This window comes from Psychrobacillus psychrotolerans, from assembly GCF_900115805.1.
Taxonomy (GTDB): Bacteria; Bacillota; Bacilli; order Bacillales_A; family Planococcaceae; genus Psychrobacillus; species Psychrobacillus psychrotolerans.
In genome coordinates this window covers 57,672-115,342 of record NZ_FOXU01000005.1, presented here as the reverse complement: position 1 = coordinate 115,342, position 57,671 = coordinate 57,672, and the positions used below count along the sequence as shown (strand labels likewise).

Below are 57,671 nucleotides of genomic sequence, written 5' to 3'. Positions count from 1 at the left end.
TGATCGTCTTTATAGCTTCTAATATCGTCAGGCTCACCTTTAATAGCTATAATATCTTCCAGATGTATTTGTTGGATCTCGGTGGAACTAGACCGTATATCAAACACAATCTCGGATTGATGACCAACCGTTACATCGTTTAACAAAAATTCTTCATAAATAGCACTACCATTCTTACCTTTTCGCTCTGGGGCTCCCCAGAGTTCACGCACTTTTTGAATGTTGGTTTCTCCTATGATAAAAGGCGTATTAATCGTTTGCCCTTTCTCCGCTAGTTCGAACAATAGGGATACAATGGATACCGTATCCGAAGACACCTCCAATGACACGTCCTCTTGAATTTTGTTCTCCTCCTTAGATTCTTTAAGCATTACAAATACGGCAATTACCAAAAAGAACAGAAGAAGTATTAACACTTTCTTCGTCATCATAAAAACCTCCAAACAAATGATGATGTAATCTCTACTTCCATAAGCCTAACCAATATATCGTTAATTTAACTGCATTATGTTTGATATATTTGTATTTCTCCAATATAGTACTAGATAAATACTAAAACTAGAAAAGAGGAATAGTTATGTCCATTAAAGATGCTATGATATGTGATATAGAAACGGGTATTTGCGGACCAGCAGAAACAGAGGAAGGTAATTCTGTTATAGGGCTAGTCGACTTAACTAACCTTTCTGCTAATAAGAATCCTGACCCAATTGAACAATTAGAAAAAGACAAATAAATAACCTAAAACGCCCTTCAGTAGTAAGTACTTAAGGGCGTTTCCTATTATCGTACTTCCTTCACCTCTAAATGCTTCATACAATTGTATAAATGACAAACATTTTCGTCATCCTTGAGTTCTACAATTGTAATGGCAGTGTTACCGATATCCCGAGAAAATTCACCATCTGGAACTAAAGCGTATAATAATCTACTGATAAAGCCTCCATGACTAACTACAAGTACTCTTTGACCTAAATGTTTTTTCTTTATTTCTTCTATAAAGGACATTCCACGAGATATAATTACATCTTCCGCTTCAAACCCCAGTTCTAAATCCCTCCAGGCCGGTCCCCACTTTGCAATCCGTTCCTCTTCAGTCGTACCTTCTATAATACCTCCGCCAATTTCCCCTAAGCGTTTATCTTCGTAAAAGTCGACTCTTGGATATTTCTGCGCAATAATTTCAGCTGTTTTTTTCGCACGGATGAGCGGACTTGTATATATAACGTCCCACTCCTCGTTCTGTATTCTTGTTGCTGCGCGCTCAGCCATATGTATTCCTTCCTCATCTAACGGTATATCTGTGTTTCCCTGCGCTCTACCTTCTTTGTTCCAAGCCGTAACGCCATGTCTTACAAACCCTATCGTTGTCATGAAATTTCCCCCTTACTTATTGTTTCATTATACTCAAAGTAAAATAGTTGAACAAATATCGCTTGACCTTCACGCAACGTCAAGGTTTAAGCTAAATGTATGAGGAGGTAATGAAGTGGAATACACAGTACAAACGCTTGGGCAGCTTGCTGGTATTAGTACTAGGACACTTCGGTATTATGATGAAATTGGTCTGCTTAAACCCGCACGTATCAATTCATCCGGCTACCGTATATACGGGGCTACTGAAGTAAATCGTCTGCAGCAAATTCTGTTTTATCGCGAACTTGATGTAAGTTTAGATACTATTAAAGCAATCCTAAATTCCCCTACATTCGATGGAGCTACTGCACTTAAACAACATCGGGAGAAATTACTAGAAAAAAGAGCAAAATTAGACACACTTATCAACAATGTGGATAAATCGATTGAACATACGGAAAGTAAGGCAAACATGACAGATAAAGAAAAATTTGAAGGCTTTAAACAAAAGCTTATCGATGACAATGAGGAAAAATACGGTAAAGAAATACGAAAAAAATACGGAGAAAATGCTGTAAGCTCATCTAATGCAAAAGTAAAAAATATGACCGAAGAGCAGTATGCAGAAGTACAGAAGTTAGAGGAGCAACTGTTTACCAACTTAAAAGTTGCTATGAAAACCGGAGATCCTGCCGGGGAACTAGCTCAAAAGGCGGCAGATTATCATAAACAGTGGCTTTGCTTTTACTGGGATCAGTACTCTAAAGAAGCTCACGCTGGCCTAGCTGAAATGTATGTCGCAGATGAACGTTTTACAGCTTATTATGATAAAGTACATCCAGGTGCAACTAAATTTTTACGAGATGCAATTGTAATTTATATAAAGTAAAACTTCAAACAGTGGGGTTTATTCATCCCCACTGTTTGTTAGTTGAACCAATCGGCTTGTATGGGTAGTTGTCTCGCACCTACGTTTTATTACTTTTCGACCAATATGGATATCCTCTGAATAACTTATCTATACCATAAACACCAACCAGTAACAAAAAGAAAGCTATGATATAATTGAACAAACTTTTCTCTATATCGAGGATATTTAATCAATATAGAAAAACAACAGCCCAGATAATTATTAATCCAATTTTAATACTATCCAACCTCCATTTAGTTTGGAAGTTCATCCATCGCGTTTTTTATTACTTTCTCTATTATGTGGATATCCTCTGGATAAGCTAAATCCAAGGTTTGAATTTCCTCCAGTGACTTCCAAGCAATATCATGAATAAACTCATCTGGATCCTGAATCGTAATTTCTCCACTTATAATCTCTACTAAAAAGTATTCTACAGAATAGGAAATCCCATGTTCACTTATAACACCATTTTTGTTATGTATTTTATCCAATGTTTTTACTACAAATCCCGTTTCCTCTACAAATTCCCTTATACAGCATTCTTCTATCGTTTCATCCTCTTCAAGCGTCCCAGACGGAACTGTCCATTTCTTCTCTTCTCCTGGAGCCGCTTGAAGTACCATCAACACTTCATTCTGTTCATTTACACAAATACCAGCCGCACCTTTCCAGCTAAACATTAGCATTCACTCCCTCTCTCTTATATCCAATCTTCCTCCGCTACATTAAGATCATAACGTGATTCCTTCAAATCCACACGTCCATTGGCAAGGAATTTGACCCCTTCTTCTTTTAACATGGCTTTTTGTGAGTAGGCCGATTCTTCATCAGCTATCACAATCTCTCCTTTTGCATTAATAACACGATGCCAAGGAAGATTATAATTGGCGCTCATGGAGTGTAAAACGCGAACTACCTGTCTTGCTCCTCTAGGACTTCCTGCAACTTTTGCAATCTGGCCATACGTCATTACCTTTCCTTGCGGGATAGACTTTATAATTTGAATTGCTTTTTCAGTAAAAGGATTCATCATGCAACTCCTTTCATTTCAACTTATTATAACTGACAATTTATAAAATTATAACTATATTTAGTCTAGTACCTTGCATAAGATAATACCGTATGTTATATTCTATCCAAGGTACTGCACATTAACTAGTAGTGTCAGGGGGAAAGAAAAGATGAATATTCAATTTAAAAAAGGAGTATTAAATTTATGTGTGCTTGTTTTATTGGATAAGCAAGATCGGTATGGATATGAGCTAGTTCAAAAAATATCCGATCAAATCTCAATATCGGAAGGATCTGTCTACCCATTATTAAGACGATTGACGAAGGAAGGCTATTTTACAACGTATTTACAAGAGTCCACAGAAGGACCCCCTCGTAAATATTACAAGCTAACTGACTTAGGTCGCTCCTACCTACATGAACAAATAATAGAATGGCAAAGTTTTACTAACGGTGTAAATAATCTAATTGAAGAGGGTGTAAAAAATGACTGAGCAACAATTTTTATATGAATTAGAACTTGCATTAACAAGCTTACCCGCTGAGGAAAGAAACGATATTCTTTCTGATATTAAAGAGTATTTCTCGAGTGGAAGAGAAGATGGAAAATCTGATAGGGAAATCGCAGCTTCTTTAGGATCTCCAAAAGAAATTGCAGAGGAGCTTTCCGAAAACCAAATTCAAATTCCAGATAAAATTACACCGAGCAATAAAATCATTAAAGTACCTCATGCAAATTTCTCGAATGTAATGATGGATATCGACTTCGGTTCATTACACGTGACCTCTTCAGATACCGAGGAAGCAACTATCGAGTTAGTGGGAGAAAACGACAAATTACAATTGACAGCTGAAGTAGTAAACGACACATTATCGATTCGGTTAAAAACTAAAAAGTATAAATTTTTTAGTTTCATATTCTTAATAAAAGAACTGAGAGTAAACGTTGCTCTACCTAAAAAACTGTATACGACTGTAATCATGAAAACCGATAATGGTCGTATTCGTGCAGAAAAAATACTCGGGAAGAATATTAAGATAACATCAGATAACGGCAGTATTGGACTGAAAGAATTTGCTGCAACTATTCTAGTAGCGGAAACGGACAATGGACGGATTGAAATGGAGAAAATTCAAGCTGATAAACTTACCGCTGAAACGGATAACGGCAGAATAGAACTTCAAAGTATTGATGCGGAGCAAGTTCACACGGAGACCGATAACGGTAGAATTATGATGCAATATGTTAACGGCAGTATTACAGGAAAAACAGATAATGGCAGAATCGAGCTATTAACTACTAGCTTGGATCGAATGATTGATTTGGAAACGGATAACGGAAGTATATTAGTAGAAACAGAAACAGATCCTACAAATGTATCGATTCATACAAAAGTGGATTATGGCAAAATAAGTGTGTTCGGCGAAAAAAATTCTCGCACTGTATTTGGTGCAGGTGCAAACAAAGTACGCCTTTCTTCAGATAACGGAAAAATAATAGTTGAGAAGAAGAAAGTACCTGTGTTTGAATGAACAAAAAGGAGGAGATTCGTGACTAACGTCATGGATTCCCCTCCTTTTATATATTGGAAGTATTAAACGATTCTAACTAACAAGATCATTTCCCCAACTAAACACTCCATTATTCAAACTAAACTGTTCAACATTCCAGCTAAAGACAATTTTTTAATGAAAAAAACCCTTCAAGACAACGAATGTCTTGAAGGACTTTGAAATAAAACTTTTCTATTTGTCCAGACTTCAACGCCTAGCCCCTCGAGTCGCTTCAGACTTGCGGGGCTTGCAAAGGCGCTTGTGCTTTTCTTGTTAGTTTTCTTCTACTTCTTTACGGTTTTTCTTGAATAGTTTCGATAAAATCTCATAAACGATTGGTACAACAATTAATGTTAATAACGTTGAACTTGTTAAACCACCGATTACCGTAATACCAAGACCTTTCGAGATTAATCCACCGCCACCTGAACCTATTGCTAACGGTATTAATGCACCAATCGTTGCGATTGCTGTCATTAAAATTGGACGAAGACGAGTTGCCCCAGCTTCCAGAATTGCATCACGCATACTCATACCATCACGTTCCATATGAATGATTCGGTCCACTAATACAATTGCATTTGTTACTACGATTCCTATTAACATGAGCATACCCATCATTACCGATACAGAAATAGTTTCTCCTGCGATCAATAACCCAACGAATGATCCGATAACTGCAAACGGTAAAGAGAATAGGATAGCAAACGGTGCTACACCCTCACGGAATGTTACAACTAAGATAAAGTAAACAATTGCGATAGCCGCAAGCATTGCAATTCCAAGTTGTGTAAACGTTTCTTCCATGTCAGCTGCTACACCAGCAACACCAACTTCAACACCCTTAGGTAAGTCTAATTTATCAATTGCTTTATCTACTTCAGATGTTGCGACTGAGATATCATCTCCAAGGATTGTTCCTGCTACAGTTGCATAATACTCCCCTTTACTACGTGCAAGCGTATTAAGCGTTGTTCCTTCTTCTACTGTTACAAGCTCAGAAAGAGGCATTGTTGTTCCCAATGCTGTAGGAATTTCTGTAGCTAAAATATCATCTACAGACTTTGGTTGTTCTGCTTTTTCTTGTTGAACTACTACATCTAATGTATTGCCTTCTTTTTCAATAGTCGTCAATACATCTTTTGTATTTGTTGGACTTAACATCATGACAATTTGGCCTGTCGTTAAGCCATATTGTAGTAATTCATCCTGCTCTACTTTGAATGTATATTCGACATAAGCATCTTCAGTACTAGAAGAAACGTCTTCTAAACCGTCATTTTTACTCATTACATCTTCTACCATTTTTACAGCTTCATCTAATTTGTTTAAATCTTCACTGTAGAATGTGTAGCTAACTTCATTTGAAGACATTGACATAGCGGAGAAGTTTTGGCTCTTCCACTCGCCTGATTGCTCAAGATTAAATACGTATTCTTCAATTTCTTCACGAGCTCCTGGGAAATTTTCCATTTCTGGATCGAAGATAAGGTACATTAATGCACCACCTGCTCCGCCACCCATCATCGCAGCCGCTGGATCTATACTATCGCTATCTGTTACAGACAGTTGAAGAATATCGATATCTTTACGCTTTAATAACTCTTCTTCTACTGCAGCAACGTTTGCTAATGTATCATCTTTTAATTCACCAGCTTCTGGTGTATACGTTAAATACATAACCTTTTCTTCTTCACTTCCTAAGAAGCTAAAACCGATTAATGGAGTTAATGCTATACTTCCAGCCAGTAAAACGATAGAAACAATTGAAGTAATTACTTTATGGTTTAGCGTCCATTCTAATATACGCTTATAACCATTTGCTAGCTTACCAGCCTCTTTATGATTACTTTCTTTCTTCTCACCATATAATTTCTTCTTAAATAAGAAGTGAGACAATGCTGGAACGATTGTAATTGCCACAAGTAAGGATGCCAAAAGTGCAAACGACATCGTTAATGCGAAAGGTAAGAACAATTCTCCGACCATGCCACCAACAAATAGTAACGGTGCGAATACTGCAATCGTAACTAAGGTAGAAGATAGTATTGGTTTGAACATTTCAATAGTCGCTTCACGTACAAGTGCACGACCTGATAACTTCTCATCTTTTAAGTGAATACGACGATAAATATTTTCCACTACTACAATGGAGTCATCTATTACCCGTCCTATCGCAACTGTAATGGCCCCGAGGGTCATAATATTTAACGTAATATCCATCCAGTTCAATAATAGTAATGCCATGAATATAGAAACTGGTATAGATATGATTGAAATTACCGTAGATTTAAAATCACGTAAAAACAGTAATATGATTAATACAGCAATCAATCCACCAAATAAAGCTTTTTCAATCATTGTAAAGACTGACTCTTCAATTGGCTCACCTTGGTCTAACGATATATCAATAACAAGACCATCAATATTTTTTTGTTCTTCTTTAATCAGTTCTTTCACGCTATTAACAACATCAACTGTATTTGCTTCCTGCCCTTTAACAATCTGAACAGAAATTGCATCTTCTCCGTTTGTACGGGATACAGATTGAACTCTTCCTACTTCTTCAATAGTAGCAATATCACTAAGTTTCACAAATGGAGATGGATTTGTTGCTGATGGTGTTACTGGGATCAGCATTTCTTTTAACTCATCTGAAGTCATGAATTTACCATCTACTGAAATAGCTTCTTCGCCTTCTTCAAATTCATAAAGGCCTAGTGAAACAGCTAAATCACTTGCTTGAATCATTTGCTTGACGTCGTCTGTTTTTAAACCCAACTCAGTCATTTTTGCTTCATTATACGTAAGCTCAACTTCCTCGATATGCTGACCTGCAATAGTTGCAGAGGCTACTCCATCGATTTTCTCGATTTTAGGAACTAAAAGCTCTGAAACTGTAGATGTTAACTCTACAATGTCCTCTGATTTACTACTAACGCTTAACGCCACAACAGGCATCATATTCAAGCTAATAGCAGTGACGATTGGCTCCTGTGCACCTTCTGGTAATTTAACAGCTTCCAATGCAGATTTTAAAGCTCGATTTGCTTCGTCCATATCTTCGCCATACTCGTACTCTACTTGAATACTAGCCATATTAGAATTCGAATTTGAATATACGGATTTTACTCCTGCTAGGTTTTCTACTGCTTTTTCTAAAGGCATGGATACGTCTTCCATAACCTGCTCAGGTGTTGCACCTGGATAGACATCCATAACCATTAAATATGGAATGGAAATATCCGGAATTGTTTCCATGTTCATACGTGTTCCAGAATAAATACCCGATACAGTAATAATAATTGTAAGTAACCATACCGCTAATTTATTTTGAAGTACAAAATTGACTAAACCTTTCACACTTACACCTACCCCTAATTGACTTTAATTTCTCAATTACTTATAATAATGACTAATTAGTCAGTTGTCAACAATATGAACTAGGAGCGATTGTTTTAAATGGGTAAAAAACAGTTAATTATGGAAAGAGCATTAGAGCTTTTTGCAGAACAAGGATTCGAACCAACCTCTGTTCAACAAATTACAGAACGTTGCGGTATTTCTAAAGGAGCATTTTATTTGTCTTTTAAATCGAAAGACGAATTGATAGTAGCATTAATCGATCAATTTATGAGTCAAATGATTTCAAATACTGACTACCAGGTCACTAACATGCAAAATAATGAATTATCATTATATAATTTTTACTTTACAATGTTTCAAGCCTCCCAAAAACATTCAAATTTCGCTAAAATTTTAATGAAGGAGCAGTCACACTCTTTTAATAGCGAGCTTGTATTAAAGTTTCATGATTATGATAAGTTATTAGAGAAAACTATCCTAACCATGACAGAAAAGTTATTTGGAGAAAGAATCGAAAATACCAAATATGATTTAGTCTATTGTATTAAAGGTTTTATAAGTATCTATTCAGAGTTGATATTATTCAACAATGTTCCGGTAGATTTGGAACAACTTGCACAATCTTTAGTTGAAAAAACAAATTTACTTGCATCCCAGGTCACCATTCCATTTGTCACTAAAGAAATTTTTCAACTCAGACGGTTGTCTAAAACAGAAATTACAAACGATCAATTGTTAGAAGTTCTAGAACAAAGTTTAAATGAAGCGGAAGAACCACTTGAACAAGAGTCTCTGAGTTTGTTAAAACAGCATTTATTGGAGCCCTCTCTTAGTCCCGCCCTAGTAGAAGGCCTGTTAAAAAATATTCAAGATTACCCTAATTGTAAATGGATTGCATTTTTGCTCCGTAACTATTTAAAGTTAAACTCTATTAAATAAGCATGCTTTATTGGAGATTATTACAAGGTTCGTACTGACATAAATCGGGTATTTTATACACAACACTTCAAATAATAAGAGAGTTGAGATAAAATGTTTGGTTTTTCAGATTTGCTTTCTTTAATAATTTCAGCTTTTATCATCTTGCCAATTGTTATATTTTTGCGAGAAACGGGTTATTTAATAGTAAGTGAGATTTTCGGTGTAAAGAACCCCAGATTGACTATTGGATCTGGACCTAGACTTTTCAAATTTTGGATAATTGATGTACGAAAACATTATCATCTATTTAGTTGGTTTTCATACGACGCTCTAAAAAGAGAAAGTAAACTAGCGTATATATGTATATACGCAGGTCCTATTCTGATGAATCTGTCGGTAGCTCTAGTCCTAAACGCGTTATTGGCAAACGGTCTGTTAGAAGAATATCGAACATTTTGGGATCGGTTTGTGTTTTATGCGTTTTATTATGTTTTGTTCGATATTATTCCTATGAGAACTATAAATGGGATGCCAAACAATGGAATGATCATTTACGAAATGCTTCGTTATGGAAAACGAACAGATTACAACCATGAACCTTTTATATACAAGACAACCGATATTGAAGAAGAATACCAAGAAACTCAAGAAGAAATAAGGCAGAAGTATAAAGACGAAAAATGATAAGGAAATACGAAGAGCTAGACAAAAGGGTACTTACTTTACCCCAAACTTTGTCTAGCTCTTTTTGTATGACAATAAAGATTAAATTATCCTTCTTCCCATTTGCGCTAACGCATAGTGTATACCGTGCTGTAATGTTTGGAAGCAATCGAAGTTAGATAATTGAACATTTGACTGAGTAATAATAATACTTAACTGCGGGGAGATACCCACTAGTATCGTCGTCACACCTATTAAAGTGGAAGCTGACCCGATTTTTTCGATAAAACTCGCTGTATGTTGACTGATATTTTCATTCAGTCCTGTTAAATCAAGTACTACATACTTTGCCTTGTGTGAAGGTAAATTAGTTAATGTTTTCTCTAGTAATGCCTCTGAACGGTCTTCATCATACTTACCGATCAACGGTACCACAACTATTCCATCCAACACGGGAATAATAGGTGATGAGAGTTCCTGTACTAATTCAGTTAAGTCTCTTACTTTATCCTCCACTACTGCTTCTAAATGAAGAATCTCATCCATTTCTGTTTTTCGAGCAAGCTGACCAATATTATGATTTACTGTAATAGTAGATGGGAAGTACTTTACTTCTGTAAATTCATGACCTTGTATTTGATCTTTTACTACCTCATACCACATATTTTCATTTAGAAGTCCAGAGAATATGCCAGCATAATGGGCAGGCATGTATTTTCCTCCCACCGACTTTTCTTGTGCTTTATTTATTTTGTATTCCCAGCTATTTTTAAATTTTGCAGTGAAGGTCTTTTCTTCGATATTTAGATTTTCTACTTTAGCTAATCCCCAGCCAGCGGAAGAATATGTGTTTGTAATAAGACCAACTGCTTCTGTAACACTTACGTTTTTCATATTTTGAAAGTACTCTCCCACCACTATCCCCTGGCGAAATCCTGTAGCTTCAAAAACTAAGTTTGATGCTTCAACTCCAGAAACCTCTTCAATTGTATCGAAGAAGGATTTCATCGCAGAGGAAACCCAGAAAAGAACAGCGTCCTGTTGTTCAAATAGAAACTCCCCTTTTTCCAGATCCCAGTTAAAACTAATTCCACCTATATCAATACCTGCCTGTTTGTCCATTTATAAGACCCCTTTATATTTTCGAAATTATGTATGTACCAGTAAACTTCCTACACTAAAAGAGATTCTACTATAAATTTAGTTTACTACTACAAGGCATAAAAGGACAAAATTATATAGTTTCCAGCTTCAAATGAACAGAATCTACTAGCTTCTTATACCCAATTTCCTGATAAATTTTATTGGAGGTTGGATTGAGCATATCTGTATACAACACACAAAACTCAAATTCCTTTAATAACTCTTTACTACCTGCCGCAACCACAGTTCTTCCATACCCTTTTCCTCGTTTTTCTGCTGGTGTAAAAACAAGTGAAACCGTAACCCCTTTTTTTGTTGGCCTAGCCTTTTTCATCATGGATACAACTTCCCCTTGGTTTTCCCAAAGAAAGACTTCATTACCCTCTAACATTTTATTCACACGTTTTTTTATTTCTACTGGAGCTGTCGTTGATAATCCAGTATCTCGTTCAAACTGGCTATACCATTTCTCTATTAGAAGTGCATCGTTAAGAGTTGCGTAACGCCATGAGCCTGGACTCATTTTAAGAGACACCTCTACTTGGTCCAGTCTATAAAGTCCTTGATCCATCATGAAAGAGTATGTTCCTCCTGTTTTTTCTTTCCACTTTTCCGCAAACATAATAGCCCATTCCTTTACACTGATGATGGATTCTACTCGTATGGAATGTTTAATCAATTCTGCGGTACATAAGTCAATACAAGCAGATATATGCTTTTTATCTACAAATACAATATTTAGGGGATGGGGAGGGGTCATTTGAAAAATTGCTAATAACTCACCTTCCTCTTCAATAGTTGCCATGTAAGGGTTATTGTATGCTCCAGCTCTTATCCCGTTTAAAACACCAAGAAATAAGCTGAACTTATCCTCGTTTGTTTCCAAAAAGGGTGTTACTTTGCCCGCAAATTTTTCTACACTTTCATAATGCTGAAAATTCATATAATTGACCTCCTCTATATCTTTGTATGTTAATATAACTTAAAACACTAAGGAAGGGGTATACTTTTATGAAAGTTGTATCAATTCGAGATATCCATATAGGAATGGGTATTCCAAAAGTTATTGTTCCCCTTATAGGAAGAACAATAGAAGAGCTTCTTTTAGAGATAAAAAGCCTTCAAACTAACTTCGAAATCATTGAATGGCGAGCGGACTTTTTAGAGGGAATTGAAGATATTACTAAAGTAAAAAAAACACTTTCCACATTGCGAGAAGTACTATATCCCACCCCTCTTCTATTTACTTTTAGAACACATCGTGAAGGTGGAAGTAAAATAATAGAAGACTCCTACTACGAAACCCTACTAGTAGAAGTGATGAAAACAAAAGAAGTTGATTTGATAGACGTGGAGTTGTTTTCCCCGAAAGTGACGGAAATAATGCAAGCAGCAAAAGGAACGGACGTTTTCATCATTATGTCTAATCACGACTTCGAAAAGACTCCCGCCAAGGAAGAAATCATATGGAGACTTAAAAGAATGCAAGAGTTAGATGCACATATATCTAAAATCGCTGTAATGCCAAACAATCCAACAGATGTTCTGACATTGCTAGATGCAACCTACACAATGTACTCCTTATATGCAGACCGTCCAATTATTACTATGGCTATGGCTTCTACTGGTGTAATTAGTCGACTCGCTGGAGAAGTTTTTGGCTCCGCCGCAACATTTGGTTCTGGCGTAGCTTCTTCTGCTCCAGGGCAAATTCCAGCCGTTGACCTTAAATATATTTTAGGGTTAATACATACAAAACAAGAGTAGCAGCTGTTCTCATTGTGCAGGAGTCACCGCCGGTAATTAGAAATTCATCATTAAATACTAATAAAACCCCACCCTTTTCTACTAGAAAAGGACGGGGTTTTGTTTATTTTAATATATCTAGGATTTCTTCTGATACATATGTTTTCTTATCTTTTAACACCGGTTTTTCTAAAAATAATTGTAGGCTCTTATTGTAACTAAAAGCTTTTGTATCGCGAAAAATCTGGAAAGAACTGTTGCCTTTTAAAAGTGTCACTAACTTTTGCGTAGAAGTAGAATAGCTTTTTACTTCATATCCAAGTTGCTCTGCTACTTTACGAAGCGGAATCATTTTTGTCCCATTTTGTATAAAGTGATCATTTTCAATAATATGTTTTAAATCAGGAGAAAGATAATTTAGAGCAACAACCTTCAATGGAGTTGTTTGGTCGGGTACGCCTTCCATCCCTCTTTTAGTAACAGCATAAAAGACAATAAGCTCTTTTTCCACTAAATCCTCCTGAGTTATTACTTCGTTTTTCTCATTACGCAATTCAGTTTCTTCGGAAATAGTTAACTGAAGTTTTCGATCTAAACTAATCATATCTTGGTCAAACTTCGCCACTTTCACAAAACTAAATTCTTCTTTGCCAGGAACAAAGAGAAGTTCCGGAGTTATTTGTGCTGGATAAATTAAAATCATTGGCTTGTTTTTATCATAATAAGCCTCTATTTTCTGCCCTATTTGGAAAGACTCTTTTTTAACTGTCTCTGCGTTTTTTCCTTTAAACAATCGTACATTTTTATCAAGTGTGAAGATAGTCGTAATTGGCTCATCCTCTTCTGTCACTACCGTAAGCGCTAACTTATTTTTATCGTTTGTTATTTCTGTTATAACACCTGAAAATTTTATGAAGTCGGACGTATCACTAACTTCACCAGGTGAGGACATAGCTACTATTTTAATAGGAGCTGTTTGAGCAGGAATGCTTTTAGTAGCCATCGTATAGAATACAATAAGCTCTTTTCCGCTTAAGTCTGCTCTTGCTATTTTTTCTCCGTCGGTATTTTCTAGAATTGTTTTGTCATCTACATTCAAATTCAATTCATTGTCTAAACTACGAAGCTCTTCATCAAATTTCCCTACTTTAACAGAACCGAATGTTTTAGCATCATGCACAATAACTAATTCGGGTGAAATTTGTGCTGGATATATCATAATCATCGGTTTATCTTTATCATAATAGGCGTCTATTTGTTGACCTTTTTGAAACGCCAATTTTTCCATTTCCTTCGTCGATCCACTATTGTATACCATTGTTTCATCCGTTAGATTGTAAAAAGTAATCTGTGGCTCTTTACCATTTGTTTCTACCGTTAAAGTAACAGTTCCCTTTTTTTCTTCCACTTTTGTTATAACCCCGGTTGCTTTTATAAAGTTAGTCGTTTCTACTTTTGCTTCATCACTTTGTGCAAAGGCAGAACCTTGGCTCCATACAAGCCCGAACATTAAAATCATTACAAAAGCTCCGTATATTTTCTTCATCCAATCACTCCTCTTTTTTCTTCTCTTTCCATTTGACGGTGTAATTTACAAAAACGTTACAAATTAAATGAAACATTCTTTATGTTGTTTCGTATAAAGTTTAAAGAGAAAAAAGATAGGAGTTTGAATATGACGTTATCAATAAGCCAAGTAACTAAGAAATATCAAGACTTCGTAGCTGTTAACAGTTTGTCCTTTACAATTGAAAAGGGAGAAATATTTGGACTGATCGGTCAGAATGGTGCTGGTAAAACTACAACATTTCGTATGATTTTAGACTTACAGGAAACAACTGAAGGTAGCATTATGTGGAATGGCCAACATATAAATTCCATTAATAGAGATATTCTAGGCTACTTACCTGAAGAACGAGGCATCTTCCCTGCCATGACTGTGGAAGACCAACTATACTTTTTTGGCGAGTTAAGAGGAAAGCTTAAAAAGGATCTAAAAAAAGAAGTAGATTACTGGATTGATCGTTTTGAATTAGACGATAAGCGAAAAGCAAAAGCAGAAACCTTATCCAAAGGAAACCAGCAAAAAGTCCAATTAATCGCAAGCTTTATACATCAACCAGAGTTCCTTATATTAGATGAGCCTTTTAGTGGCTTGGATCCAGTAAATATGGATTTGCTAAAGTCTGCAATTCTAGACCTAAAGCATAAAGGAACAACTATATTATTTTCTAGTCACCAAATGGATAATGTCGAAGAGCTTTGTGACCATTTATGCCTACTAAAACGTGGCGTATCCTTGTTTACTGGAAGTTTACTGGATTTGAAGAAACAATACGGAAAAACGAAGTTAACTATACGTACAGAAATTCCTAAAGAAGTACTAGCAGGACTACATGGTGTACGAGATGTTCAAACGGGCAGAGATCAATACACACTTACACTTGAGGATGAATCGTATGCACAGCCTATTTTTGACTATGTATCTAATGGCAAATACATAGAAAAATTTAGTTTGGATTATTTATCATTAGATGAAATATTCAAAGATAAGGTAGGTGCTAAGCATGTCTAAATTCTGGTTGTTAGTTAAGCAACTTTACGTTCAAAAAGTCAAAGCAAAATCATTTATATTTTCTATCATTTTATATGTGGCGGTGATCAGTGGTGTTATGTTCTGGTCAGACATTAAGGAGGCATTTTTCCAAGAAGACGCTCTACAAATAGCTCTTATTAACGAAACAGATGTGGAAATTGAGGCATTATTTGAGTCGACTAGCGATCTAGAATTTAGCTTTCCAACCGAGGATCTTGAAAAGGTAGAAAAACAAGTAGTTGACGGGGACTTTGCGGCTGTCATTTTCGTGGAAGATCAAGATAATTCACTCACAGCAGAAATTGCCACCTTCGAACCGCTGACATTTAATGATCAGCTAAGCCTTTCTTCTACCCTTCAATACGCAGGGAAAATATATGAAGTGCAGCAGCTAAATTTAACTGCAGAAGAAGCGGATAAAATTCTGCAATCTGAAACTATCATTACGATGAAAAATCTGAATGAACAATCTGTCTCAGGTAAAAGTGAGGATGAGAAAGCTGCTGGAATTGGTGCTTCCTTTTTAGTAGGTTTTCTAATTTATTCATTTGTTATGACCTTCTTATCGATGATTACAACGGATGTTGCTTCCGAAAAAGGTTCGCGCGTTCTTGAAGTTTTACTTGCTAGCGTGAAACCAACTACGCATTTTATGGCGAAATTAACTGGAACGTTTCTTTTAGCGTTAACACAAATTGGGGGATTATTACTCGTTCAAGGATTGTTATTCGCATTTATTGACGGAGGCTCAAAATGGGATGTTGTACAGGAAATTGCCAATGAACTATCTCTTGCATTTATCGGTTATTCAGTAGCCTTTTTATTGATCACAATCATTTTATATTTGATATTGGGTGCATTATTAGGGTCGTTAGTATCCAAAGTAGAGGAATCGAGTCAAGCTATGATGCCAGCGATGATGGTTGGAATTATTGGTTTTTACGTGCTAATCTCTGGAATGGCAAGTCCTGATACGATGCTCATAAAAGTGTTCTCCTATATTCCGTTTACGTCGGGTATGGTCATGCCACTACGAATTGGCGCCACTGACATATCTACATTCGAACCAATTTTGTCCATGGCTATATTAATAGTAACTGTAGTTCTTATGTTCCTACTAAGCTTGTCCTTCTATAAACGAAGTGTACTAACTTATAGTAGTGGAGGAATAATCCAAAAAATTAAGACCGTGCTTAAAGTAACAACATAAGAAAAAAAGTCGTAAAAGCGAAATCTTTTACGACTTTTAGACTGTAGACAAACTCATTTTTAGGTGTATAGAGTTGAATATTAAACTCGGCAAGGCCCACCACTTCGCTTTCCGTGGGCTTGGCTTCAGCCTCCTCGTCACTACGTTCCTGCGGGGTCTTCAGCTCAAGCTATCCCACAGGAGTCTTCGTGGTGAACCTTGCCTTATAAACAGTTCCAATAGAGTAATTAATATCTTACTTTTAATAAGATGAATAAACACCCTTAGGGACATTTATTACTATTCATAACCGTTTATAAAAATACCTTTGTCGTCAAACTGAAAGTCGTAAAAGAGAAATCTTTTACGACTTTTTTATTATGTTAATTCACGTGTAAAAAGTAACGTAATTACATAGACCTATTACCTAATTATCGTCACGTATATGGAAATTTACAGTATTCCTTTGAAATTTCACAAATAAATCTTATTTTTTTATTATTAATATTATTCTTAAATAATCTTATTGACCTACCAATTAAGACGCATATAGTATATAAGTAACAAATAAATATTTTACAGCTCATATTGGAGGAAACTACTATGTCTATTAAGACAAAACTTTATTCTGGCTTTGGTGTTTTAGTCGCTATTCTAATACTAACTTCAGTAATAGCATTCACACAATTAACTAAGGTTGATAATCAATACACTTTTCTTATTGAAGATCGAGTTTACAAACTACTTCAGGTAGATGAAATTTTAAATGCATCATCGCTTCAAGGGTTATACTTGCGTTCATACATTCTTGCCCCCTCCGATGAAACACTTAAAAATTTAGAAGAACAACAAACTCTAATCCATGCAAAAACAGAGGAATTAAAAAAAATTATTAATGTTCCTTCTAATGTAGAACAGCTTCAACTTTTAACCGAAAGTCAACTTAAATTCGAAGAAGCTGCGGAAGAGATACTTTCTGGTTTCGTAGCAACCGATTTAGATTCTGCCACTCAAATATTAGCTGAAAAAGCACGACCTGCTAACGAAGGAATACAAAGCGCAGTAAATACAATCGCAAAATTTCAATCTGGCGAAGTAGATAAAGGAAGCAAAGAGTCCACAGAAGCAGCTAATTTTACAAAAATATTGATAGTAGTTGTTGCTATTATCGCAACTATCTTTGCTATCATAGTTGGAATATTTATTACTTCCTCAATCACTCGTCCAGTTAACCGTTTAGCTTCTGCAGCAGCAATTATTGCAGGAGGCGATCTAAGTCAAGACGACGTTGTTGTTAAAACAAAAGATGAAATCGCTAAGTTAGCTGATTCATTTAACTTAATGAAAAAGAATCTCCATGGTCTTATTGCTAACGTATCAATCAATGTACAACAGACAACTGCAGCTTCAGAAGAGTTAGCAGCAAGTACAGATGAAGTTTCTATTTCTTCTAACGATGTTGCAACGCGTATAGAAACTATGGCTGAAGGTAGTAGTCATTCCGCTGAAATGGGTAGAGAAAGCTCTCTTGCAATGGATGAAACTGCACACGGAGTACAAAGAATTGCTGAAGCGACGCAAAGTCTTCACTCGAAAGCTATTGATACGCAGACTGTTGCAACTGACGGCGAAAAAACATTGAAAACTGCTGAGGAGCAGATGGCAGTTATCCAAAAATCTTCTCGCGAAACAAGCGAACGTATTAAGCAGCTAAGTATTCAATCAGCTGAAATTGAAAGTATTACAAAAGTTATTACAAATATAACCGAACAAACAAATTTATTGGCATTAAATGCAGCTATTGAAGCGGCTCGTGCAGGTGAACATGGTAAAGGATTTGCAGTAGTCGCAGATGAAGTAAGAAAACTTGCGGAGGAATCGAAAAACTCTGCTAGTCAAATTACAGAGTTAACTACTTTGATCCAACAGGATACAAAACTAGTGGAAAATGCAGTTAACATTACTGTACAGAATGTAGATCAAGGAGTTAACTATATTCAAAATGCACAAAGAGCATTTGATAATATTATGGGCTCGATACAAGAAATGTCTTCTCAGATTGAAGAGGTCTCTGCTTCAACTGAGGAAATCTCTGCAAGCACAGAAGAAGTTTCTGCTTCCGTTAATGAAATGTCTTCCGCGGCAACTAATGCAGCTGAACAATCTGAAATGATTGCTGCTGCTGTAGAGGAGCAAACTGCAACTATCCAAGAGATCACTTCCGTTGCGAAGTCTTTAAGTGAAGGTGCAATGGTAGTTCAGGAAGAAATTAATAAATTTAAAATTTAATTAATATACTAAAGACAATCGTTAGGTGTGAAAAACCTGTGTGATTGTCTTTTTTGATACAATTTTCCACCTCTTGCATAAAATAATGGATGAAAGAAGGGATGCATATATGTGTGGAATTACTGGTTGGATTCATTTTCAAAGGGATTTGAGAAACGAATTATCAGCAGTTGCTAAAATGACGGAAACCTTAAAGAAGCGTGGCCCAGATGACGATAATATTTGGAATTCTCCGCACGCCATATTTGGACATCGCCGTTTAACAGTAGTAGATCCAGTCGGCGGAAAGCAACCGATGACTAAAACCTATCATTCTAATGAATATACACTTACGTATAATGGAGAATTATATAATACAGAGGATCTCCGAAGAGAATTATTGAAACGTGGGCATAGCTTCTCTGGTCATTCAGATACAGAGGTATTATTGACCTCCTATATAGAATGGAAGGAAAATTGTGTTGACCATTTTAATGGAATATTCGCATTTGCTATATGGGATGAGTCGGAGCAAAAAGTGTTTATAGCGCGCGATCGCCTTGGAGTGAAACCACTTTTTTATACAGAAAAAAACGGCGGTTTCCTATTTGGTTCTGAGCAAAAGTCGCTCTTTGCCCATCCTGCTATTTCCCCTATCATTAATAGAAATGGTCTAGCCGAAATCATTGGATTAGGTCCATCACGTACCCCTGGTTCTGGCGTGTACCAGGATATACATGAATTACGCCCTGCCCATGCACTCAGTTTAACTCGCAACGGCATTCGGACTTGGCGTTACTGGAATGTAGAAAGCAAGGAACATACAGATTCTTTAGATGAAACTACGGAAAAGGTTCATTCATTAGTAACCGATGCTGTAGAAAGACAACTTGTATCAGACGTTCCCCTTTGTACATTCCTATCTGGAGGTTTGGACTCCAGTATTATCACTTCAATAGCAGCCAAATCCTATTCTCAGGATTCCAAATCCCCACTGCATACGTACTCCATCGACTATCAAGATAATGACCATCATTTTAAAGGTAATACTTTTCAACCTTCAAGCGATCTTCCATGGATACAAAAAGTGACGGACCATTTAGAAACGGACCATCATTTTTCTATTATTACCCAACAAAAACTAGCAGAGTATTTAAGAGAGGCTGTTCACGTAAGGGATCTTCCAGGCATGGCCGATATCGATTCTTCTTTACTATGGTTCTGCCGAGAAATAAAACAGGACTTTACGGTAGGTTTATCTGGAGAATGTGCGGATGAAATATTTGGTGGCTACCCCTGGTTTCACCAAATAGGAAATGCAGAAAAAGGGTTTCCTTGGATACGATCTACTAGTGAACGCTTCCAGTTATTGAATGATAGTTGGCAAGGTAAATTAAATATTGAAGAATATGTACAAAATGCATATGACACTACTTTAGCTGAAACTCCTCTTTTGGAAGGCGAATCAGAAATTGACGCAAAAAGACGCGCATTATTTTATATGAATATGACGTGGTTTATGACGACCTTGTTAGATAGGAAAGATCGTATGAGTATGGGGGCTAGCTTAGAGGTGCGTGTACCCTTTGCGGACCATCGTCTGGTAGAGTATGCATGGAATATTCCATGGGAATACAAGATGGTCGGCAATCAGGAAAAAGGCATATTACGAAAGGCATTTGAAGGCAGTCTGCCATTTGATGTACTTTATCGTAAAAAGAGTCCATACCCAAAAACACATAATCCTGTTTATACAGCTATTGTGAGTAATTTGTTGAAAGAGCAATTACAAGACAAAAACTCTATTCTACACGAACTGTTCCAAAAGCAACGCTTAGCTGACCTTGTCGAATCCAACGGAGAAGCATTTAAAGTACCATGGTTTGGCCAGTTAATGTCTGGACCGCAGCTTCTGGCATACTTGGTACAGATGGATATTTGGTTTAAAGAATGTAATGTTCAACTAGTGGATTAAAAGATACTAACCAAATAGAATGGAATATATTTACCGGCCCCTTGAGTAAGTGCATGATGAAAGCAAGTAAATTAAAAAGGATTTACTCTGTACTAAACAGAGTAAATCCTTTTTAGTTTGAAATTTTACGGAAATAGGCATCTATAAATGGAACTAGATAGTCTATCACAGCTTCATCGGGACTGAGCTTCGGATGATGCAGTCCATATGATGAGTTAACTCCAGCCCAAAATAGCAGGCCTGGTATTTCTTGAAGGAAATAACCAAAGTCTTCACCAGTCATAGCCGCATCACATAAAATGGCATTCGTTGCTGAATGTACTTCCGCATAGGCTAAAAACTCGTTCGCAAGTAGCTCATCATTTTTCACCTGATAGTAGGACGAACCGTAGTCTATCTGAACAGAGCATTCAAAAGCAATTTCTGTCGCTCGACAAAACGACTCGATCTTCTCTTTAATAATCGCCATCGTATCTGCATCCATCGTACGAATAGTTCCCTCTAGCCTAGCGTGACCAGAAATAATATTTTGTACTGTTCCAGAAGTGAACTTCCCAATCGTAAGAACCGCTGGGTCCATAGGATTGATAGAACGACTTACAATCGTTTGTAATTGCAATAATAGTGTAGCTGCTGCAACAGACATATCTCTCGCCTGATGCGGAAATGCCGCATGCCCTTCCTTTCCAATTACATCGATAAATAATTCAGATGTATTAGCAAAAAGTAAACCTGGACGAGTGGCTACTGTTCCAACAGGATATTCAGGTGCTACATGAAAGGCAAATATTTTATCGGGCATTAAAGCCGTTTGTTCTTCTTTTAACCATTCTCGCATTGGAAGTGCACCTCCGGGACTTTCCTCTGCTGGTTGAAATAGAATAACTACATGATCCTTGATAGGGTTTTCTACTAGTTTCCTAAGTAAACCAAGGGCCACCGTCATATGAACGTCATGACCACAAGCATGCATTTTACCAGGATGGCTAGATTCAAATGGAAGTCCAGTCACCTCCGTAATCGGTAGACCATCTATATCCGTCCTCCAACCAATCGTTTGTGTAGGTTCTGTTCCCTCTACTTTTACGACAATCCCTGTTTTCCAAGTAATTATGGTTAGTCTATCTTGTGGAAGCGCACGAATTTGTTCCAATAAATAACTTTGTGTTTTTACTTCTTCAAAACCTAATTCAGGTATGCGATGTAAATCTCTCCGAATATCTTGTAAGGTTTTCATCAGCCACCAACTTACAACTGACGTAATTCTTGCATGATTTCCGTTTTCGATCTTGTTTGATCATCTATTTCTTTAATGACTTTTGCAGGTGCTCCTACAGCTACCGTATATGGAGGGATATCCTTAGTAACTATGGCACCCGCAGCTACAACTGCACCTTTACCAACTCTACATCCTTCAAGAACTACCACGTTCGCGCCAATCATTACGTCATCTTCTATAATTACCGGAGTTGCAGAAGGTGGCTCAATTACTCCTGCTAACACTGCGCCAGCACCAATATGACAATTTTTCCCTACAGTTGCGCGTCCACCTAGAACTGCGCCCATATCAATCATCGTACCTTCACCAATAACTGCACCAATATTAATAAGTGCGCCCATCATAATAACACTATTATCTCCAATACTAACTTGATCTCGAATAATTGCACCTGGCTCGATACGTGCGTTTATCCCCTTTAGGTCCAAAAGTGGAATAGCGGAGTTACGACTTTCATTCTCCACGACTACATCATCAATTTGATTTTTATATTCATTTAAAACGGATTCAATTTCAGACCATTCTCCAAATAATACTAGAGAATTTCCCTCCCCAAAAACTTTTGTATGTTCCCCGAAAGAAATCTGATCTATGCCGTTTCCTTTTATGTATACTTTCACTTGCGTTGATTTTTTAGCGTGTTGAATATATGAAATAATTTCATGTGCATCTAATTGTTTCATTCTCCATACCTCCTCAAATATGTATTCATTCTACAGGAGTTTTTATTAAAAATCACGAATTTAAATACATTTCACGAAATATAATGTAAAATTAATATTTTCAATTAACTCTTTCCATATGTCACTTGTTTCTACCCGTTTTCTAGGCAAATCAGGTAAAAATATGCTATAATTCAATTAACAAATTTGAAGGGACGATGGGTGGACTATGATTATATAATCTTATTTCTTGCATAATATTTGCTGCTTCATGCAGAAAAAAATATTTTATACGCAAACGGAAATAGGATTAGTCTGCCCATTATTCTTACAATACGTACGGTATTCTCTACATAGCACTGAATATGTAGCGTTTTTCGTATATGCTTTATGGTCAGCAACATCCTTCCGTATTATACGGAGGGATTTTTTTATTCCTCTAAAAGGAGTTGTTTGTATGACAATATTAGGAAAATTAAATGATATAAGCATTATTTTTGGCGACGATGTAATCTTAAAGAATGTAAAAGGAGATATACAAGCAGATGTAGTTATTGGAATTGTTGGTGGAAACGGACAAGGTAAGTCTTCGTTACTCACGATTCTTTCCAATGAAGTCCTTCCTACTAGCGGAAGGGTTGAATGGATCGGAACTCCCCCTTCTATAAGCTACTTTCAGCAAGAAGATGAGCACTTTAGTGAAAAAGAAGATGAACTTGATAAGCTAGCCGCTTTAAGTAAATGGACTGTTCCAGAAGGAAGAGAATTTGCACAACTGAGTGGCGGCGAAAAGATGAAAAGAAGATTATCTCGTGCATTCGCAGAGAATTCTCAAGTCTTACTTTTAGATGAACCAACAAATCATTTGGATCAGGAGAGCTTATCCTACTTAAGGAAACAGATTCTCACTTATAATGGCACGATCGTTCTAGTTTCTCACGATCGGTACTTCTTAGATGAGGTAGCGGATTATATTTGGGAAGTTGAAAATAAAAAACTGACGGCATACGCTGGGAACTATTCGACTTATAGGGATAAAAAAGCAGAAAAAATCCTGACACAACAAAGACTTTATGATGCGCAACAATCAAAAATACAGCAAGTGGAAAGGCAAATTACCGAACTGAAAAACTGGTCATCCAAAGCACATGCGGATTCTACCAAGCATGAATTCAACAAGGAGTATTATCGAGTTAAAGCTAAAAAAATGGATGTGCAAATACGCTCCAAAAAGAAAAGGCTAGAACTGGAACTTACTAAAAACACTGTCGATAAACCTGATAAAGAAAAAGATGTGTCTTTTTCCATTGAAGGAAACAAGAAAAAAGGTAAACGCATCATCGAAGCAAAAGGTCTTAGAAAAGAATTTAAAAATAGCACACTCTTCCAACCTACTTCTTTCACCATACAAGCTCAAGAACGCGTAGGGTTATTAGGTTCTAACGGTAGTGGAAAATCAACATTTTTTCGCATGCTATTAGGAGAAGAAAGTTATCAAGGAGATCTTTGGAAAACCGAATCTATGAATATTGGCTATTTACGCCAAACCGTGTTCGACTTACCTGAAAACCTAACACCATTTGAATTTTTTGGACCGACTGACTTTGAGATAAGAGGACTTATCCAAACACTAATGACTAACTTAGGCTTTTCAAAAGAACACTGGATGCGGCCTATATCAACAATGAGTATGGGAGAGCGGGTGAAGCTGAAGCTAATGGAGTTCATGCTCGACCAAAAAGATGTCTTACTATTAGACGAACCAACAAACCATTTAGATCTCCCTTCTCGTGAACAGTTAGAAAAAACACTCTCTACTTTTCCAGGCACTATTTTACTTGTGACACATGACCGATACTTCTTAGAAAAATTAACAAATAAATTGCTGATTTTTGAAAATGAATCGATTCGAAAGGTAGAAATGAACTATAACGAATGGATGCATAGAAACAATGAGTCTTCAATTGAAAAACAACTCTTAACACTAGAAACGGAACGGCAGGCAGTTCTCGGCAAACTCAGTTTCCTAAAAAATAATGCCCCTAAGTATAGTGAACTCGATGTACAATTCAATGAACTAACTAAGAAAATAAACGACTTAAAAAAGAAATAATATAGAAGGCAGCTCCTATCTTGAAGTTACTTTTATTGTATTTGTCGTTTCAAATCACATCTTATCAATTTCCCAGGAAATATGATTATATATGTCCCTCTATTTACTTTCATGGACTATCAACATATAATAATATAAAATCCGATAAGAAAAGTAGGTTTTAAAATGAAAACAATTCCTAAACCACTTGTAATGCTCAACCAATGGACTATTGTTTTATCTGTAATCATTGCTCTTCTAACTCAATCTGCGTGGATATTACTTATTCCGTTAGTTGCCAATTTATCCAGTTTATTAACAGGTTTCCATCCAATTTTAGTTGTAGCCAAAAGGTGGTTCTTGTCTAAACCTGCCTCTCAATATATTCAAGATGATTATGCACAACTAAGATTTAATCAATGGCTGGCAGTTGGTTTCTTGTTAGTAGCTACAATTAGCTACTTTCTAAACTGGTCGTTATTATTTAATATCGCAACTATTATGGTTGGCCTTGCCGCTTCCATTGCAATAGCAGGATTTTGTATTGGTTGTTTCATCCGATTCCAGTTTCAACAGTGGAACTATCGTAGAAAGAAATCGGTAGCTTAAACAGAAGGACAGAAACGCCTAGGTCAGCACCGGAGCTAAACAGACGCTGGCTTTGCTATTAAGAAAAACAGCCTTTCCTTCGAAAATGGAAAGGCTGTTTATTTGTCTTCCAGTCCGAACATTTTTAATATGTTAAATACCTCCACTAACACTAATGAGATCTAAAATCATATTTTTCCTTTGGGACATTTAAAGTATGATTATTGATAATTACTGTATCATTATCCACCCAAGAAATTTCCGCATCTTCTTCTCTATAATTCCAATATATATTTTTGGTTTTCCCATTTTTTTCATTGAAAACGAGTTCTCCACGAACTGCATAGGAAGTAGTAGCTCCCCCGTTTGTAACATAGGCCTTTAACGTGAATTTCCCATCTGGTGATGATTCCTCCACTAAAAATTCTCCTTTCGGTAGACTTTCCATACTAACAAAAAATGTATATAGGAAGATTCCTAATAGTACTAGAATCACCGTAATAGGTATAATTGTTACGAGGAGAATTACTTTTACTTTTCTGTTCATCCTTCTCTCCTTTTCCCATAATAATTAGTTCTTACAATTGAAGTAATAACTAGTAAAATTGCTCCAATGAAAGCTAGAGTAATAACATTATCTATTCCATCTTTGTTTCTAGCGTATTCTCCATCTCTTGTAGCTTGAATATATGTTCCATCGTCCTCCTGTATAGCAATGGCTTCCTCCGAATTTATCCCTTGGATGCTATAATACTTCGTCCCTTTTGGATAGACATTGGAGAAATTCCCAGAATAGGTTCCTTCCCTATCTGAATACTTCGTTACATGACCAATTTCTTTATCTACCTCATCGACTTGTTCATCGGTGATAACATATACGTAGTCATCCCACACAACAAATGCATACGCCCAATCTGCTAAAGACTTATTTGGAAATAAAATTGATATAGAAAGAATAATGACAATAACAATCCGAATTATTATTTTACTATTCAAATAATAACCCCCTCTTCACATTGGACGTATTTGTTAAATTTCTGTTCCATCACTCAAATAAAAAAGCTGATCCAAAGTAGAAAACTACGTTGGATCAGCTTTTTTCACTATTACTCTCCTAAATCTACATTATGGTAGACTTGTTGAACATCTTCTAAATCTTCAATAGCATCAATCATTTTTTCAAATTGCGCTTGAGCGTCTGCATCTAATGCAATATCGTTTTGAGCAAGCATCGTTAGTTCTGCAACTGTAAAGTCTGTAACTCCTGAAGCTCTGAGTGCTTCCTGTACAGCATGGAATTGATCAGGATCCGCATAAACGATTACTGTATCTTCCTCTTCTAAAATATCGCGTGCGTCAACGTCCGCTTCCATCAAAATTTCCAGAACGTCATCAGCCGTTTTTCCTTCTAAACCAATAACGGCTGTTGCATCAAACATATAAGCAACTGAACCACTGACACCCATATTACCACCATTTTTACCAAATGCAGCACGTACATCGGATGCTGTGCGGTTTACGTTATTTGTAAGTGCATCAACGATAACCATTGAACCGCTTGGTCCAAAACCTTCATAACGAAGCTCATCGAAGCTTTCTTCGGATCCACCTTTTGCTTTTTCAATCGCTTTATCAATAATATGCTTAGGCACACTGTATGTTTTTGCACGTTCCAATACTACTTTAAGCGCTTGGTTAGATGTAGGATCAGGCTCACCTTGTCTTGCAGCAACATATATTTCACGACCAAATTTCGCATAAATACGACTAGTATTAGCGTCTTTGGAAGCTTTCTTTTCCTTAATATTATTCCACTTACGACCCATAAGTCCCACTCTCTTTCGCTAAGCTAAGTTTTATACTGTAACATTATACATGAAACCCTTATAAACTAGCAAAATAAATACATTAACTTCCATTAATATACTATTGATTTGGATATAGTTCTTGTATAAATGCTATGGCATTTCTAATCATTTCCTTCAAAACATCTTCATTTATATCATCGACTTTATTTATATACACGCATGATTTTCCCACTGTATACTTTCCCAGTCGTTTAAGTGTTTCATCTCGCGTCGTCTCTCCCGATGCAATATACAAACTATGCTTTGCTTTTCTCGGCGAGAAGCCCACTAAAGGAGCATCCCCTTCGTGACCTGAAGCGTATTTATAATGATAAGTTCCAAAACCTATAATGCTCGGTCCCCACATTTTAGCCTCATAGCCTGAAGTTTGTTCAAAAATTTTTAAAAGCTTGTAAGCATCTTCTCGTTTTTTCGGATGATCGACAGCCTCTATAAATTCAATTACATCAGAATCTGTTTCTTTCATCTTAGCTTCGTATTTAGCCATTTTTTCTATCCCCAATCTATAACTACTTTTTATAATAAGCCCGTGATACGAGGAGTCCAACCACGCCTAGAACTAAAAATAATAATGCCTTAATAGCTACAGAGACAAATGAAATATCGAATAATATAATTTTTGCTAACGTTACAAATAAAATACTGACACCGACGTATTTACCTTGAGGCAACGAAATACGATTAAAGACCATGAATAATATAGCCATGATAATCCATAACGAACTAGTAACGACCCGTTCCATATTGCTTCCACTATCCCCAGAAACTAAGACAGCAATCATGTGCAAGTAGTATAGAAGCATAATTGCAACAAAAGATACGCCGATATTTAAAATAGTTTTATCTTTAAATAGCCTTGTTAACAAATAGATTCCATACCCTGTACCTATTAAAAACACTGTCCAGTGTAGCATTTCCCAGGATACCCAGCCCGTAATAGAAAAAGATAGAACTTTGTAGAAAGCCACGATATAACTAATACTCAAAAGAATAAGGTGTAATATATGTTTGAACTTTTTATAGATGAAAAAGTAGATGAAGATAAATCCAATAATTCCTTCAAATAATAAATTGTCTATTTGAAGTTGCATTATATTAAGCAAAGTAACAGATGCATTTGCGATAAAAATAGGTGCACGAACAGAGTCCTCACGATATACATAATAACAAACCCCATAGATGAGCGTAATAATGGTCATTAAAACCGTTGCTTCGTTATCTGTGAATATTACACGAATCCATATAGCAGTTAAAAGCATAATGGAAAATAGAGTGTATGCTTGTTCTTTTAGCATCTGATTTGTTTTCAAAAGAATAGCCAATAATGCACCATGTTGTACGAATATAGGAAGCATTGCGATCCATTTATATCCATCAGGTACGTTTGTAAAAATAAAGAATACTAATATTGCTACCTGTAAGAAAACAATCGAAATAAAATATAATACCTTGTAGGAATATTTTAAGGCAATCCATAAAAATACCGTAAAAAGAACTGTTTCATATAAAGAAAATAAAGGGATATTCGGTGAAGTACTCTTTATCAAAAATGGAACAAATACGCCCCCTACTATTGCAACAATACCGATCCCTTGCGAGCGGTATTTAAAAGTAAGAAATACCCCTAATGTTATCCACATAAGATTGAGAATAAAAGCTAGGGTTGGTCCAGATATATCATATAGTTGATGCATTGCAAAAGTGGTCAACATTAGGATCGGAATAGAACCAACAAGAAGCATATGCCCTAAATTCTTGCGACCTTTTTTAATTTGCCATATACCTAACACGATTAATACAAAACCAACAATGTACCCAATAATTACTTTTACGATTGGTTGTAAAAAGCCATAATCCGACACTGCTTTGAATCCCCAAATTACTCCCATTATAAATACGACAATAAATAAAGGGGGAAGTATTTTCTGAAAGATTAACACATCCCATTCCACAGGTTCCTTCGTTTGTTCTTGTTGTTGAATGACAGGTCGGTGAGGTGGTGAGGTAGATGGTTTAATATGTATTTGGTCTTCTAAAAATAGAATCCGTTTCTCTAACTGCTCTATCCTCTTTTCAAGAAGTTCGCTCTTCTCCATTCAATCCCTCCTTTTTGAATAATACGTTCTACTCATACTATTAGACAAACATTCAAAATATCCTTTAAACAAAAACCCACTCTTCCATACCTCTTCTTTGTCTTCTTTCATATATAATATAAAATAACTTAATCTTTATAGGATGGTGAGAAAAAATGAGAGATCGTGGAGCAACTATTATTATTGAAAACGGACGAGTAGCACTCATTAAGCGCACGAAACCTCATATGACTTATTATGTATTTCCTGGTGGGGGATTAGAAAAAGGCGAAACTCCAGAGCAAGCAGCGATCCGGGAAACATTTGAAGAAATTGGGGTACATGTAAGAATCCAGCGCCCCTTTAAAGTTATTGAACAAAGCGGCACTCAACATTTTTTCCTAGCAGATATAATTGGAGGGAAATTTGGACCAGGTATTGGAGAAGAGTATACGGATCCTTCTCCTCATAGGGGTGGCTATGAACCAATATGGTTGGATGTTAAAGAGCTTTCCTCTTTGGATGTTCGTCCTAAAGAAATTATCGAGCTAATTACAGAAGAATAGGCAGTCCCATAAAAGCACAAAATGACAGGATTGCCTCTATGTATTCCACTAAGATACATATAAGGAGTGAAGTCAATGGGGTGGGTAGAGTCGATTCAACAGGTAATAAGCTATATAGAGGATCATTTACTAGAGGATTTATCTATGGAACAAATTGCTAAGGAAGCTAATTCTTCTGCTTTTCATTTTCAACGGACGTTTTCCATCTTAACGGATATGTCCCTAGGAGACTATATTCGAAGAAGACGACTAACTTTAGCTGCACAAGAACTGCTTAATACGGACAATAAAATAATTGACGTCTCCTACAAATACGGCTACGACACTCCTGAATCATTCACAAAAGCGTTCCGTAAACAACACGGAATTACGCCTAGTGAAGCAAGAAAAAATATAGGGAAAATAAATTCCTATAACCGCTTGATCATTCAGGTAAATTTAAAGGGGGCAGAACCAATGAAGTATAAAATTGTCGAAAAAGAAAGCTTTCAAGCTGTTGGAGTGAAAAGAAAATATAACTGTAAGAATGGAGAAAATACACAGGGTATTCCTTTGTTTTGGAATGATGTACATGCAGATGGAACAAATGATTTATTATTTCAATTAAACAACGGAGACATTGAGGGTGTACTCGGTGTTTGTGTTGCAGACGCAGCTTATCGAGAGAATAGCTTAATTGATTATTGGATTGCAACAGATTATGCAGGTGAAGTACCGGAAAACTTATCAGCTATTACAATCCCTGCTTCTAAATGGGTTGTATTTGAGGTGCACGGTCCGATGCCAGATGCTATGCAAAATACCTGGAAACAAATATATGCGGAGTGGTTCCCCTCTAATCCATATGAACCCGCAGGGACACCGGAGCTAGAAGTGTATTCCGATGATGATCCTTCTAGCGAAAACTGCTATTCAGAAATTTGGATACCGATTAAATAATAGGAACGATCTGCAGAGCACAAGTACTACTTGGTGAGTCATGTAGCAGTATACTTTTTTCAATATAAAACCCAAAAAGCCTCATCCTAAATTAGGACGAGGCTTTAAGTTTATTGAAATAATTCTGGATACACTGTTTTAGCAATCAATTCTACTGCTTCACCAATACGAGGTCCTGGTCGAGAAATAACGTCACCATCTACTAAAAAGACTGAATCGTTTTGTACGGCTTGTATTTTGTCCCACCCTGCACGAGATTTAATCTCTCCAGGTGCATCATCTAAATAATTTGCAGTTGTTAAAATAATTTCTGGGTTTTTGACCGTAACATCTTCCTCTGACACACTGATCCAACCTTCTTGATCGCTAAATACATTGTCGACCGATGCTGCTGCTAAAATTTCTTGTTGGAATGTTTTACTACCAGTTGTATAAATATCTGGAGATGGGCTAATTTCATAATATACCTTTTTTAATGGGGTAGCAGCTTTTACTCTTTCTTGAACTCCTTGAATAGTATCCTGAATAGAAGAAATAACTTCTTGCCCTTTTTCTTCAATGCCCATTACGGTAGCCAACTGCTCGATATCTCCGTATACATCTTCAAAAGAAGTTGCAGACTCAATTACAAAGACTTTTAATCCGGTATCTTCCAGAAGTTGCAATGCTTCTTCTTGGCCAATTGTATACGCTATTACTACATCTGGGTTCAGTTCTGTAATTCTTTCCGCATTAAATGCAACTGAATCAGATACTCGCTCTATTTCGAGTGCTTCTGCAGGATATGTATCATAATCTGTTGCTCCTACAATTTTATCGCCTACACCTAAAGCAAAAAGAATCTCTGTATTGCTCGGTTGAAGAGAAACAATCGTTTCGGGTACTTCTTCGAATGTAATTTCATTTCCTACATCATCAGTTACTGTGTATTCTTTTACTTCTTCTACTACTTCCTCTTGTTTTTCCACAGTTGTCTTCTCTTCCGCAGAACACCCTACAAGCAAGAATGAAAATAGCAGCACCGATAACCAATTAAATAAATAATTTTTCTTCATAGTATTATTCCTCCAGTTGTTTCTTTTTTCTCATTGGATATGATTTACTGACAAATTGAATTTCTTCCACTCCATGATGTTTGTTCACATAAACTGCCATCGCAAACAACACATTTGCTAATAACTGTGCATAGTCAAACAAAATCTCAGGAATTTCTCTTTCTAACGAAACTTTATGAAGAGCTCTAACTGACTTTTTTGCTTCACTTCTACAAACATGTAATTCACAAGCTGCAGTCGTACCCTGTGGTAGTACAAATATATCTACTCTTCCTTTTACTTCCTCTACATAGAAATCGTACATATTACTTAGAATTTGTAAATCGTCTTCTGTAATGGCAATCTTCCCTCGAACAGACCCGTTTAAATGGTATGCCATTGGTGCCAAATACATCAGATCCTCGTAAATCTTTGGTATATCCTTTGTCAAAGAAGCTGCTAATCCAATACGAGTAGTCAACGAATCTGTACGGATTTCAAAATCTACAGTAGAAGGTGTTTCACGCATGAACGGATAGCAAATATAGCGAATATCTTTTTTCATTACTTCTCCTCCTTTCCTTTTATTGGTGAATTTTCAAGCATATAATACTTTGTTAGTTAACAGCACAAAAAAAACGCCACCCAAATAAGGGCGGCGTGATACCTATTTAACGATAAAAAAACAGAAAAATAGAAACGTGCCGTACAATCCCTTAACTTCCGAAGAGTATCTATACGTTCAAGAAAAGGCTGGTCTCCTGGCTTATGCATCAATTTACTCTAAGAACCTTCCCATTGACTAGTCAACAGTGGTATTTTTCTTATTTCATCAGCATTTACAGTTGCGGAAACAGCTTCGGATTTTAACCGAATTCCCAAATTAAGCTAACAAGTTAGCACCTTTTCCCTGCGAAAATTATTCACTTACAATTAGTTTACCATAGCCATCTCCCTAGCAGGCACAATAATTTTCACGCATGTAAACTCACCAGTTTTGTGCTAATGTCAGTATATGAAAAAACTTATCCCGCTTTTAATATTACTTGTTATTGTATTTTTGGCATCAGGGCAGCCAGCTGAACAGCAATCTATGCAAGATGTCTTAAAAGCATGGCTTCCTAACAAACCATTAGAATCTTTTCTTCGTATTTTTCAAGTTCCATACTGGGGCATTCTCGTTTCTGTGGAAGAGCGTGGCTACTATGCTTTTGTAGAATTTTTGATAAGAAAAGGTACCCATTTTGTTTATTTTGGAATCATTGCTTTAGCCATTTATATTGCGTTACCTCCATTTAAGTATCGTAAAATTACAACAGTTGTGATCACTATGCTTCTTGCTGTTGCCGATGAATTTCGACAATCTTTCACAAGTGGTCGTACAGCTTCTCTTCAAGATGTCTTGTTGGATACAACTGGGGCTATTACTGCGCTATTATTAATGTCATTTTTTCAATGGTTTCAACAAAAAAACGTTGACCGATAAAGAGTCAACGTTTTTCACTTGTAAGTACAGTGTTGATCGAAGGGATTTGTTAATATGCCTTTGTTAGTCCACTTCAGGTAATGGATATTTCAAAGTATTTTTCTTCATTTTTTGCTGTGCAGCCTCTATTAAATCAATTCCGAGCACATCAGCAAATTGCAAAAGATAAATAAATACATCTGCTGCTTCATCAGCAATTGCCTGCTTGTCTTTTTTTATCGCATCCTCTGCAGTAACCCATTGGAAATGCTCTAATAACTCACTTGCTTCTAATGATACTGAAATAGCAAGACTACGAGCATCGTGGTTTCCTCCCCAACCTCGTTCGTCCCGGAATCTCTTTATCTCTTCTGTTAACTCTTTCATTTTATTCTCCTATTCTTGCTGTGAATGCGTATGTGTTCAGTGATGTGTATTTGTTTTGACTTCTTGCTTCCTCTAATAGATGCATTTCTGATTGTATTAAAGCTTTATATTTGATAGGTAAATGGTCGGCAGCTTCGATTAATTCTTTATAATCTGTTAATGTATATTCTATTTCCCATTTGCCATCTTGAAGATGAGTAGAGTCGATAATTTTTTCCGTTGTAATTTCGAAACCAGCTTTTTCCACAATTTGTTGAATGTCCTTAGGTGTAAATAACGTTCGAACATTAACTAAACTATTTTCTACAAAGCACTCATATTGAGCTTGGATGAGTACTGACAAGAAGTGTGGAAGCTGCTCATTAGTCTGAACTCTCGTGTCCCACTCGGCAAAGCATAATACGTTTGTCCATTTTTTGATTTTCTTTAACATTCCCAGGAATTCTTCCGGTGATTTTAAGTACCAAGAACAATGAGACAGCACAATATAATCAAAAGATTTTTCAGGGAAATCCACTTTTTCTTGAAGGATATCCAATTCAAAATTTACCTTAATCCGATTTCCTAGGGGCGAGTTCTTTAAGAAGGCCATTGAATTACCTAAAGTAACTGGGCTGCCATAGTCCGGTGAAGCTATATCGATTCCATGAACAAATCCTGTCTCTCCAACTGTATAAGCCAAAACTGCTGTCGTATCTCCTTGTCCACAGCCAATTTCTAGCACTTTGCTACCTTCTTTAATATTCCAAAAGTCTACTAGCTTTAGTCGATGCTCTGTCTGCACCTTCTGAATGGTCGGATCAAATTCGTTTATTGGCATACATTTTACAATTTCTTCGATGATGTGAGAATTAATTTCGTTTCCTCCTTCCGCTCAATTCAATATTAGTGACATATGATGTTCTCCGTAATAAGTATCCCCAACCTTTAATGCCATGTCTTCTGTCCCAAATACTTTAAAGCCTAGTTGAAGATACAGATTCTTTGCCGCCTCATTACTTGTTACTACGGAGAGGTTTATCTTTTCAATTTCGCGACTCTCTCTCGCTTGTTCAATGGCCAATCTCATTAGTGCTTTGCCTGTCCCTTGCCCCCTGCCGATTGGACTGACATACATAGCGAAAATATTTGCACGGTGTTTCATTTTTAAGTTACCCTCCTGTGCAAGAGTGACCATTCCTACTAATTTAGATTGATCGAACGCCCCAAATGTATAATTTCCCTTTACGCTTAAATTCCCCTTTACTCGTTCAATTGGATTGTCTCGCCGCATTGCCTCTTCATAGCTCGCACCAAAGGCTTCTGGGCTTGTTTTCAATGCTTCTAATCTTAACTCCCAATAAGCACTCGCGTCTTCTGCTACTAGTTGTCTTAACTCCATTCTCATACCTCCAAGCAATATCTATCATTATATAATTCATGAACTTGTATAACTCTTTGCAGTAGAAGGCCCCACTTCATAATTCACTTTCCTACGTAATTATGTTCAAAATATGTACTAGATTCCGAAATATCGACAAAACATGACATATAACACTATTGCTAATATAATGTCTCATGTAAATTAGCACTAATAAGATTGCACAAAAAGGAGTTCTACATTATGAAGAAAAAAGTTGCTTGGATTACTGATACTGCCGCTTTATTAGACTCAACTTTCATTGAAAAACATAATATATATGTCCTTCCCTTAAATATCGTATTTGAAGATGGTGCTTTTAAAGAAACAATTGATATGACTCACGACGAATTTTATGACAAGTTACGCACAGCAAAAATTCATCCAAAAACTTCTCAACCTCCAATTGGAGAGATGGTGCAATTATATGAAGATTTAAAAGCAAAAGGATACGACTGTGCCGTTGCAGTGCACACATCTAGTGAATTATCAGGAACCTATAATACCTCACAAACTGCTTCAAAAATAGCAAATTTTAAAGTGTATTCAATTGACTCTAAAATAGGATCTTATCCAATGGTCAAAATGTTAGAAGTCGGCAAGCATATGATAGAAGCAAATCATGACATAGAGGAAGTAGTTACTCATATTGAAAATATGACAAATAACTCCGAGTTATCCTTTATTCCATCTAGTTTAACGCAGCTTCATAAAAGCGGTCGTGTTTCAGGTACTCAAGCTTTTCTAAGTAATCTTCTAAATATAAAAGTAGTCATTTCTTTCGATAACGGCAAAGTCGTAATGAAAGAAAAAGTTCGTGCAGATAAGAGAGCTAAGAAGTATGTAATGAACTTACTTCGTAAAGATATGAAAATATCCAATGTTCCAGAGGTTGCGGTTATTAACTGCAATAATACGACCGATGCTAGAACTTGGAAAGAAGAATTGCTACTGGAATTCCCTAAACTAAAAGTGATTGTCCTTCCTCTTAGCGCTTGTGTAGGAGTACATGCTGGGGAAGGAACAACAGGACTTAGCTGGGTAAGATATTAATGAGTTTGTGCTACTGCACAAACTCTTTTTTTAATAAGGAACAAATTGCCTCATCACAAAAGCGTCCTTTTTCAAACGCAGATTTTCGAAAAGTACCTTCATAAACAAAACCAGCTTTTTCTAGCGTTTTTTTAGATGCTATATTATCAGGAGCAAAGAGGGCTTCAATACGATTTAAATCCATTAACTCGAAACCGTAACGTAAAATGGGCTGTAACACCTCTATCATAATGCCTTTACGCCAAAACTCTGGTGCCACTTCAAAACCAATCTCTGCTTTAAAGTGTTTCTTTTCCCAATTATGATATCCACAACTACCGATAATCTTATTCTCTTCCTTCGTAGCAATCCCCCAGCGAATCCCCTCTTTTTTTAGATATTTCTTTTGCCAATTTCCTATTAATACCTTTGCTTCTTTAACGTCTTCAAATGTGTCCAAATCATAATACTTCGTAACCTCATCTTTTGAAAAATAATAGAAAACCTCTTTTGCGTCACTAATTTCAATGGGGCGCAATATAAATCGTTCAGTTTCTAATGTTGGAAATCTTTTTTTATGATTATCATGGATAAGTAAAGCTACAAATTGGGCAATTGCTATTACACCAGCTAACGTACTGAAAATAATACTGACCCAGACAGAATTGGCAATTTCTCCATTTCCAATTGGCCCCACCTTTGGCTGATACATTGAATATATTCCCCATGCATTTCCAACTATAATAGCGATTCCTGCAAACAATAACATCCATTTTGCCATTATACGACCTCCATAGAGTTTCATTCGTTATATATAGCCGAAAATCCTTTTAGTATGACAATATTTAATATTTCACCCTTTCCTAGCCTCTTTTAATTTCTCTATAAAGGCTGAAACACTCATTTCTCCCAATACACCTACTCTATGTTGTCGAGCAGAAACTGCGCCATTTTCCATTTCATGATCCCCAATAATGAGCATATACGGATGTTTTTGCATTGCAGCTTCACGAATTTTCAATCCGATTTTCTCTACCCGGTTGTCTATCTCTACTCGATACCCATCTTGCTCAAGTTGCCACTTTACGTTCTCTGCATACTCTTTATGTGCATCGGCAATTGGTAATATCTTAACTTGAACCGGAGATAACCACAGCGGAAAGCTACCTTGATAGTGCTCCAATAGAATAGCCATGAATCGCTCAATAGAACCGTAAATTGCACGATGAATCATAATGGGTTGTCGCAATTGATTGTGTTCGTCGATGTACTTACAGTCAAACTTTTCAGGCATTTGAAAGTCTAGTTGAACAGTACCGCACTGCCAGCTACGTCCCAATGCATCTAATATATGAAAGTCGATTTTCGGACCATAAAATGCTCCATCCCCTTCGTTTAGCTGATATTCTACCTGCTTATTCTGAAGAACTGCTTCCAACGCTTGCTCTGCTTGATCCCAAACCTCTACTGATCCCATATAATTTTCTGGTCGAGTGGATAGCTCTACTTTATAGCTAAAGCCGAACTCCGAGTAAAACTCATCCACAAGGTCTAGTACCTTCGCTATCTCACTTTCGATCTGCTCCTCCAATACAAACAGATGAGCATCATCCTGAGTGAAAGCTCTGACTCGTAATAATCCATTCAATGATCCAGAGAGTTCATGGCGGTGGACTAATCCAAGTTCTGCATATCGAACCGGAAGCTCCCTATAGCTTCTTCGTTTGCTATTGAAGATTAAAACAGCTCCAGGGCAATTCATTGGTTTAATCGCATATTTTTGGTCATCTACATCTGCAAAATACATATTTTCATGATAGTGATCCCAGTGCCCTGATTTTTCCCAAAGCTCCTGTTTCATCAGAATAGGAGTTTTAATCTCTTGATATTCTGCTCGTTGATGCTTTTCTCTCCACAGGTTTTCCAGTTCGTTACGTAGTATCATCCCTTTTGGTAAATAAAACGGCATTCCTGGTGCTTCCTCCATCGACATGAACAATTCTAATTGTTGCCCTAAATTTTGATGACTTACTCTTTCTTCTGCTTTCACTTTAATTCCTCCATTTACTATTTTTCTCCTAACAAAAAAGACCACACCCATCCCAGTAAAGGGACGAGTGTGGTCGTGGTTCCACCCTAATTTGCAACACAAAAAAATCTGTTGCGCTCATACAAGATAACGGTTTCCCGATTATGGATAATTACATAAATGTGTTCCCCATAATTGCTCCAAGGTGGTAAATCATTTGCATTTCTTTAAGGGCTTTCAGTCGGTGACCCCATTCTCTGATAAGAAAGTTAAAACAATTCATATCCTTTTCTTCGCTTGAATATTAAATTTATATACAAAAAGACCACACCCATCCCGGTAAAGGGACGAGTGTGGTCGTGGTTCCACCCTAATTTGCAACATAAAAACTCTGTTGCGCTCATGTAAGATAACGGTTTCCCGATTATGGATAATTACATAAATGTGTTCCCCATAATTGCTCCAAGGTGGTAAATCATTTGCATTTCTTTAAGGGCTTTCAGTCGGTGACCCCATTCTCTGATAAGAAGTATTTAAATGATCCATGTCCTTTTCTTCGCTTATTACTAATTGATTTTTCTAAGTATATGCAACAAAATTCAAATAGTCAACATTACTGTTATATTTTTTGTGTAGTACTTCGCTTTGCCATTTGCTGCAGGGGATCCCAAACGCCATTAAATGGTGGGGCATATGCAAGATCAAGATCCAATAACTCGGAAAAGGTCATATGGTGATAAAGTGCAGTTGCTAATACATCAATCCTTTTATCTACACCATTTCCCCCAATAATTTGACCCCCTAAAATTTGTTGGTCATCCTTCCTGTAAATCAATTTCATATGCATCGTTTCCTTACCTGGATAATACCCTGCAATGTCCGTGGCTTCCTGCGTATGCACGTCATAGGAAATACCGAGCTGCTCCGCTTCTTTCTCAGACAAACCAGTTTTTCCAAGAGCCAAATCAAAAAATTTCATGATGGATGTGCCAACAATTCCTTTAAATTCATTCCTTTGACCTATCATATTTAATCCAGCGATTCGCCCTTGTTTATTAGCAGTTGTTCCTAAAGGAATATAATCATTCAGTTGTTTAATACGATGAAAATGAGTTGCACAATCTCCTGCTGCGTAGATATCGTCCAAATTCGTTTTTAAAAAATTATTTACTACAATCGCTCCATTATGGTGCAATTGAATGCCAGTCCCCTCTAAAAAACCCGTTGTAGGTTTAACCCCTGTGGCAACTAAAACTAAATCGGTAGGGTAACTTCCTTTATCTGTCCTCACATCACTTACTCTCGTATCTCCCGTGAAAGATTGAACCTCTTCATTTAATATCACTTCTACATTATGAGCCTTTGCATGTTCATGTATGAAACATGCTATATCGTGATCAAATATACCGGCAAGCTGATCTCCTCTTTGTATAATACGTACTTTTTTCCCAATACTAGCAAAGTTTTCGGCCATTTCTAGTCCAATATATCCTCCACCAATTATAGTAACTTGTTGAACATTTTCTAAATCCGCGATAATTGCCTCTGTATTTGGAATGGTTTTAATCGTATGAATCCCTAACAAATGCCCACCGTTCCAATTAGGAACAACTGGAGTAGCACCCGTCGCAATAAGCAAGCGGTCATAGCTTAAGATGAAATTATCTCTCGTTTGCAGAATATTCCCTGACACTGTTTTATTGTTAGGGTCCACATGGGTCACTTCATATCCTGTCTTTGCATCAATTCCGTATTTACTACGGAACATTTCTACACTTCGTGCTATAACGTCCGTTGAAGATACTACTTGTTTTCCTACTACATAGGGTAAACCACACTGTCCATAGGAATAAATATGTCCTTTTTCCAATGTCGTAATTCGAGCGTCAGAATCATTACGTACAATTTCCATTGCCGCACTCATCCCCGCAGCGTCTCCACCTATTATTACGTAGTGCATGAAGTTTCCTCCTTTGACTTTCCTTATTACTCTTTCTATACCCAACAATAACTTCCCTTCAAGTATTAGTGAATAGTTATGTTTGTTATACGCTTAAAATTTTTCTTTTTATTTCCTTCTAAAAGTTCTTCATTATCTTATTCTATGTAAAAAAGGCATGCCCTAATAGGACATGCCCAAAATAATTGTTTATACTGCTCTATTCCAGAAACGATGGGCAGCAATAGCATTTAAAAAACTATCTACAAAGCCTTTACCAGTTTCTTTAGTGAGAACACCAGCCTGACCAGTGAAGTGCAGATTATCAACTAGTTGCTCTCCACTAAATGTAGCACCAATCGGTTTAAAATGGGCATATGCTTCCTTAATGAAGTACGAAGCCTCTTTTTCAAACATGGCCGTTTTGCCATGTGAACTTGCTACATATACTGCATCAAATAATACAGAATCAGCAGTTAAGAAAGTATGGTCAACTGGTAACAGTGTGCCATCCGCTCCAGCAACAGATCCATGATGATCACTCACTATTTCAGGCATTGTTCCGCCTGCTTTTAAGTCTGCTAGAATCGCAGGTAAATCCTCTTCAAATCCTTCTCCGACTAAAACTGCAATTTTTCGTGTCTGAGGTTTCATAATAGTATTTAACTGACTAAGTGCTGGAGAAGACTTAGTATTCGTTGCAGTACTTACACCTTGCACTACTAGTCCTAGGTTTTCTGCTACCTTACTCGCTAGATCCAAATCTACTTGTGCAAACATCTCTAATACTTGCTGACGAACAGTAAGTTCCTTACATTTACCAAGTTCAAAGCTAAATGCATTAATGATATGTTCTTTTTCTGTATCGCTCATACTATTCCAGAATAATGTAGCCTGAGTGAAGTGATCTTTGAAACTCTCACTTCGCGCTCTAACTTTACGCGCATCTATTTTTTCCTCATAATGCGTGTATCCACCTTCCGCTTCGCTAACAGGTGTTGGAGTATTGTTAGCAAGAGAATTTTTATGGTAGCTCACTCTTCCTACATTAATCGATTGTCTACCATATCCGTCACGTTGGTTGTTATGGAATGGGCAAACTGGTCTGTTTATCGGAAGCTCATGGAAATTAGGTCCTCCAAGACGTATTAATTGTGTATCTGTATATGAGAATAATCGCCCTTGAAGTAGAGGATCATTAGAGAAATCAATTCCCGGTACAACACTCCCTGGATGGAATGCTACTTGCTCGGTTTCAGCAAATACATTATCTACATTGCGATTTAATGTCATTTTCCCTAGAATTTTAACTGGGATTTCTTCCTCAGGCCATAGTTTAGTAGGGTCTAAAATATCAAAGTCATATTTAAACTCATCTTCCTCTGCGATAAGTTGTACGCCGAATTCATACTCTGGATAGTCCCCATTCTCAATCGCCTCATATAGGTCGCGACGGTGAAAGTCTGGATCTTTCCCATTTATCTTTTGCGCTTCATCCCATACAACTGAGTGGGTACCAAGCAACGGCTTCCAATGAAACTTCACAAAATGGGATTTACCCGCATCATTAACGAAACGGAATGTATTTACACCGAACCCTTCCATCATTCGGAAACTACGAGGAATGGCACGATCAGACATTGTCCACATGACCATATGTGCTGACTCCTGATTGTTGGCAACAAAATCCCAAAACGTATCATGAGCACTAGCAGCTTGTGGAATTTCATTATGGGGCTCTGGTTTTAAAGCATGTACTAGGTCTGGAAATTTAATAGCATCTTGTATGAAAAATACAGGGATATTATTTGCTACTAAATCATAATTTCCTTCTTCCGTATAAAATTTTGTTGCAAAGCCACGAGCATCGCGTGCTAACTCTCCAGAACCACGTGATCCTGCCACAGTGGAGAACCTCACGAATACAGGAGTCTTTTTACCCGGTGTTTGCAAGAACTTCGCTTTTGTAAATTCACTTGCAGATTCATATACCTCAAACTCCCCATGAGCCGCATAACCTCTAGCATGTACTACTCTTTCTGGTATACGTTCATGATCAAAATGAGTCATTTTTTCACGAAAATGGAAGTCTTCCATTAAAGTAGGGCCTCGTTCTCCTGCTTTAAGGGAAAACTCATCCTCCGAAACTTTAAGTCCTTGATTTGTAGTCATTGCTTGTCCTTGATCGTCCACTCGAAATTCTTCTAATTGTTCATTTTTACTATTTCCAGCTACTTTCTTATCCAAACAAATTCCTCCTCTAATTATCTCTTCCCTATTGTTAATACCCAGGATGACTTTCTAAAAAACCTATAAATTCAATTACATATTTAAATCCTATTAAAGCAATATGAATTACTATTGACTTCACCTAGATGAAGTAGTAAGATTATTTCAACAACTACATACTACTTATTAAGAGAAGCGAAGGGACTGGTCCGATGATGCTTCAGCAACCGCCAAAGCTATGGTATGGTGCTACTTCCAGCAAGAAATTGAGAGATAAGTATTTATTTAACCACTTACTCTTCTCATTTTGAGATGGGTTTTTTATTTCCTCTTAATACCTACTTAACTAATCGGAATAATTTAAATTAAAGGAGATAGCAACTGTGATAAATTTATACATCAAAACAGAAAAACAGCAGCAATGGATTAATCGTTTGGAAGAATTAGAAGACAAATTTAAAAGCAAATCAGCAGATATTGACGAGAATTCTATTTTCCCAAAAGAAAATGTGGAGGATTTATTGAAACTAGGTTATGCAAGTCTAACTCTACCTGAATCGTATGGGGGCAAAGGTTTTTCTGTCTACGATATGGTTCTTTCACAGGAAATTCTTGCTAGCTTTGATGCAAATACTGCCTTATCGGTAGGGTGGAGTTTAGGTGTAGTAGGCGAACTATACGAAAAAAAATTATGGACACAGGAAAGATTAGACTTTTTCGCTACAGAAGTATTAAATGGTGCACTCATAAATCGTTCCGTCAGTGAAGCACAAACAGGTAGTCCAACACGAGGTGGCAGACCTGGTACTACCGCTATTAAAAAGGGAGATTCTTGGGTACTAAACGGACGTAAAATATTCACAACCGCTTCCCCCGTACTATCCTACTTTTTAACATCTGCTTGGATTGAGGAAGAAGAAAGAATTGGTTTTTTCCTTATACCTCGTGATACGGAGGGGCTTTCCATTGAGGAAACGTGGGATGTAGTTTCCATGCGCGGAACTAGCAGCAATGATTTAGTACTAAGCAATGTAACCGTTCATAAATCCAATTTAGTAGAGCTTCCTGAATTCGCTAGTGGCGGGAAGATCAATGGTTGGCTGCTTCATATACCTGCAACTTATCTTGGAATTGCACAGGCTGCAAGAGACTATGCAGTCCACTTTGCTAATACCCATTCACCCAATAGCTTGAATGGCTCTATTGCACAGCTACCAAACGTGCAGCAGCTTCTAGGTGAAATAGATTTAGAGCTTACGAAGGCTAGACTCGTCATTTACGGAGTTGCATCCGCTTATGACAATGAATCTACAAAAGAACTTCTAACCAACGAAGTAAGCGTGGCAAAGCATATCGTTACTAATTCAGCAATCACTATTGTCGACAAAGCGATGCGATTAGTTGGTGCCAAAAGCTTACAAAGAACAAACCCCTTGCAACGTTATTACCGCGATGTTCGAGCAGGACTCCATAATCCCCCTATGGATGATATGACGATAAAAAAACTTGCACTGACTGCGTTAGAGGAAGATAACAATAAAAAATAGTGAAATGAGGAGATTAGATATGAATAAGTACTTTAAATTGGCTGCAATAGGGTTAGCCTCCGTGACAATTTTAGCTGCATGTAGTTCTGGAAAGGCTTCAACAACTTCAGAAGATGGAGATGTTCGAAAAGTAAAAGTAGCTTATGACATGGCCTCTAAGCCTATCTCTTGGTTAGATGATAAAGGAAATGCTACGGGATACGATGTAGAAGTTATGAAATTAGTAGATGAACTACTTCCTGAATACGAATTTGAATATATAGGAACGACAAGCGATGATCTATTAATCGGTGTGGAACAAGGTAAGTTTCAAGTAGGTGTAAAAAATGCATTTTGGACAGAGGAACGCACAGAGAAGTTTATTTTCCCTAAAGATTTCCTAGGTCTAAGCAGTGCCGGTCTCGTATTGAAAAAAGAAAATGAGCATATTAAATCATTAGAGGATTTTGCCTCTGCTGGCTACTCTTTAGCTCCTATTGCAGCAAACAATGCGCAATATACGGTAATTGACGAATATAACAAGACCAACCCAGATAATCCAGTCAAACTAGATGCCGGAGATGCTTTCACAGTGGATGTAGTCCAATGGGTCAATGAGGGTCGCGTGGACGGCGGAGTAATAATCGAAGGACCATTCCAAAAACAAGTATTAGATGAAAGCGGCCCTTACTATAATCTAAAAGATGAAGTTGTTTACAATGAATTTGCAGTGATTAAAACATGGCCTTTATTCAATAAAAAAGAACAAGACTTTGCAAATGCGTATGACAAAGCTATTAAACAGTTGCAAGAAGAAAAGAAAACAAATGAACTTAGTAAAGAGTTCTACGGTCGAGACCTTTTTGAGGTGTTAGATAAAGTAGAAAGATAAAATTCGTATTTCCATCAAGGCTGCCTAGCGTTGGATACCTGGGCAGCCTTTCAAATTTAAAAGGGAGGAATATTGCACAATATGGAAAAATATTTTGATGTATCGTACATATGGAGCTCACTTCCTATATTACTTCCGTTCTTAAAAGTAACTTTTATGGTTGCTGGATTATCCATTATTTTCGGGACTTTTCTCGGGTTAATCCTTGCTGTGATGAAGCTTGGAAAGAATAAAATTGCTCAAAAAACAGCCCATTTTTATACGACGATTTTAAGATGCACTCCATCTATCGTCTTACTATTTTTAGTGTATTATGGCGTTCCCGCCTTAGCGGACAACTTCGGGTTATATTTACATGATTTAAATACGGCAGTATTTGTAGTTATTACCTTTACCCTCCAATTCGCTGCGATTATGTCGGAAGTTATTAGATCCGCCTTCGATTCTATTGAAAAAGGACAATTTGAAGCCGCCGTTAGCGTTGGGTTAAGTCCATTTCAAGCGTATAGACGAATTATTTTTCCGCAAGCATTGGTTGTCGCACTTCCTAACTTTGGAAATGGACTTATCGCATTACTTCAAGAAGGGTCTCTTGCTTATACCATCGGGCTAATCGATATAGTTGGGAAAGCAAACTTAATCATAGCAGCGAACTACAATACCCATGCATTAGAAATTTTCATCGCTCTTGCTATTGTGTATTGGGTCATCTCTATACTAATCGAGAAATTTTTTGGAAAGCTTGAAAAGGTTTTTAGTAAGGGAAAGCAAACAATTAATACGAACTAAGGAGTGTAAATAATGTCGGAAGGTTTAAATTATACGTTTTTAATTGATACATTTTTCATCGCATTATCCGGTGTCCCAATAACACTTCTCGTAACAATTGTTGCTTTGCTTATCGCATTACCTTTAGGTTTTTTATTGGCATTAACACGTATCAATCAAGTACCCGTATTGAACTGGTTCTCCAGAATATATGTTTCCTTCGTTAGAGGAACACCGATCATTATTCAAATTTTCATCGTTTATGCAAGCGTACCCTTAATACTTTCCCTATTTTTCGAAAAGTATAATATCAATATAAATGTCTACAATATCAACCCTATTTGGTACGCGTTTATCGTATTCTCTTTCAGCACTACTGCTATATTGATAGAAGTATTTAGATCTGCTTTAAGTACGGTCAACAAAGGACAACTAGAAGCGGCCCAATCAGTTGGCCTTTCAAATTTCCAAGCCTACCGTCGTATCGTAATTCCTCAAGCGCTAGTCGTAGCTCTACCTAATATTTGTACTGCTACCGTGAATTTGATAAAAGCTACATCACTTGGCTATGCAATGTCCTTACAGGAAATTACATTAAAGGCAAAAGTAGCGGCAAACGTAGGTTATAACTATGTGGAAGCTTATATAGATATTTTCCTTGTATATATTATTTTGTGCAGCCTTGTAGAATACGGGTTCAAAATATATGAAAAACGACTACGCAGATACAAATACGTGAGTGCATAAGGAGGATGAGTGAATGTTAAAAATTAATGATATCCATAAATCATTTGGAAACAATGAGATATTAAAAGGAGTCGACCTATCCATTGATAAAGGAGATGTAGTAGTCATTCTTGGTCCTAGTGGCTCTGGAAAAACGACGTTATTACGCTGTATTAACTTCTTGGAAAAAGCAGACAGCGGTCAAGCTGGTTTTGGCGATTTAAAGGTCAATTTGCACGGTGCCTCAAAAAGAGATATACACACAATCAGACAAAAAACAGCCTTCGTTTTTCAGAATTATAATTTATTTAACAATAAAACAGCATTAGAAAACGTAACAGAAGGACTCATCGTCGGTCGAAGAGTACCTAAAGCCGATGCAATTGGTATTGGGAAAAAAGCTTTAGACAAAGTAGGTTTATCAGACAAATATGATTCCTATCCGAGTCAACTTTCTGGCGGACAACAGCAGCGCGTTGGAATTGCACGAGCCGTAGCCTTAAACCCCGACATTATTCTCTTTGACGAACCTACTTCTGCATTAGATCCAGAATTGGTTGGCGAAGTACTGACAGTCATGAAAAATATTGCTAAGGAAGGAACGACCATGTTAGTGGTGACCCATGAAATGTCCTTCGCAAAGGATGTAGCTAACCGGGTTATCTTTATGGATGGCGGAGTAGTAGTGGAAGAAGGTTCTCCTCATGATATTTTCGTGAGCCCTAAAGAAGAACGCACGAAGAAATTCTTAAAACGAGTGTTACCTGAAGATTACACATTTTATATTTAGGACAACAAGAAAAATCGGGCAGTTCTTTAAAAACTAATACGTAGATATGCCATAGACTTCCGCTCTGAGCGGACGATTTTCTCCCCATATTAACTTTGACTGGTCTTATTATCTAAGCGAGAGGCTATGCAATATCTCATAGTTGAGTACTACTCACTTAATTGTTTGGATTGAAATGCTTAAATGTTCTACAAATCCAATGTTCATGCTGTATTTTTATATACTTTCTTAATTTTTAAAAAAAGCGGTGAAAAATGACCAGGTCATCTTTCACCGCTTTTATGAATATCAAATTAGCCCATAATATTGTAGCCAGAATCTACGAAGATGACCTCACCTGTTACACCGCTAGATAAATTACTTAATAATGCCACCGTCATATCTCCTACCTCTTGCTGAGTGACATTCCGTTTTAAAGGAGCCTTCTCTTCAATTTGGTGCAAAATTGTATTAAAAGAAGATATCCCTTTTGCCGCTAATGTTCTAATCGCTCCTGCTGAAACAGCATTTATACGCACATTGTTTTTCCCTAGGTCTAATGCCAAGTACTTAACAGATGCTTCCAGAGATGCTTTTGCGATTCCCATTACATTGTATCCCTCTAGTACTCGTTCTGCCCCTAAATATGTCATTGTTACGATAGATCCACCTTCAGTCATAAAGGGTGTTGCTTCTCTCGCTGCAGCAATAAGTGAATACGCACTTGTATCTTGTGCGAAAGCATAGCCTTCTCTTGAAGTTTGTAAAAAGTCCCCTTTTAAATCTTCTGCGTGCGCAAAAGCAACAGAATGTACTACGCCATGGATCACTCCAACCTCTGATCCAATTTGCCCGAACGCCGATTTAATACTATCATCGCTATTTACATCACACTCTACTACTAGTTTTGCCTCTAAATTATTATCCTTCAGTAACTTTTCAATTTTTCCAAGGGAACGTTCTTTACGGTAAGTAAATATAACATTTGCACCCACTTCGAATAATGACTTCGCCACTCCCCATGCAATACTACGTTCATTGGCCACGCCCATAACAACAATATTTTTGTCTTTTAGTTGAATTAAGTCTCTCATAAATACCTCCAAATTATTATCCTAGTATATTATACCTGTTATTAGTACCTGGTTATTATTTTAATAATAACATAAATCCTTCTTTTTGTATTAAATCATTTTGTGTTTTTGGACTTAATTACACATCAAAAAACCAACTATCTCAGAAAAAATAGTTGGTTTCTTTATATTAATGGTTCTGATATTACAACTACACGAGCGAGCCACCCGATTTACTATATTTAATAATTCCTTCTGCACTTCTATAAGCCAGAGCTGCAACTGTTCCTGTAGGATTGTAACCCCCATTATGCGGAAAGTTCCCAGCCCCTACTACAAACAAGTTTTCTGCATCCCAATGTTGTAAAAATGGATTTACTACACTATTTTCTGGACTAGCTCCCATAATAGTCCCACCCGTATTATGAGTCGTCTGATAACCTACAATATCATAATCAGTTATTGGTGCTTTTCCTTCTACCGTTTTTGCTCCCATTTCCTTCATGATATTTACAGTTTTTTCTGTAATAAACTTATGCAATGCTCTATCCTGATCTGTAAAATTATAGGTCATTTGTAAGAGTGGAAGACCATAGACATCCTTATATTTAGTGTCTAGGGATAGATAGTTCTCCTTATGGGGCATCGATGCACCCTGAGTTCCAATTGATAAAGACCGTGTGTAATTGTAGATAGAATTTTTCTTGAACTCTGCTCCCCAAGTTGGTGTCCCTTGTTGTATTGGATTTGTTTCAATAGGTCTATATCCAGTTTGCGTTATGGAAATACTACCACCATGTATAAAATCTAAGTCGCTATGATCAAAATTATCTGCGTTAAAGTCATCAATTGTCATTCCAAGGGCACCAGCCCCCATAAAGGTGTTCATTTGTTCTTCAAAGTATCCATTTGCACCGGGTAATATTTGATAACAATAATTTTTACCAAGCGTTCCCTTACCAGTTTCCGGGTCATATTGTTGACCAATATTAGATACCATAAGCAACTTAGCGTTATTCATAACGTAACTTGCTAGAACAACTACTTCAGCTTCTTGGATAAACTCTTCTCCAGACTCCGTGTCCAAATACCTTACACCGGTAACCTTATTTCCGCTTTTTATGACCTCTACAACATTTGCATGAAATTTTGTCTCAAAATTACCGGTTTTGGTTGCGGTCGGAATAACGGTTATTTCCGGCGATGTTTTTGCTCCATATTCACAGCCAAATCGTTCACAAAAGCCACAGTATTGACAAGCATTTATGACTTCTCCATCGGGGTTTGTGTAAGCTTCTGATAAATTAGCTGATGGGAGCATAAACGGAGAATACCCTAGTGATTGGGTTGCCCCTTCAAACTTTTTCAAAATAGGCGTTCTTTTCATAGGAGGGGTAGGGAAATCCTGCGCTCTCTTCCCCCAAAAAGGATTTTTATCTTCTCCTGAGATTCCAGCGGTCTGATCATATTTATAAAAATAAGGTTCCATTTCATCATAAGTAACGCCCCAATCTTGAAGCAAATAATCACTGGACAATTTGTTTGGACCATATTTTTCATCTGTCATTGTTTTAATTTGAAAATCATATGGATAGAACCTCCATGTATGACCATTCCAATGTGTTCCCGAACCACCTAACCCATCACCGAGTAGGAATGAGCTCATCTGCCTCATCGGCAACGCTGGCATCTTACGGTTATTGCGAATAGTAATGGTCTCTTTTGCTACGTCCTGCATTAGCTCGTAACGAACGGCATATCTATATTCGTCATGTATTTGCTGAAAGTCTTCTGTACCGCGTTTTCTTCCTCTTTCTAAACCAATTACCTTCAAACCGGCTTTTGCACATTCAGCTGCGATGATTCCTCCGGTCCAACCCAAACCAACGACAACCACGTCAACTTTTGTTAATGTTGTAGCCATAAATTTTATCCCTCTACTTTCCTTTACATTCCACCAAGTGGTTGTGGTGCAATTTTTTGGAACTTTTCCTTATCAATTACGTTAATATAGGACATTTGGTGACCAGGAAACTCTTTCATCTTCCAGCCATCCATATTTCGATTTCCACCATACATTGGATCTGCATAAGCACCCTCCAATGTCGCCGTGCGAAGTAGACGGAAGAAAAATGCGGAAGTAACTCCTGTCATGGGAATTTCATCATTTTGAAAAGCTGTTAATATTTCATCCATTTGCTCAGCTTCTATACTGGAAAACCCTTTTTCAAATCGTTTGTTCGCTTCTTCATCCAATACGGCAATTCCCTGTCTAAAAATAGACGCTCTTGTCAATCGACTCTGATAACCTTGAGTTTTAGCACCTACAGCAAACGGTCCTTGCATGTATTCTTTCGTATTACTTCCATATTGTCCCGCCAGCTGACGATCAATAAAATAAGGGACCCCTAAATCTATTGCCCCCGGCCCTATATCATCCTTTGGAAAGATACGTTCCGTTGCATTCGAGATTACATTAAATTCTCTTTGATTTTGAAAGAACTGAAATCCCCCATTAGTGCCCATTTCATGATTGGTATTGCCTGTATCAGATACATGCTGATCATCCTTATCGACATTTAACCCAACTAACCCACCTATTAACCCGCCACCTATTAATGCACCAGTTGCAATTCCTGTAGTCTTAAGAAAGTCTCTTCTTGAATAGTTTTTTGGTTTTTCTGTCATTTTCACTGACTCCTCCAAGATAATGATCTTACTAGTAACTGCTTACAAAAGGATATACAAGTTTATATATTTCTAAACATTATATACACCAAGATATTGCTCTAGTAAATTTCCTATATCACTCGACCACATCGGCAAATTTCCATGTTACTAAATACAAAAAAACGTCACTAACTCTCTTCTGAGGAGTTAGTAACGTTTATTATTTCTTTAGAATTTCTTCCAAATCTTCACTTAAGTGAATGGATTTTAATTTTTTTTCTTTTAAATACATATGAGAACCCATTCCCCCTAAATAGAAGGTAATATGTTCCTGTTCACTTGCAAAATGATCGAGCCTTCGGATTAACTTAGGATCTTTTTCAAATGGCAAAGTAGTTGAAGCAGATAGTAACACTAATTTAGGCTTTAACTTTTGGACTAATGACTCTATCGCACCTGGCGCTGGTGAAGCACCAACTAATACAGTTTTCCAACCTCTTAGCATGAACTGAAGCAATACTATATGCATAGGCAGCTCATGATGCTCATCCGGTAAGCATGCACCAATAACTAAAGGTGCATCATCTCTTAATTGAAACGTTTTTCTTATTTGTATCAAATAATCACGAACACTCATACTAGAAACTGCCTCTTGGTATTCGTCCCACTCATCTCTTTCCCATCTATCCCCTACTTCTTGTAAAAAAGGAATAATGACCTTACTAATGAATAACTCTAATCCTAAATGATGATAAGCCTGTTGCAGTATTAGGTTTATCTCGACTTCATCACAATAAGTACCTTTTTCCAGTAACTGAATCACATAATCATTAAATTTTTTATAGTCAGATGGTTCCTCTAAGAAGAGTGACTCTGTTTGCTCCGGTTCTTTTTCTAACATATCCACAGCTTGCTTGATAGAGTAGCCTTTTTCTGAGAGAAGCTTAACTCGTAATAATGCATTTACATCCTTTTCGCTATATACTCTATATCCGTTTTCTAATCGTTCAGGTTGTATAAATTCATAACGCTCTTCCCACTTACGGATAACTTGTTTAGACAAACCCGTGACATTAGAAACTTGTTGGATCGTATATATTCCAGTCATCCCTGTTTGGCTCACAAATGTTACCCCCTCTCTTGCCATTAATTTGTATCCATTAATAATGTATATATGCTACATTATAATAAAAATCAGTATAACACACAATAGACAAACACTATACAATGATTTGACGAATAGAATAATAAACTATTTTACAAGGGCGTGAACTGTAATGAATTTACACACTCACAATAAATTCTTCCTAAGAGCTGCTATATACGGAATGATTGCAGGCTTAGTATTAACCGTATTTTTAAAAGTAATTCAATTTATGACGGGTTATAAAGTTTATACCTTACTATTAAACATTGACTACATACCTATTTTAAATGAGTTTAAGTTCCCCGAAGTAGTCGAAGTTATATTTCATTTGATTGTTTCTGTAGCACTTTCTATTGTTTTAATATTGATAATACGGCAACTTCCAACGATATCTGCTATTACAATTATTGCCCTCTGCGTCTTTGTTAGTTTTATCATTGGAGGTTTATACTTTCCAACTACTATTTTATCGGAAAGAACTCCACCCATCAGTAGCCTTCCATCTTTTATTTATTGGATGGTAGGACATGTTTTGTATGGTTCTATTCTGGGTATTTTATTGTCAAGCAGGTACTGGAGCAGATAACCTCGTGTGCAGAGGTATTATCTGCTTTTTTATTTAACTAAAAAAGATTAGACAAAGGTTAGACAAAATTAAATTAATATGTTATGATTCATTTATCAAATTAACCTACAGGATGTGACAAAGTATGTTTTTAGCGTGGAATGAAATTAAAAAGAACAAACTTCGATTTGCATTAATCGTTGGAGTATTAATGCTAGTATCCTATTTAGTATTTTTCTTATCTGGTTTAGCAACAGGCTTAGCTAGTCTAAATAGAGAAGCCGTAGACAAATGGGATGCTACGGCAATCGTATTAACCGAGGAGTCCGATAAAAGTTTACCTCAATCTTCTCTAACTACCGAAGAAGCGGATAACATTAAGGACAATGACACTGCCACTCTTGGACAGTTAAATTCAATCGCTAGAAATGGCGATGCAAAACAAAATATCGCTCTTTTCGGTATTGATTCGGAAGAATTTATAATGCCCAAAGTAACAGAGGGTGAAAAGTTTGCAGGCGACAACGAAGTGATTGCTAGCGATACGCTTAAAGAGGACGGATTTAAACTGGGTGATGAACTTGAACTATCCTCTACTGATGAAAAGTTAACCATTGTAGGATTTACAGATAGCGCACGTTTCAATGCCGCTCCAGTCCTTTATGGGGATGTAACTACTTTCCAAAAGGTCAAGTTCGGTGAAGGCGCCGCAGAAAATGAAACACAAATAAATGGGATCGTTGTTCGTGGTGACGACTTCTCTTCCATCTCAACATCGAATGAAGATTTAGAGGTTATTGAAGTAGAAGAGTTTATAGAAAACCTTCCCGGTTATACAGAACAAGCCTTAACTTTAAACTTTATGATTTATTTCTTATTTGGGATTTCGTCTGTTATAGTGGCAATCTTCCTTTATGTATTAACAGTTCAGAAGATTAGTATGTTCGGAGTTATGAAAGCACAAGGTATTTCCAACGGCTATTTATCTCGTTCGGTAATTGCCCAAACATTCTTATTGGCCTTCATTGGTGTAGTTGTTGGCTTTGCTCTAACTCTAATTTCTGGAGAATTCTTACCTAGTGCTGTTCCGGTCGCATTTGATATTCCAACCATGATTATTTACGGAGTAATATTAATAGTCGTGGCAATTCTTGGAGCTGTATTCTCCGTGTTAACAATCGTAAAAATTGATCCGCTTAAAGCGATAGGAGGTTAATGAATTGGCTATTTTAGAACTTAATAATGTAAAAAAATCATTTGGCAGTGGACATATGAAGGTAGATGCTTTAAAAGAAACGAATTTTTCTGCTGAACCAGGAGAGTTAATAGCAGTCATTGGTCCTTCAGGATCAGGGAAAAGTACCTTTTTAACAGTTGCAGGTGGACTACAAACTCCCACAAGTGGAGCAATATTAGTAAATAACAAGGATCTTGCCGATTTAAATGAAAAACAACGCTCCAAAATTAGACTAAAAGAAATAGGTTTTATCTTGCAAGCATCTAATCTAGTACCATTTTTAAATGTCGATAATCAAATGAAATTATTAGATAATGTAAAAAAAGATAATATGAGCAAAGAGGAATTGAATGCGTTATACGATAATCTTGGCATTAAAGAATTACGCAAAAAATATCCCGCTGATTTATCTGGCGGTGAACGTCAACGTGTCGCTATTGCTAAAGCCTTATATAGCAAACCTTCCATTCTCCTCGCAGATGAGCCTACCGCATCTCTAGATTCGGAAAAGGCTTATGAAGTGATGGAATTATTGAAAAAAGAAACAACACAAAATAAAACAACTACAATCGTCGTGACGCATGATACTCGTCTAATAGAGTATTGCGATAAGGTTTATGAAATGACGGATGGTGTACTAAAATTGAAGGAAACATCTAAAAAATCGCAAGCAATCCTTTAAAGAAAAGCCTTTTCTATCGCTTTCGAATCTAGATAGAATTCCCACTATAAGACTACCGAATTTCTAGGAGTATTGGCTGTGACACCCGTCACAACCAATACTCCTTTTTTCATGAATTTGATACCTTTGGTTGAGGTGAAAAACTGCGGGATTCTTCTTTTTTACCATTTGTAATATATCGCATTCATGTTTCTCACAATTATATTGAAAATTGTGATATCATAAAACATAAAATTTTATTAATGAGTTAGGAGTGCTTATATTGAAAGTTCAACCATCTACTAAAATGTCGTTATTTGAAAAAGCAATTTTTGGAGATTTGAAAGCCGCAGCTGCTGCAAAGCAAGCTCAAGGTTTTGACTTATATGATTTAAGCTTAGGCAGCCCTGACCTTCCACCAGATGAACGTGCTAGAAAAGTATTATCAGATCTTAGCTTTGCAACGGATTCATACGGTTATACACTTACCGGAACTAAACGTTTCAATGAAGCTGTTGCAGATTATTATAAGCGTCGTTCCAATGTTATATTAAATCCAGAGACGCAAATTGTTCAAACAATGGGTTCCCAAGAAGGACTCGTTCATCTACCAATTGCCTTTTGCGATGAAGGAGATATCATTCTTACGACAAATCCTGGATATGTAGCCTATGATGCTGGCATTAAACTTGCCGGTGCTAAACCCTATTATATGGAGCTATTAGAAGAAAACAATTTTTTACCTAATCTAGATGCAATACCAGAAGAAGTTGCGGTAAAGGCAAAACTAATGATATTAAATTTACCTGGAAATCCGGTTCCAGCAATGCCTGATCCGATTTTCTTTGAAAGAGTCGTAGCTTTTGCTAATAAGTACAATATTATTATTTTGCATGATGCGGCTTATTCAGAATTCTATTTTACTGGCGATGCACCGAACAGTTTCCTCTCAACACCAGGAGCTCTAGAAGTAGGTATGGAGATTAACTCTTTATCGAAGAGCTTTAGTCTAGCGGGAACACGCATTGCTTATATTGCAGGAAATGAAGAGATGATTAATATTATGAAACAATTAAAGTCGAATTTAGACTTTGGGATTTACGGCCCTATTCAAGAAGCTGGTATTGTTGTCTTAAATCACGCAGAGGAAATAACAGATCGACTACGTAAGATATTTTCCGAGAGATATCATTTCCTAACCCAAGCTTTAACTGATCTGGGTTGGAAGGTTGCACCTTCTACTGGAGGGATGTTCGTTTGGGCAAAATATCCCTATGAAATGAATGACAAGGATTTTGTATTTGAAGTAATCGATCAAACTGGTGTTGTAATGGTACCAGGCACTGTTTTTGGATCCGCTGGTGCTGGTTATGTTCGCATTGCATTAGTACAAGATATTAATATACTGAAGCTAGCAGTGGAACAATTAAAGAAGTTAAAGGTACTTTCAATTTGCTGAACATCTTCGTTTTTGAATCTAAAAAATAAAAAAGCAATCTCTAGTCATTTCACGACTTGAGATTGCTTTTTAATTGGGATGATTAAAACGAACTAAATTTTTACCGGAATTTTTAGCATCATACATAGCCTTATCCGCTTCTTTAAAAACGGATGTAGCTGTAGTGCCACTTATAGAAGAAAATGCAATACCAATACTTGCAGAGATATTCAATGCATAATCATTGATTGACCAAGAAGCCTGGATAGCTTGCTGAATATTTTCTACCTTTTCCAAGATTTGACCTTCCTCGTGGATATTGGCGATTAAAGCGATAAATTCATCTCCCCCTAATCTCGCTACAAAATCTTCGGAATCTATGACTTCCCTTAACCTGCTACCAAACTCTTGAATAACATCGTCTCCTGTTTCATGTCCAAAGTTATCGTTGATTTGTTTAAAGTCATCAATGTCTAGAAGGATTACCGCAAAGCCTTCACCCGTTTTTTCTTCTTGCTCTAAAATTTCCTGAAGGCGATTTGTAAAAAAACGCCTGTTTGGTAATCCTGTTAAAGAATCATGGTAGGCATAATACTCTAATTGGTCTACATTCTCTTTTTGCAACGAAATATCACGAGCAATTAGTAGCATGTATTTAAACTTGCCACTGTCATTAAATACCGGGGTACCATTTAGTTCAGTCCATATCCACCCCTTATTTACATGCATCGCTTTTAGCTCAACTTTGTAAGATTTCTTGTCTTTAATAGCTTGTTGAAAACGGTCTTCTAAAAGCACTACATCACCTGGATGTATATTCAAAAATGGATGCTTTTCCCCAATTTGTTGGTCATATTCAAATATTTCTTTGCCAGAAGGTGAGACATATAAATACTCTTGCTTATCGTTCAATAAAATAATAACGTCTTGTACATTTTCTGCTATAATACGAAACTTTTCTTCACTATCAATATATTTGCTTGCAAGCTTGTCTAACTCTCTCATATCTTTTACTCCGACGAAAATGCCCGTTTGCCGTCCGTCTAATATAATTGGAGTTAGTTTTACTAAGCAGCCCATTAAAGTTCCCGATTTACCCAAAAAGTTTAACCGATAGTCCCTCAGTTCACCGTTTAATGCTTGAGCAAGACATTCTTTCGCTTCTTCTTTGTCTTTTGTTTCTACAAAGTCGATAAAAAATTCTCCAATAAGTTCGTTTACTGTATAACCACTCAATTGTTCCAGTGCACGATTTCCACTAGTTATATATCCTTCCAAATCAATTTTAAATATAGCATCGGGATTATGGTCATAGAGAGATCTATATTCGGATTCTGTTGCTGCCAACTGACTTTGACTTTTCATCTTTTCGATTTCTATTAATCTCTCAGTTGTTATGTCCTTTGCTAGAGCCACGATATGCGTACATACTTCATCCTCGTTTAGGATTGGTGTTAAAGTTATCTCAACATAAATTCTGTCACCCGTTTTAATCTTAATACATTCCTCAAACAAGTGAATTTTCTTCTTCTTGATCACTTCCATACATTCCTTTTGTAGCTTGTTTGCAGGTTCTTCAGAGAGAATGCCATGTAACGATTTTCCAACTGCTTCATGAGTTAGGTTCAATCTATTTTTCAAAGATGTATTTAAAAACTCACATATAAATTGTTTTTTTTCTTCGACCCTCAATATAAAGACCATTTCTGGAATTCCATACATAAGCGCCTTAACTAATGATAGATTTTCATTCGCCATGTTCATTCACCTCTTAATACAATATTTATATTTAAATATACACTACTAAGCTTATTGAATGGAAAAATAGACCAAGAATGAGCCAGATAGGAAATTATCTAGCTACCCCTTGGTCTGTCTTCCCCTTTTGAAGGTTGTATAAGCGCAAACTTTTCCC

Annotated in this window: 56 protein-coding genes, 2 riboswitches and 2 other annotated features (2 of these 60 cut by a window edge); of the genes, 26 read left to right on the top strand and 30 right to left on the bottom strand. The window is 36.7% G+C overall.

The window, feature by feature from the left end; all coding sequences use genetic code 11:
- Window positions 1–428: the start of a beta-N-acetylhexosaminidase gene (gene nagZ, locus BM260_RS11315; RefSeq protein WP_093537459.1), read on the bottom strand. It extends 1,213 nt beyond the left edge of the window; the window shows 428 of its 1,641 coding nt (coding positions 1–428); the start codon lies at window positions 426–428; its stop codon lies off the left edge, out of view.
- Between the two features lie 149 nt (window positions 429–577).
- Here nagZ and BM260_RS18445 point away from each other — a divergent pair, with 149 nt between their 5' ends.
- Window positions 578–736 (top strand): hypothetical protein, encoded by a 159-nt coding sequence (locus BM260_RS18445; RefSeq protein WP_175496279.1) that lies wholly within the window; start codon window positions 578–580, stop codon window positions 734–736.
- Between the two features lie 47 nt (window positions 737–783).
- Here the strand turns inward: BM260_RS18445 and BM260_RS11310 are convergent, their stop codons facing one another.
- Window positions 784–1,374 carry a histidine phosphatase family protein gene (locus tag BM260_RS11310; RefSeq protein WP_093537458.1) on the bottom strand — a complete coding sequence of 197 codons (591 nt, stop codon included), beginning with the start codon at window positions 1,372–1,374 and terminating at the stop codon, window positions 784–786.
- A gap of 115 nt (window positions 1,375–1,489) precedes the next feature.
- Here BM260_RS11310 and BM260_RS11305 point away from each other — a divergent pair, with 115 nt between their 5' ends.
- Window positions 1,490–2,245, top strand: coding sequence for a MerR family transcriptional regulator (locus tag BM260_RS11305; RefSeq protein WP_093537457.1), 756 nt, complete (start codon window positions 1,490–1,492; stop codon window positions 2,243–2,245).
- A gap of 275 nt (window positions 2,246–2,520) precedes the next feature.
- Here BM260_RS11305 and BM260_RS11300 read toward each other — a convergent pair whose 3' ends face one another.
- Entirely contained in the window at window positions 2,521–2,949 is a 429-nt protein-coding gene (locus BM260_RS11300; RefSeq protein ID WP_093537594.1) for an NUDIX hydrolase, read from the bottom strand.
- 20 nt (window positions 2,950–2,969) lie between these two features.
- Window positions 2,970–3,299: an MGMT family protein gene (locus BM260_RS11295; protein WP_093537456.1), complete on the bottom strand. Its 330-nt coding sequence runs from the start codon at window positions 3,297–3,299 to the stop codon at window positions 2,970–2,972.
- 151 nt (window positions 3,300–3,450) lie between these two features.
- On the opposite strand from BM260_RS11295, the gene BM260_RS11290 reads away from it, so the two are divergent.
- Both BM260_RS11290 and BM260_RS11285 read left to right on the top strand, forming a co-directional pair.
- The gene (locus BM260_RS11290) at window positions 3,451–3,774 is read left to right on the top strand and encodes a PadR family transcriptional regulator (RefSeq protein WP_093537455.1); all 324 of its coding nucleotides are present in this window, start codon (window positions 3,451–3,453) and stop codon (window positions 3,772–3,774) included.
- Window positions 3,767–4,813, top strand: coding sequence for a DUF4097 family beta strand repeat-containing protein (locus BM260_RS11285; protein WP_093537454.1), 1,047 nt, complete (start codon window positions 3,767–3,769; stop codon window positions 4,811–4,813). Before BM260_RS11290 ends, BM260_RS11285 begins: the two co-directional genes overlap by 8 nt.
- Window positions 4,814–5,107: 294 nt before the next feature.
- Here BM260_RS11285 and BM260_RS11280 read toward each other — a convergent pair whose 3' ends face one another.
- Window positions 5,108–8,197, bottom strand: coding sequence for an efflux RND transporter permease subunit (locus BM260_RS11280; RefSeq protein WP_093537453.1), 3,090 nt, complete (start codon window positions 8,195–8,197; stop codon window positions 5,108–5,110).
- Between the two features lie 99 nt (window positions 8,198–8,296).
- Here BM260_RS11280 and BM260_RS11275 point away from each other — a divergent pair, with 99 nt between their 5' ends.
- Together BM260_RS11275 and BM260_RS11270 are read left to right on the top strand one after the other, a co-directional pair.
- The gene (locus BM260_RS11275; RefSeq protein WP_093537452.1) at window positions 8,297–9,139 is read left to right on the top strand and encodes a TetR/AcrR family transcriptional regulator; all 843 of its coding nucleotides are present in this window, start codon (window positions 8,297–8,299) and stop codon (window positions 9,137–9,139) included.
- A gap of 93 nt (window positions 9,140–9,232) precedes the next feature.
- Window positions 9,233–9,805, top strand: a complete 573-nt coding sequence (locus BM260_RS11270; protein ID WP_093537451.1) for a hypothetical protein — start codon at window positions 9,233–9,235, stop codon at window positions 9,803–9,805.
- Window positions 9,806–9,886: 81 nt separating this feature from the next.
- On the opposite strand, the gene BM260_RS11265 is transcribed toward BM260_RS11270, so the two are convergent.
- Window positions 9,887–10,906 (bottom strand): STAS domain-containing protein, encoded by a 1,020-nt coding sequence (locus tag BM260_RS11265; RefSeq protein WP_093537450.1) that lies wholly within the window; start codon window positions 10,904–10,906, stop codon window positions 9,887–9,889.
- 112 nt (window positions 10,907–11,018) lie between these two features.
- Window positions 11,019–11,870 (bottom strand): GNAT family N-acetyltransferase, encoded by an 852-nt coding sequence (locus BM260_RS11260; RefSeq protein ID WP_093537449.1) that lies wholly within the window; start codon window positions 11,868–11,870, stop codon window positions 11,019–11,021.
- A 68-nt stretch (window positions 11,871–11,938) separates the two neighbouring features.
- On the opposite strand from BM260_RS11260, the gene aroD reads away from it, so the two are divergent.
- Entirely contained in the window at window positions 11,939–12,694 is a 756-nt protein-coding gene (gene aroD, locus BM260_RS11255; protein ID WP_093537448.1) for a type I 3-dehydroquinate dehydratase, read from the top strand.
- A 103-nt stretch (window positions 12,695–12,797) separates the two neighbouring features.
- On the opposite strand, the gene BM260_RS11250 is transcribed toward aroD, so the two are convergent.
- Window positions 12,798–14,219 (bottom strand): stalk domain-containing protein, encoded by a 1,422-nt coding sequence (locus BM260_RS11250; RefSeq protein WP_093537447.1) that lies wholly within the window; start codon window positions 14,217–14,219, stop codon window positions 12,798–12,800.
- 129 nt (window positions 14,220–14,348) lie between these two features.
- On the opposite strand from BM260_RS11250, the gene BM260_RS11245 reads away from it, so the two are divergent.
- The 4 genes from BM260_RS11245 to asnB all read left to right on the top strand — a co-directional run bounded on the left by BM260_RS11245 (window position 14,349) and on the right by asnB (window position 20,701).
- Window positions 14,349–15,248, top strand: coding sequence for an ABC transporter ATP-binding protein (locus BM260_RS11245; protein WP_093537446.1), 900 nt, complete (start codon window positions 14,349–14,351; stop codon window positions 15,246–15,248).
- Window positions 15,241–16,479 carry an ABC transporter permease gene (locus tag BM260_RS11240; RefSeq protein WP_093537445.1) on the top strand — a complete coding sequence of 413 codons (1,239 nt, stop codon included), beginning with the start codon at window positions 15,241–15,243 and terminating at the stop codon, window positions 16,477–16,479. The genes BM260_RS11245 and BM260_RS11240 overlap by 8 nt, the downstream gene beginning before the upstream one ends.
- A 582-nt stretch (window positions 16,480–17,061) precedes the next feature.
- Window positions 17,062–18,747 (top strand): methyl-accepting chemotaxis protein, encoded by a 1,686-nt coding sequence (locus BM260_RS11235; protein WP_093537444.1) that lies wholly within the window; start codon window positions 17,062–17,064, stop codon window positions 18,745–18,747.
- Window positions 18,748–18,856: 109 nt separating this feature from the next.
- The gene (gene asnB, locus BM260_RS11230; protein ID WP_093537443.1) at window positions 18,857–20,701 is read left to right on the top strand and encodes an asparagine synthase (glutamine-hydrolyzing); all 1,845 of its coding nucleotides are present in this window, start codon (window positions 18,857–18,859) and stop codon (window positions 20,699–20,701) included.
- A 112-nt stretch (window positions 20,702–20,813) separates the two neighbouring features.
- Here the strand turns inward: asnB and BM260_RS11225 are convergent, their stop codons facing one another.
- Window positions 20,814–21,938, bottom strand: a complete 1,125-nt coding sequence (locus tag BM260_RS11225) for an N-acetyldiaminopimelate deacetylase (protein ID WP_093537442.1) — start codon at window positions 21,936–21,938, stop codon at window positions 20,814–20,816.
- Between the two features lie 11 nt (window positions 21,939–21,949).
- Window positions 21,950–22,663, bottom strand: coding sequence for a 2,3,4,5-tetrahydropyridine-2,6-dicarboxylate N-acetyltransferase (dapD, locus tag BM260_RS11220; RefSeq protein ID WP_093537441.1), 714 nt, complete (start codon window positions 22,661–22,663; stop codon window positions 21,950–21,952).
- A 436-nt stretch (window positions 22,664–23,099) separates the two neighbouring features.
- Between dapD and abc-f the strand changes: the two genes are divergently transcribed.
- Window positions 23,100–24,755 (top strand): ribosomal protection-like ABC-F family protein, encoded by a 1,656-nt coding sequence (gene abc-f, locus BM260_RS11215; RefSeq protein ID WP_093537440.1) that lies wholly within the window; start codon window positions 23,100–23,102, stop codon window positions 24,753–24,755.
- Between the two features lie 165 nt (window positions 24,756–24,920).
- Window positions 24,921–25,343: a DUF4395 domain-containing protein gene (locus BM260_RS11210; protein WP_093537439.1), complete on the top strand. Its 423-nt coding sequence runs from the start codon at window positions 24,921–24,923 to the stop codon at window positions 25,341–25,343.
- A 151-nt stretch (window positions 25,344–25,494) separates the two neighbouring features.
- Here BM260_RS11210 and BM260_RS11205 read toward each other — a convergent pair whose 3' ends face one another.
- The 5 genes from BM260_RS11205 to BM260_RS11185 form a co-directional block, all read right to left on the bottom strand.
- A complete protein-coding gene (locus BM260_RS11205; protein ID WP_093537438.1) occupies window positions 25,495–25,869 on the bottom strand; it encodes a DUF5412 domain-containing protein in 375 nt (124 codons plus the stop codon).
- A complete protein-coding gene (locus BM260_RS18440; protein ID WP_175496278.1) occupies window positions 25,866–26,318 on the bottom strand; it encodes a hypothetical protein in 453 nt (150 codons plus the stop codon). Before BM260_RS18440 ends, BM260_RS11205 begins: the two co-directional genes overlap by 4 nt.
- A gap of 110 nt (window positions 26,319–26,428) precedes the next feature.
- On the bottom strand, window positions 26,429–27,148 hold the full coding sequence (locus BM260_RS11195) for a YebC/PmpR family DNA-binding transcriptional regulator (protein ID WP_093537437.1): 720 nt from the start codon (window positions 27,146–27,148) through the stop codon (window positions 26,429–26,431).
- A gap of 100 nt (window positions 27,149–27,248) precedes the next feature.
- Window positions 27,249–27,677, bottom strand: coding sequence for a DUF1801 domain-containing protein (locus BM260_RS11190; protein WP_093537436.1), 429 nt, complete (start codon window positions 27,675–27,677; stop codon window positions 27,249–27,251).
- 22 nt (window positions 27,678–27,699) lie between these two features.
- Entirely contained in the window at window positions 27,700–29,286 is a 1,587-nt protein-coding gene (locus BM260_RS11185; RefSeq protein WP_093537435.1) for a DUF2339 domain-containing protein, read from the bottom strand.
- A gap of 155 nt (window positions 29,287–29,441) precedes the next feature.
- Between BM260_RS11185 and BM260_RS11180 the strand changes: the two genes are divergently transcribed.
- Both BM260_RS11180 and BM260_RS11175 read left to right on the top strand, forming a co-directional pair.
- Window positions 29,442–29,831, top strand: coding sequence for an NUDIX hydrolase (locus BM260_RS11180; protein WP_093537434.1), 390 nt, complete (start codon window positions 29,442–29,444; stop codon window positions 29,829–29,831).
- 75 nt (window positions 29,832–29,906) lie between these two features.
- Window positions 29,907–30,770 carry an AraC family transcriptional regulator gene (locus BM260_RS11175; RefSeq protein WP_093537433.1) on the top strand — a complete coding sequence of 288 codons (864 nt, stop codon included), beginning with the start codon at window positions 29,907–29,909 and terminating at the stop codon, window positions 30,768–30,770.
- Between the two features lie 110 nt (window positions 30,771–30,880).
- On the opposite strand, the gene BM260_RS11170 is transcribed toward BM260_RS11175, so the two are convergent.
- Together BM260_RS11170 and BM260_RS11165 are read right to left on the bottom strand one after the other, a co-directional pair.
- A complete protein-coding gene (locus tag BM260_RS11170) occupies window positions 30,881–31,825 on the bottom strand; it encodes an ABC transporter substrate-binding protein (protein ID WP_093537432.1) in 945 nt (314 codons plus the stop codon).
- Between the two features lie 4 nt (window positions 31,826–31,829).
- Window positions 31,830–32,369, bottom strand: coding sequence for a hypothetical protein (locus tag BM260_RS11165; protein WP_093537431.1), 540 nt, complete (start codon window positions 32,367–32,369; stop codon window positions 31,830–31,832).
- A 169-nt stretch (window positions 32,370–32,538) separates the two neighbouring features.
- A riboswitch (cobalamin riboswitch) is annotated at window positions 32,539–32,726 on the bottom strand.
- Between the two features lie 93 nt (window positions 32,727–32,819).
- On the opposite strand from BM260_RS11165, the gene BM260_RS11160 reads away from it, so the two are divergent.
- Window positions 32,820–33,290 (top strand): VanZ family protein, encoded by a 471-nt coding sequence (locus BM260_RS11160; protein ID WP_093537430.1) that lies wholly within the window; start codon window positions 32,820–32,822, stop codon window positions 33,288–33,290.
- 63 nt (window positions 33,291–33,353) lie between these two features.
- Here BM260_RS11160 and BM260_RS11155 read toward each other — a convergent pair whose 3' ends face one another.
- The 3 genes from BM260_RS11155 to BM260_RS11145 are packed head-to-tail and all read right to left on the bottom strand — an operon-like array spanning window position 33,354 to window position 35,037.
- A complete protein-coding gene (locus BM260_RS11155; protein WP_093537429.1) occupies window positions 33,354–33,656 on the bottom strand; it encodes a nucleotide pyrophosphohydrolase in 303 nt (100 codons plus the stop codon).
- Window position 33,657: 1 nt separating this feature from the next.
- On the bottom strand, window positions 33,658–34,476 hold the full coding sequence (locus BM260_RS11150; RefSeq protein WP_093537428.1) for a class I SAM-dependent methyltransferase: 819 nt from the start codon (window positions 34,474–34,476) through the stop codon (window positions 33,658–33,660).
- A 54-nt stretch (window positions 34,477–34,530) separates the two neighbouring features.
- The gene (locus BM260_RS11145; protein WP_093537427.1) at window positions 34,531–35,037 is read right to left on the bottom strand and encodes a GNAT family N-acetyltransferase; all 507 of its coding nucleotides are present in this window, start codon (window positions 35,035–35,037) and stop codon (window positions 34,531–34,533) included.
- A gap of 222 nt (window positions 35,038–35,259) precedes the next feature.
- On the opposite strand from BM260_RS11145, the gene BM260_RS11140 reads away from it, so the two are divergent.
- Window positions 35,260–36,108 (top strand): DegV family protein, encoded by an 849-nt coding sequence (locus BM260_RS11140; RefSeq protein ID WP_093537426.1) that lies wholly within the window; start codon window positions 35,260–35,262, stop codon window positions 36,106–36,108.
- A 10-nt stretch (window positions 36,109–36,118) separates the two neighbouring features.
- Here the strand turns inward: BM260_RS11140 and BM260_RS11135 are convergent, their stop codons facing one another.
- The 4 genes from BM260_RS11135 to BM260_RS11120 all read right to left on the bottom strand — a co-directional run bounded on the left by BM260_RS11135 (window position 36,119) and on the right by BM260_RS11120 (window position 42,302).
- Window positions 36,119–36,868 carry a GNAT family N-acetyltransferase gene (locus BM260_RS11135; RefSeq protein WP_245762708.1) on the bottom strand — a complete coding sequence of 250 codons (750 nt, stop codon included), beginning with the start codon at window positions 36,866–36,868 and terminating at the stop codon, window positions 36,119–36,121.
- 72 nt (window positions 36,869–36,940) lie between these two features.
- Window positions 36,941–38,188 (bottom strand): threonine--tRNA ligase, encoded by a 1,248-nt coding sequence (gene thrS, locus BM260_RS11130; RefSeq protein ID WP_093537425.1) that lies wholly within the window; start codon window positions 38,186–38,188, stop codon window positions 36,941–36,943.
- Between the two features lie 5 nt (window positions 38,189–38,193).
- Window positions 38,194–38,419: a binding site (T-box leader), on the bottom strand.
- 37 nt (window positions 38,420–38,456) lie between these two features.
- Window positions 38,457–38,682: a binding site (T-box leader), on the bottom strand.
- A gap of 53 nt (window positions 38,683–38,735) precedes the next feature.
- Window positions 38,736–40,076: an FAD-dependent oxidoreductase gene (locus BM260_RS11125; RefSeq protein ID WP_093537424.1), complete on the bottom strand. Its 1,341-nt coding sequence runs from the start codon at window positions 40,074–40,076 to the stop codon at window positions 38,736–38,738.
- 189 nt (window positions 40,077–40,265) lie between these two features.
- Window positions 40,266–42,302: a catalase gene (locus tag BM260_RS11120; RefSeq protein ID WP_245762707.1), complete on the bottom strand. Its 2,037-nt coding sequence runs from the start codon at window positions 42,300–42,302 to the stop codon at window positions 40,266–40,268.
- A 162-nt stretch (window positions 42,303–42,464) separates the two neighbouring features.
- Window positions 42,465–42,564, top strand: a riboswitch (SAM riboswitch).
- A gap of 103 nt (window positions 42,565–42,667) precedes the next feature.
- On the opposite strand from BM260_RS11120, the gene BM260_RS11115 reads away from it, so the two are divergent.
- From BM260_RS11115 to BM260_RS11095, 5 genes are all read left to right on the top strand, one after another.
- A complete protein-coding gene (locus BM260_RS11115) occupies window positions 42,668–43,831 on the top strand; it encodes an acyl-CoA dehydrogenase family protein (protein ID WP_093537423.1) in 1,164 nt (387 codons plus the stop codon).
- Between the two features lie 19 nt (window positions 43,832–43,850).
- Window positions 43,851–44,702 carry a transporter substrate-binding domain-containing protein gene (locus BM260_RS11110; protein ID WP_245762706.1) on the top strand — a complete coding sequence of 284 codons (852 nt, stop codon included), beginning with the start codon at window positions 43,851–43,853 and terminating at the stop codon, window positions 44,700–44,702.
- A gap of 81 nt (window positions 44,703–44,783) precedes the next feature.
- On the top strand, window positions 44,784–45,491 hold the full coding sequence (locus tag BM260_RS11105) for an amino acid ABC transporter permease (RefSeq protein WP_093537421.1): 708 nt from the start codon (window positions 44,784–44,786) through the stop codon (window positions 45,489–45,491).
- Between the two features lie 12 nt (window positions 45,492–45,503).
- Window positions 45,504–46,217 (top strand): amino acid ABC transporter permease, encoded by a 714-nt coding sequence (locus tag BM260_RS11100; RefSeq protein ID WP_093537420.1) that lies wholly within the window; start codon window positions 45,504–45,506, stop codon window positions 46,215–46,217.
- A 13-nt stretch (window positions 46,218–46,230) separates the two neighbouring features.
- On the top strand, window positions 46,231–46,986 hold the full coding sequence (locus BM260_RS11095) for an amino acid ABC transporter ATP-binding protein (RefSeq protein WP_093537419.1): 756 nt from the start codon (window positions 46,231–46,233) through the stop codon (window positions 46,984–46,986).
- A 293-nt stretch (window positions 46,987–47,279) separates the two neighbouring features.
- On the opposite strand, the gene fabI is transcribed toward BM260_RS11095, so the two are convergent.
- The 4 genes from fabI to BM260_RS11075 all read right to left on the bottom strand — a co-directional run bounded on the left by fabI (window position 47,280) and on the right by BM260_RS11075 (window position 51,831).
- Window positions 47,280–48,059, bottom strand: coding sequence for an enoyl-ACP reductase FabI (gene fabI, locus BM260_RS11090; RefSeq protein WP_093537418.1), 780 nt, complete (start codon window positions 48,057–48,059; stop codon window positions 47,280–47,282).
- Window positions 48,060–48,249: 190 nt separating this feature from the next.
- Window positions 48,250–49,962 carry a GMC family oxidoreductase gene (locus tag BM260_RS11085; protein ID WP_093537417.1) on the bottom strand — a complete coding sequence of 571 codons (1,713 nt, stop codon included), beginning with the start codon at window positions 49,960–49,962 and terminating at the stop codon, window positions 48,250–48,252.
- A 23-nt stretch (window positions 49,963–49,985) separates the two neighbouring features.
- Window positions 49,986–50,726 carry a gluconate 2-dehydrogenase subunit 3 family protein gene (locus BM260_RS11080; protein WP_093537416.1) on the bottom strand — a complete coding sequence of 247 codons (741 nt, stop codon included), beginning with the start codon at window positions 50,724–50,726 and terminating at the stop codon, window positions 49,986–49,988.
- 202 nt (window positions 50,727–50,928) lie between these two features.
- Window positions 50,929–51,831, bottom strand: a complete 903-nt coding sequence (locus BM260_RS11075; RefSeq protein WP_245762705.1) for a MerR family transcriptional regulator — start codon at window positions 51,829–51,831, stop codon at window positions 50,929–50,931.
- A gap of 154 nt (window positions 51,832–51,985) precedes the next feature.
- On the opposite strand from BM260_RS11075, the gene BM260_RS18205 reads away from it, so the two are divergent.
- The 4 genes from BM260_RS18205 to BM260_RS11060 all read left to right on the top strand — a co-directional run bounded on the left by BM260_RS18205 (window position 51,986) and on the right by BM260_RS11060 (window position 55,777).
- On the top strand, window positions 51,986–52,441 hold the full coding sequence (locus tag BM260_RS18205) for a hypothetical protein (protein WP_139219920.1): 456 nt from the start codon (window positions 51,986–51,988) through the stop codon (window positions 52,439–52,441).
- Window positions 52,442–52,565: 124 nt separating this feature from the next.
- Window positions 52,566–53,636 carry an ABC transporter permease gene (locus tag BM260_RS11070; protein WP_093537415.1) on the top strand — a complete coding sequence of 357 codons (1,071 nt, stop codon included), beginning with the start codon at window positions 52,566–52,568 and terminating at the stop codon, window positions 53,634–53,636.
- A 4-nt stretch (window positions 53,637–53,640) separates the two neighbouring features.
- On the top strand, window positions 53,641–54,339 hold the full coding sequence (locus BM260_RS11065) for an ABC transporter ATP-binding protein (RefSeq protein WP_093537414.1): 699 nt from the start codon (window positions 53,641–53,643) through the stop codon (window positions 54,337–54,339).
- 262 nt (window positions 54,340–54,601) lie between these two features.
- The gene (locus tag BM260_RS11060) at window positions 54,602–55,777 is read left to right on the top strand and encodes an aminotransferase class I/II-fold pyridoxal phosphate-dependent enzyme (RefSeq protein ID WP_093537413.1); all 1,176 of its coding nucleotides are present in this window, start codon (window positions 54,602–54,604) and stop codon (window positions 55,775–55,777) included.
- Between the two features lie 69 nt (window positions 55,778–55,846).
- Here the strand turns inward: BM260_RS11060 and BM260_RS11055 are convergent, their stop codons facing one another.
- Together BM260_RS11055 and BM260_RS11050 are read right to left on the bottom strand one after the other, a co-directional pair.
- Entirely contained in the window at window positions 55,847–57,514 is a 1,668-nt protein-coding gene (locus tag BM260_RS11055) for a diguanylate cyclase domain-containing protein (protein WP_175496277.1), read from the bottom strand.
- 98 nt (window positions 57,515–57,612) lie between these two features.
- Window positions 57,613–57,671, bottom strand: the final stretch of a protein-coding gene (locus tag BM260_RS11050; RefSeq protein WP_245762704.1) for an MATE family efflux transporter. It continues 1,327 nt past the right edge of the window; only the last 59 of its 1,386 coding nucleotides appear in the window; its start codon lies off the right edge, out of view; its stop codon occupies window positions 57,613–57,615.

Bases quoted from the DNA above. Each gene is read 5' to 3' on its own strand.
- dapD (WP_093537441.1), bottom strand. From the start codon at position 22,663: ATGAAACAATTAGATGCACATGAAATTATTTCATATATTCAACACGCT.
- BM260_RS11300 (WP_093537594.1), bottom strand. From the start codon at position 2,949: ATGTTTAGCTGGAAAGGTGCGGCTGGTATTTGTGTAAATGAACAGAAT.
- thrS (WP_093537425.1), bottom strand. From the start codon at position 38,188: ATGGGTGTGGTCTTTTTTGTTAGGAGAAAAATAGTAAATGGAGGAATT.
- BM260_RS11105 (WP_093537421.1), top strand. From the start codon at position 44,784: ATGGAAAAATATTTTGATGTATCGTACATATGGAGCTCACTTCCTATA.
- BM260_RS11080 (WP_093537416.1), bottom strand. From the start codon at position 50,726: ATGACAGAAAAACCAAAAAACTATTCAAGAAGAGACTTTCTTAAGACT.
- BM260_RS11140 (WP_093537426.1), top strand. From the start codon at position 35,260: ATGAAGAAAAAAGTTGCTTGGATTACTGATACTGCCGCTTTATTAGAC.
- BM260_RS11270 (WP_093537451.1), top strand. From the start codon at position 9,233: ATGTTTGGTTTTTCAGATTTGCTTTCTTTAATAATTTCAGCTTTTATC.
- BM260_RS11160 (WP_093537430.1), top strand. From the start codon at position 32,820: ATGAAAAAACTTATCCCGCTTTTAATATTACTTGTTATTGTATTTTTG.
- BM260_RS11190 (WP_093537436.1), bottom strand. From the start codon at position 27,677: ATGGCTAAATACGAAGCTAAGATGAAAGAAACAGATTCTGATGTAATT.
- asnB (WP_093537443.1), top strand. From the start codon at position 18,857: ATGTGTGGAATTACTGGTTGGATTCATTTTCAAAGGGATTTGAGAAAC.
- BM260_RS11290 (WP_093537455.1), top strand. From the start codon at position 3,451: ATGAATATTCAATTTAAAAAAGGAGTATTAAATTTATGTGTGCTTGTT.
- BM260_RS11250 (WP_093537447.1), bottom strand. From the start codon at position 14,219: ATGAAGAAAATATACGGAGCTTTTGTAATGATTTTAATGTTCGGGCTT.
- BM260_RS11055 (WP_175496277.1), bottom strand. From the start codon at position 57,514: ATGGCGAATGAAAATCTATCATTAGTTAAGGCGCTTATGTATGGAATT.
- BM260_RS11085 (WP_093537417.1), bottom strand. From the start codon at position 49,962: ATGGCTACAACATTAACAAAAGTTGACGTGGTTGTCGTTGGTTTGGGT.
- BM260_RS11225 (WP_093537442.1), bottom strand. From the start codon at position 21,938: ATGAAAACCTTACAAGATATTCGGAGAGATTTACATCGCATACCTGAA.
- BM260_RS11175 (WP_093537433.1), top strand. From the start codon at position 29,907: ATGGGGTGGGTAGAGTCGATTCAACAGGTAATAAGCTATATAGAGGAT.
- abc-f (WP_093537440.1), top strand. From the start codon at position 23,100: ATGACAATATTAGGAAAATTAAATGATATAAGCATTATTTTTGGCGAC.
- BM260_RS11135 (WP_245762708.1), bottom strand. From the start codon at position 36,868: ATGGCAAAATGGATGTTATTGTTTGCAGGAATCGCTATTATAGTTGGA.
- BM260_RS11125 (WP_093537424.1), bottom strand. From the start codon at position 40,076: ATGCACTACGTAATAATAGGTGGAGACGCTGCGGGGATGAGTGCGGCA.
- BM260_RS11155 (WP_093537429.1), bottom strand. From the start codon at position 33,656: ATGAAAGAGTTAACAGAAGAGATAAAGAGATTCCGGGACGAACGAGGT.
- BM260_RS11265 (WP_093537450.1), bottom strand. From the start codon at position 10,906: ATGGACAAACAGGCAGGTATTGATATAGGTGGAATTAGTTTTAACTGG.
- BM260_RS11100 (WP_093537420.1), top strand. From the start codon at position 45,504: ATGTCGGAAGGTTTAAATTATACGTTTTTAATTGATACATTTTTCATC.
- aroD (WP_093537448.1), top strand. From the start codon at position 11,939: ATGAAAGTTGTATCAATTCGAGATATCCATATAGGAATGGGTATTCCA.
- BM260_RS11285 (WP_093537454.1), top strand. From the start codon at position 3,767: ATGACTGAGCAACAATTTTTATATGAATTAGAACTTGCATTAACAAGC.
- BM260_RS11195 (WP_093537437.1), bottom strand. From the start codon at position 27,148: ATGGGTCGTAAGTGGAATAATATTAAGGAAAAGAAAGCTTCCAAAGAC.
- BM260_RS11235 (WP_093537444.1), top strand. From the start codon at position 17,062: ATGTCTATTAAGACAAAACTTTATTCTGGCTTTGGTGTTTTAGTCGCT.
- BM260_RS11180 (WP_093537434.1), top strand. From the start codon at position 29,442: ATGAGAGATCGTGGAGCAACTATTATTATTGAAAACGGACGAGTAGCA.
- BM260_RS18205 (WP_139219920.1), top strand. From the start codon at position 51,986: ATGAATTTACACACTCACAATAAATTCTTCCTAAGAGCTGCTATATAC.
- BM260_RS11310 (WP_093537458.1), bottom strand. From the start codon at position 1,374: ATGACAACGATAGGGTTTGTAAGACATGGCGTTACGGCTTGGAACAAA.
- BM260_RS18445 (WP_175496279.1), top strand. From the start codon at position 578: ATGTCCATTAAAGATGCTATGATATGTGATATAGAAACGGGTATTTGC.
- BM260_RS11240 (WP_093537445.1), top strand. From the start codon at position 15,241: ATGTCTAAATTCTGGTTGTTAGTTAAGCAACTTTACGTTCAAAAAGTC.
- BM260_RS11095 (WP_093537419.1), top strand. From the start codon at position 46,231: ATGTTAAAAATTAATGATATCCATAAATCATTTGGAAACAATGAGATA.
- BM260_RS11150 (WP_093537428.1), bottom strand. From the start codon at position 34,476: ATGCCAATAAACGAATTTGATCCGACCATTCAGAAGGTGCAGACAGAG.
- BM260_RS11170 (WP_093537432.1), bottom strand. From the start codon at position 31,825: ATGAAGAAAAATTATTTATTTAATTGGTTATCGGTGCTGCTATTTTCA.
- BM260_RS11260 (WP_093537449.1), bottom strand. From the start codon at position 11,870: ATGAATTTTCAGCATTATGAAAGTGTAGAAAAATTTGCGGGCAAAGTA.
- BM260_RS11245 (WP_093537446.1), top strand. From the start codon at position 14,349: ATGACGTTATCAATAAGCCAAGTAACTAAGAAATATCAAGACTTCGTA.
- BM260_RS11205 (WP_093537438.1), bottom strand. From the start codon at position 25,869: ATGAACAGAAAAGTAAAAGTAATTCTCCTCGTAACAATTATACCTATT.
- BM260_RS11275 (WP_093537452.1), top strand. From the start codon at position 8,297: ATGGGTAAAAAACAGTTAATTATGGAAAGAGCATTAGAGCTTTTTGCA.
- BM260_RS11145 (WP_093537427.1), bottom strand. From the start codon at position 35,037: ATGGAGTTAAGACAACTAGTAGCAGAAGACGCGAGTGCTTATTGGGAG.
- BM260_RS11110 (WP_245762706.1), top strand. From the start codon at position 43,851: ATGAATAAGTACTTTAAATTGGCTGCAATAGGGTTAGCCTCCGTGACA.
- BM260_RS11295 (WP_093537456.1), bottom strand. From the start codon at position 3,299: ATGAATCCTTTTACTGAAAAAGCAATTCAAATTATAAAGTCTATCCCG.
- BM260_RS11165 (WP_093537431.1), bottom strand. From the start codon at position 32,369: ATGAAAAAAGATATTCGCTATATTTGCTATCCGTTCATGCGTGAAACA.
- BM260_RS11070 (WP_093537415.1), top strand. From the start codon at position 52,566: ATGTTTTTAGCGTGGAATGAAATTAAAAAGAACAAACTTCGATTTGCA.
- BM260_RS11185 (WP_093537435.1), bottom strand. From the start codon at position 29,286: ATGGAGAAGAGCGAACTTCTTGAAAAGAGGATAGAGCAGTTAGAGAAA.
- BM260_RS11210 (WP_093537439.1), top strand. From the start codon at position 24,921: ATGAAAACAATTCCTAAACCACTTGTAATGCTCAACCAATGGACTATT.
- fabI (WP_093537418.1), bottom strand. From the start codon at position 48,059: ATGAGAGACTTAATTCAACTAAAAGACAAAAATATTGTTGTTATGGGC.